51 protein-coding genes, 4 tRNA genes and 1 riboswitch (2 of these 56 only partly in view) are annotated in these 57671 nt (G+C 39.2%); of the genes, 27 read left to right on the forward strand and 28 right to left on the reverse strand.

Going from position 1 to position 57671, the window contains the following annotated elements:
* Positions 1 to 85, forward strand: the end of a protein-coding gene (locus tag ABD009_RS07950) for an ATP-binding protein (protein ID WP_343824303.1). Its footprint begins 2108 nt before the window's first position; only the last 85 of its 2193 coding nucleotides appear in the window; its start codon lies off the left edge, out of view; it ends in the stop codon at positions 83 to 85.
* On the opposite strand, the gene ABD009_RS07955 is transcribed toward ABD009_RS07950, so the two are convergent.
* The 7 genes from ABD009_RS07955 to ABD009_RS07985 all read right to left on the reverse strand — a co-directional run bounded on the left by ABD009_RS07955 (position 82) and on the right by ABD009_RS07985 (position 9924).
* Positions 82 to 930, reverse strand: coding sequence for a hypothetical protein (locus ABD009_RS07955; RefSeq protein ID WP_343824305.1), 849 nt, complete (start codon positions 928 to 930; stop codon positions 82 to 84). The two genes, ABD009_RS07950 and ABD009_RS07955, sit on opposite strands and share 4 nt — an antisense overlap.
* Positions 930 to 1313: a GntR family transcriptional regulator gene (locus ABD009_RS07960; RefSeq protein WP_343824307.1), complete on the reverse strand. Its 384-nt coding sequence runs from the start codon at positions 1311 to 1313 to the stop codon at positions 930 to 932. Before ABD009_RS07960 ends, ABD009_RS07955 begins: the two co-directional genes overlap by 1 nt.
* Before the next feature lie 304 nt (positions 1314 to 1617).
* Entirely contained in the window at positions 1618 to 2670 is a 1053-nt protein-coding gene (locus tag ABD009_RS07965) for an aldo/keto reductase (RefSeq protein ID WP_343824309.1), read from the reverse strand.
* A 12-nt stretch (positions 2671 to 2682) separates the two neighbouring features.
* On the reverse strand, positions 2683 to 3357 hold the full coding sequence (locus tag ABD009_RS07970) for a nitroreductase family protein (protein ID WP_343824311.1): 675 nt from the start codon (positions 3355 to 3357) through the stop codon (positions 2683 to 2685).
* Positions 3358 to 3440: 83 nt separating this feature from the next.
* Positions 3441 to 6638 carry a hypothetical protein gene (locus ABD009_RS07975; protein ID WP_343824313.1) on the reverse strand — a complete coding sequence of 1066 codons (3198 nt, stop codon included), beginning with the start codon at positions 6636 to 6638 and terminating at the stop codon, positions 3441 to 3443.
* A gap of 41 nt (positions 6639 to 6679) precedes the next feature.
* Entirely contained in the window at positions 6680 to 8356 is a 1677-nt protein-coding gene (locus tag ABD009_RS07980) for a monovalent cation:proton antiporter-2 (CPA2) family protein (protein WP_343824315.1), read from the reverse strand.
* A 137-nt stretch (positions 8357 to 8493) separates the two neighbouring features.
* Positions 8494 to 9924, reverse strand: coding sequence for a DEAD/DEAH box helicase (locus ABD009_RS07985; protein ID WP_343824317.1), 1431 nt, complete (start codon positions 9922 to 9924; stop codon positions 8494 to 8496).
* Between the two features lie 113 nt (positions 9925 to 10037).
* Between ABD009_RS07985 and ABD009_RS07990 the strand changes: the two genes are divergently transcribed.
* On the forward strand, positions 10038 to 10292 hold the full coding sequence (locus ABD009_RS07990; protein ID WP_343824319.1) for a GIY-YIG nuclease family protein: 255 nt from the start codon (positions 10038 to 10040) through the stop codon (positions 10290 to 10292).
* Here the strand turns inward: ABD009_RS07990 and ABD009_RS07995 are convergent.
* Positions 10289 to 11506 (reverse strand): EAL and HDOD domain-containing protein, encoded by a 1218-nt coding sequence (locus ABD009_RS07995; RefSeq protein ID WP_343824321.1) that lies wholly within the window; start codon positions 11504 to 11506, stop codon positions 10289 to 10291. The two genes, ABD009_RS07990 and ABD009_RS07995, sit on opposite strands and share 4 nt — an antisense overlap.
* A 162-nt stretch (positions 11507 to 11668) precedes the next feature.
* On the opposite strand from ABD009_RS07995, the gene ABD009_RS08000 reads away from it, so the two are divergent.
* From ABD009_RS08000 to ABD009_RS08010, 3 genes are all read left to right on the forward strand, one after another.
* Entirely contained in the window at positions 11669 to 12574 is a 906-nt protein-coding gene (locus ABD009_RS08000) for an extracellular catalytic domain type 1 short-chain-length polyhydroxyalkanoate depolymerase (RefSeq protein WP_343824323.1), read from the forward strand.
* A gap of 113 nt (positions 12575 to 12687) precedes the next feature.
* Positions 12688 to 14988: a TonB-dependent receptor gene (locus tag ABD009_RS08005; RefSeq protein ID WP_343824325.1), complete on the forward strand. Its 2301-nt coding sequence runs from the start codon at positions 12688 to 12690 to the stop codon at positions 14986 to 14988.
* A gap of 132 nt (positions 14989 to 15120) precedes the next feature.
* A complete protein-coding gene (locus ABD009_RS08010) occupies positions 15121 to 15765 on the forward strand; it encodes a response regulator (protein ID WP_155693679.1) in 645 nt (214 codons plus the stop codon).
* Here ABD009_RS08010 and ABD009_RS08015 read toward each other — a convergent pair.
* Positions 15736 to 19218 (reverse strand): hybrid sensor histidine kinase/response regulator, encoded by a 3483-nt coding sequence (locus ABD009_RS08015; RefSeq protein WP_343824328.1) that lies wholly within the window; start codon positions 19216 to 19218, stop codon positions 15736 to 15738. The genes ABD009_RS08010 and ABD009_RS08015 overlap by 30 nt on opposite strands.
* 104 nt (positions 19219 to 19322) lie before the next feature.
* On the opposite strand from ABD009_RS08015, the gene ABD009_RS08020 reads away from it, so the two are divergent.
* The gene (locus tag ABD009_RS08020; RefSeq protein WP_343824330.1) at positions 19323 to 20516 is read left to right on the forward strand and encodes an MFS transporter; all 1194 of its coding nucleotides are present in this window, start codon (positions 19323 to 19325) and stop codon (positions 20514 to 20516) included.
* The gene (locus tag ABD009_RS08025; RefSeq protein ID WP_343824332.1) at positions 20517 to 21485 is read left to right on the forward strand and encodes an alpha/beta hydrolase; all 969 of its coding nucleotides are present in this window, start codon (positions 20517 to 20519) and stop codon (positions 21483 to 21485) included. It abuts the gene before it with no gap.
* Here the strand turns inward: ABD009_RS08025 and ABD009_RS08030 are convergent.
* Complete coding sequence (locus ABD009_RS08030) at positions 21457 to 22278, reverse strand: 3-hydroxybutyrate dehydrogenase (RefSeq protein WP_343824334.1); 822 nt, start codon at positions 22276 to 22278, stop codon at positions 21457 to 21459. The genes ABD009_RS08025 and ABD009_RS08030 overlap by 29 nt on opposite strands.
* Positions 22279 to 22604: 326 nt before the next feature.
* On the opposite strand from ABD009_RS08030, the gene ABD009_RS08035 reads away from it, so the two are divergent.
* The 4 genes from ABD009_RS08035 (at position 22605) to ABD009_RS08050 (ending at position 24951) form a co-directional block, all read left to right on the forward strand.
* Positions 22605 to 23303 carry a CoA transferase subunit A gene (locus ABD009_RS08035; protein ID WP_155693669.1) on the forward strand — a complete coding sequence of 233 codons (699 nt, stop codon included), beginning with the start codon at positions 22605 to 22607 and terminating at the stop codon, positions 23301 to 23303.
* 10 nt (positions 23304 to 23313) lie between these two features.
* Positions 23314 to 23973: a CoA transferase subunit B gene (locus tag ABD009_RS08040; RefSeq protein WP_343824337.1), complete on the forward strand. Its 660-nt coding sequence runs from the start codon at positions 23314 to 23316 to the stop codon at positions 23971 to 23973.
* A 130-nt stretch (positions 23974 to 24103) separates the two neighbouring features.
* Positions 24104 to 24586 (forward strand): hypothetical protein, encoded by a 483-nt coding sequence (locus tag ABD009_RS08045; protein ID WP_343824339.1) that lies wholly within the window; start codon positions 24104 to 24106, stop codon positions 24584 to 24586.
* Positions 24587 to 24597: 11 nt separating this feature from the next.
* Positions 24598 to 24951, forward strand: coding sequence for a DUF1428 domain-containing protein (locus ABD009_RS08050; RefSeq protein ID WP_343824341.1), 354 nt, complete (start codon positions 24598 to 24600; stop codon positions 24949 to 24951).
* A gap of 22 nt (positions 24952 to 24973) precedes the next feature.
* Here the strand turns inward: ABD009_RS08050 and ABD009_RS08055 are convergent, their stop codons facing one another.
* Positions 24974 to 26917, reverse strand: coding sequence for a methyl-accepting chemotaxis protein (locus ABD009_RS08055; protein WP_343824343.1), 1944 nt, complete (start codon positions 26915 to 26917; stop codon positions 24974 to 24976).
* A 137-nt stretch (positions 26918 to 27054) separates the two neighbouring features.
* On the opposite strand from ABD009_RS08055, the gene ABD009_RS08060 reads away from it, so the two are divergent.
* Positions 27055 to 28194 carry a MalY/PatB family protein gene (locus ABD009_RS08060; protein WP_343824345.1) on the forward strand — a complete coding sequence of 380 codons (1140 nt, stop codon included), beginning with the start codon at positions 27055 to 27057 and terminating at the stop codon, positions 28192 to 28194.
* On the opposite strand, the gene lnt is transcribed toward ABD009_RS08060, so the two are convergent.
* The 5 genes from lnt to miaB form a co-directional block, all read right to left on the reverse strand.
* Positions 28121 to 29677: an apolipoprotein N-acyltransferase gene (lnt, locus tag ABD009_RS08065; protein WP_343824346.1), complete on the reverse strand. Its 1557-nt coding sequence runs from the start codon at positions 29675 to 29677 to the stop codon at positions 28121 to 28123. The two genes, ABD009_RS08060 and lnt, sit on opposite strands and share 74 nt — an antisense overlap.
* Positions 29677 to 30546 carry a CorC family transporter gene (locus ABD009_RS08070; RefSeq protein ID WP_155693656.1) on the reverse strand — a complete coding sequence of 290 codons (870 nt, stop codon included), beginning with the start codon at positions 30544 to 30546 and terminating at the stop codon, positions 29677 to 29679. Before ABD009_RS08070 ends, lnt begins: the two co-directional genes overlap by 1 nt.
* A gap of 91 nt (positions 30547 to 30637) precedes the next feature.
* Complete coding sequence (gene ybeY / locus ABD009_RS08075; RefSeq protein WP_343824349.1) at positions 30638 to 31096, reverse strand: rRNA maturation RNase YbeY; 459 nt, start codon at positions 31094 to 31096, stop codon at positions 30638 to 30640.
* Positions 31086 to 32180 carry a PhoH family protein gene (locus ABD009_RS08080; RefSeq protein ID WP_155693652.1) on the reverse strand — a complete coding sequence of 365 codons (1095 nt, stop codon included), beginning with the start codon at positions 32178 to 32180 and terminating at the stop codon, positions 31086 to 31088. Before ABD009_RS08080 ends, ybeY begins: the two co-directional genes overlap by 11 nt.
* Positions 32181 to 32266: 86 nt before the next feature.
* Complete coding sequence (miaB, locus tag ABD009_RS08085) at positions 32267 to 33697, reverse strand: tRNA (N6-isopentenyl adenosine(37)-C2)-methylthiotransferase MiaB (RefSeq protein ID WP_155693650.1); 1431 nt, start codon at positions 33695 to 33697, stop codon at positions 32267 to 32269.
* 196 nt (positions 33698 to 33893) lie between these two features.
* On the opposite strand from miaB, the gene ABD009_RS08090 reads away from it, so the two are divergent.
* Entirely contained in the window at positions 33894 to 35108 is a 1215-nt protein-coding gene (locus tag ABD009_RS08090; protein ID WP_343824353.1) for an FAD-dependent monooxygenase, read from the forward strand.
* A gap of 116 nt (positions 35109 to 35224) precedes the next feature.
* Here the strand turns inward: ABD009_RS08090 and ABD009_RS08095 are convergent, their stop codons facing one another.
* The 8 genes from ABD009_RS08095 to ABD009_RS08130 all read right to left on the reverse strand — a co-directional run bounded on the left by ABD009_RS08095 (position 35225) and on the right by ABD009_RS08130 (position 39830).
* A complete protein-coding gene (locus ABD009_RS08095) occupies positions 35225 to 36565 on the reverse strand; it encodes an OmpP1/FadL family transporter (protein WP_343824355.1) in 1341 nt (446 codons plus the stop codon).
* Positions 36566 to 36687: 122 nt separating this feature from the next.
* A tRNA-Gln gene (locus tag ABD009_RS08100) sits at positions 36688 to 36762 on the reverse strand.
* Positions 36763 to 36770: 8 nt separating this feature from the next.
* Positions 36771 to 36845, reverse strand: a tRNA-Gln gene (locus ABD009_RS08105).
* A 45-nt stretch (positions 36846 to 36890) separates the two neighbouring features.
* Positions 36891 to 36975: transfer RNA gene (locus tag ABD009_RS08110), tRNA-Leu, on the reverse strand.
* 36 nt (positions 36976 to 37011) lie between these two features.
* Positions 37012 to 37088 (reverse strand) — tRNA-Met (locus ABD009_RS08115).
* A 328-nt stretch (positions 37089 to 37416) separates the two neighbouring features.
* Entirely contained in the window at positions 37417 to 38508 is a 1092-nt protein-coding gene (ychF, locus tag ABD009_RS08120) for a redox-regulated ATPase YchF (RefSeq protein ID WP_343824357.1), read from the reverse strand.
* Positions 38509 to 38592: 84 nt separating this feature from the next.
* Positions 38593 to 39183 carry an aminoacyl-tRNA hydrolase gene (gene pth / locus ABD009_RS08125; RefSeq protein WP_343824359.1) on the reverse strand — a complete coding sequence of 197 codons (591 nt, stop codon included), beginning with the start codon at positions 39181 to 39183 and terminating at the stop codon, positions 38593 to 38595.
* A gap of 23 nt (positions 39184 to 39206) precedes the next feature.
* The gene (locus tag ABD009_RS08130) at positions 39207 to 39830 is read right to left on the reverse strand and encodes a 50S ribosomal protein L25/general stress protein Ctc (RefSeq protein ID WP_343824361.1); all 624 of its coding nucleotides are present in this window, start codon (positions 39828 to 39830) and stop codon (positions 39207 to 39209) included.
* 320 nt (positions 39831 to 40150) lie between these two features.
* Here ABD009_RS08130 and ABD009_RS08135 point away from each other — a divergent pair, with 320 nt between their 5' ends.
* Positions 40151 to 40561, forward strand: a complete 411-nt coding sequence (locus tag ABD009_RS08135) for a hypothetical protein (RefSeq protein WP_343824363.1) — start codon at positions 40151 to 40153, stop codon at positions 40559 to 40561.
* The gene (locus ABD009_RS08140) at positions 40551 to 40925 is read left to right on the forward strand and encodes a hypothetical protein (protein WP_343824365.1); all 375 of its coding nucleotides are present in this window, start codon (positions 40551 to 40553) and stop codon (positions 40923 to 40925) included. Before ABD009_RS08135 ends, ABD009_RS08140 begins: the two co-directional genes overlap by 11 nt.
* An 80-nt stretch (positions 40926 to 41005) precedes the next feature.
* Here the strand turns inward: ABD009_RS08140 and ABD009_RS08145 are convergent, their stop codons facing one another.
* From ABD009_RS08145 to lolB, 3 genes are all read right to left on the reverse strand, one after another.
* A complete protein-coding gene (locus tag ABD009_RS08145; RefSeq protein WP_210559668.1) occupies positions 41006 to 41962 on the reverse strand; it encodes a ribose-phosphate pyrophosphokinase in 957 nt (318 codons plus the stop codon).
* Positions 41963 to 42037: 75 nt separating this feature from the next.
* Positions 42038 to 43015, reverse strand: coding sequence for a 4-(cytidine 5'-diphospho)-2-C-methyl-D-erythritol kinase (ispE, locus tag ABD009_RS08150; RefSeq protein ID WP_343824369.1), 978 nt, complete (start codon positions 43013 to 43015; stop codon positions 42038 to 42040).
* Positions 43016 to 43017: 2 nt separating this feature from the next.
* Complete coding sequence (lolB, locus tag ABD009_RS08155; RefSeq protein WP_343824371.1) at positions 43018 to 43620, reverse strand: lipoprotein insertase outer membrane protein LolB; 603 nt, start codon at positions 43618 to 43620, stop codon at positions 43018 to 43020.
* Positions 43621 to 43751: 131 nt separating this feature from the next.
* Between lolB and hemA the strand changes: the two genes are divergently transcribed.
* The 12 genes from hemA to ABD009_RS08215 all read left to right on the forward strand — a co-directional run bounded on the left by hemA (position 43752) and on the right by ABD009_RS08215 (position 57259).
* Positions 43752 to 45002: a glutamyl-tRNA reductase gene (gene hemA / locus ABD009_RS08160; RefSeq protein ID WP_343824373.1), complete on the forward strand. Its 1251-nt coding sequence runs from the start codon at positions 43752 to 43754 to the stop codon at positions 45000 to 45002.
* Positions 44999 to 46084, forward strand: coding sequence for a peptide chain release factor 1 (gene prfA / locus ABD009_RS08165; RefSeq protein ID WP_155693629.1), 1086 nt, complete (start codon positions 44999 to 45001; stop codon positions 46082 to 46084). The genes hemA and prfA overlap by 4 nt, the downstream gene beginning before the upstream one ends.
* A gap of 16 nt (positions 46085 to 46100) precedes the next feature.
* Entirely contained in the window at positions 46101 to 46970 is an 870-nt protein-coding gene (gene prmC, locus ABD009_RS08170; protein ID WP_343824375.1) for a peptide chain release factor N(5)-glutamine methyltransferase, read from the forward strand.
* A gap of 80 nt (positions 46971 to 47050) precedes the next feature.
* On the forward strand, positions 47051 to 48601 hold the full coding sequence (locus tag ABD009_RS08175; RefSeq protein WP_343824377.1) for a DUF3369 domain-containing protein: 1551 nt from the start codon (positions 47051 to 47053) through the stop codon (positions 48599 to 48601).
* A gap of 88 nt (positions 48602 to 48689) precedes the next feature.
* The gene (locus ABD009_RS08180; RefSeq protein ID WP_343824379.1) at positions 48690 to 49049 is read left to right on the forward strand and encodes a SirB2 family protein; all 360 of its coding nucleotides are present in this window, start codon (positions 48690 to 48692) and stop codon (positions 49047 to 49049) included.
* A 37-nt stretch (positions 49050 to 49086) separates the two neighbouring features.
* A complete protein-coding gene (locus ABD009_RS08185; RefSeq protein WP_343824381.1) occupies positions 49087 to 49890 on the forward strand; it encodes a tetratricopeptide repeat protein in 804 nt (267 codons plus the stop codon).
* 142 nt (positions 49891 to 50032) lie between these two features.
* Positions 50033 to 51274: a DUF819 family protein gene (locus ABD009_RS08190; RefSeq protein ID WP_343824384.1), complete on the forward strand. Its 1242-nt coding sequence runs from the start codon at positions 50033 to 50035 to the stop codon at positions 51272 to 51274.
* Between the two features lie 60 nt (positions 51275 to 51334).
* Entirely contained in the window at positions 51335 to 52192 is an 858-nt protein-coding gene (kdsA, locus tag ABD009_RS08195) for a 3-deoxy-8-phosphooctulonate synthase (protein ID WP_343824419.1), read from the forward strand.
* A gap of 121 nt (positions 52193 to 52313) precedes the next feature.
* Positions 52314 to 53432, forward strand: a complete 1119-nt coding sequence (locus ABD009_RS08200; RefSeq protein ID WP_343824386.1) for a beta-ketoacyl-ACP synthase III — start codon at positions 52314 to 52316, stop codon at positions 53430 to 53432.
* A 165-nt stretch (positions 53433 to 53597) separates the two neighbouring features.
* Positions 53598 to 53768: riboswitch (Lysine riboswitch) on the forward strand.
* A 76-nt stretch (positions 53769 to 53844) separates the two neighbouring features.
* Positions 53845 to 55230 (forward strand): lysine-sensitive aspartokinase 3, encoded by a 1386-nt coding sequence (gene lysC, locus ABD009_RS08205; RefSeq protein WP_343824388.1) that lies wholly within the window; start codon positions 53845 to 53847, stop codon positions 55228 to 55230.
* A 21-nt stretch (positions 55231 to 55251) separates the two neighbouring features.
* Positions 55252 to 56370 (forward strand): succinylglutamate desuccinylase/aspartoacylase domain-containing protein, encoded by a 1119-nt coding sequence (locus tag ABD009_RS08210; RefSeq protein ID WP_343824390.1) that lies wholly within the window; start codon positions 55252 to 55254, stop codon positions 56368 to 56370.
* Between the two features lie 16 nt (positions 56371 to 56386).
* A complete protein-coding gene (locus ABD009_RS08215) occupies positions 56387 to 57259 on the forward strand; it encodes an NAD(P)-dependent oxidoreductase (RefSeq protein ID WP_343824392.1) in 873 nt (290 codons plus the stop codon).
* 72 nt (positions 57260 to 57331) lie between these two features.
* Here the strand turns inward: ABD009_RS08215 and ABD009_RS08220 are convergent, their stop codons facing one another.
* Positions 57332 to 57671 carry the 3' portion of a methyl-accepting chemotaxis protein gene (locus ABD009_RS08220; protein WP_343824394.1) on the reverse strand. It continues 1541 nt past the right edge of the window, so only the last 340 of its 1881 coding nucleotides appear in the window; the start codon falls outside the window, past its right edge — the gene reads right to left on this strand; the stop codon is at positions 57332 to 57334.

The raw sequence follows: 57671 nt of genomic DNA on the forward strand, positions 1-57671 counted from the left end.
CTTTGTTGCTCATATTGGTAAACCGGTAGAGATCAATAAACTCTACCGGGAGTTGGATCACTATTTAATTGAAACACTCAATTAAATAGTGGGGTGAGAAGGTGTAACGTCACTCGAGCTTACAAATAGCTTGTTCACCATTACGTAGATAAGGACAAAGTAGAGACTTTGGATAACCAATGCATAATCCCTAAGTTCAGCCCCAGCTAAAAGCAATGCTATAACTAAATAGTAAATAGCTATGATCCAAATAGTGACGTTAATCTTAATTGCTCTGGCTTGGAAAATTCTCTTTTTATCTTCGCCATTCACCTGTGACAAATTTTTGCCTTTAATGATAAGTGAAATAACCACCAGGTTAACTGTATCGAGAAAAATCACTCCAAGATAGTTTACATAACCTGCAAATCCATCAAATGGCTGTTGTTGAAAGTATTGATTTACTGAAACAAATAATATGTGACCTAAAACAAGAAGGGCAATGGAAAACTTAGGGATAAACTCTTGCCAACGTCTAATTACTAATGACGCAGTACGCTTTTTTGAAGCGTGATCTTTGAGAAGCTTAAAGTAACGCTTATTTACAAAGATTAAGAAAAATAACGGCAATAGAGACATCACGAATAACACCATAATACCGGATTGATTATCCCAATTAAAAAGCTCTTGTTTATTGGTAAATGACGAATAAAGAAAATAAAAACTCGCAACAGCAATGCTAATGGACATCAATAAATAAAATCGCAATGCGTAGTCAATAACTTTAGAAGAGGAGGTGTAAAGTGCTGGATGGTCTTCTTCAGTATAGAAGGATAAATATTTGGTAAATTGGCTCTTTATTTTTAATGGAACAAATACTGTCGTCACGGAAATTTGCAGTGCAACGGCAATGTAAAACCATATTACAGCTGGGTCGGATAGGTTCATCATTATTTCCCTTTTATCTGTTGAGACATTACTTTATTAAAAGCGATACGAATTTCAGAATCAGTCGCTCCACTGGTTTTAAGTGTTGTTAGTAAAGATGTTAACTGCTCATCAAGCCAAACCTCTAAGTCAAACTGACTATTAGAATAAGCATTAGGGTGGACAAACGTTCCCCTGTACCCTTTTTTTTCGATAACATTATCTCGCTCTAGCAAGTCGTAAGCTTTCGCTACCGTCTTGGCATTAATATCTAGGTCGTTCGCTAATTGCCTAATTGAAGGCAACGCATCTCCTGGACCTATGCTTTTATCTAAAATTGCTTTTTTAATTTGGGCAACTAATTGACTAAACATAGGTTCTCGGCTGTCCATATCAATTGTAATCATGTAAACACCTTGAGTTATATGTACCACTACTACAAGTGGTACATAAGTGGTAGGCAAAGATTACTACCTGTTTATTTAATGATCAAGCTTCGCTAGAGAGTTTTTATCTAGTTTATTTAGTGATGTTCGCTAAATGATTGAAAAGGTGTATCATTTTATTTTTTATTTAAATAGCTAAACGTTTAATGGCATTAGTGTTTTCGCGATGGATTAGCTGCACATGTTTGTAACGAGTGTGATTTGAGGGCGCTATTAGGGGATTAGTGGTCGCAAGTTCATATTGACTAAACTTGCGACTACTCGTTTAAAAAGGAGCTGGGAATTGCTGAAAGATTGAATCAATTTTCACTAATGCTTCGTCAGGAAGTTCTACGTTAAAAGCGTCAATATTTTCATCTAATTGTTGCAACGTTGTTGCGCCAATAATTGTGGAGGTAACACCGTCTATTTGTTTACACCAAGCAAGTGCCAGTTGACTAGGTGTTAAATTAAACTGCTGAGCAATTAATTTATATTCGGCAATAGCAAGTTGACTGTTCGGGGTGTCCCTAAAAAGGCCATTACGTTGTGTTAACGTCCATCGACTTCCCTCAGGCCTCATATTATTTAAATACTTGCCGGATAATGCTCCGCCAGCAAGAGGCGACCAAGGTAAATAAGCAATATCCTCATGAATACAGTTTTCAATTAAATAGGGCCAATCTTTGGCATGTAACAAACTAAACTCATTTTGAATGGACACCATTTTAGGTAGAGCGTACTTTTCACTTAGTTTTATATACTGGTTGATTCCCCAAGTAGTATCGTCAGATAGCCCGCAGTGTATTATTTTACCGGCTTTAACACAGTCATTGAGTGCTTGTAATATGGTTAGCATATTACTAACTTGTTTATCTTTATCAACGTCAGAAAACTTAACGGCATTAGGGCGGTGTTTAGAAAAGTGCGGTGACGTTCTATTTGGCCAATGAAGTTGGTATAAGTCGATGTAATCTGTTTGCAATCTCTTCAGTGAAGCATCTACCGACTTAATAATAGCGTCACCATCAATATCTGCAGATTCGCGGATCCAAGGTAAACCATTTCCCGCTATTTTTGTTGCTAATACAATGTCATTGCGCTTCTTTTTATTGGCACTTAAGTAGTTGCCGATGATTTGCTCTGTATCACCGTACTTTTCGCCAGTAGGCGGCACAGGGTATAACTCTGCCGTATCAATGAAGTTAACGCCTCTAGATATGGCTTGTTCAATTTGTTGATTTGCATCGGACTGGTTGTTTTGAACTCCCCATGTCATTGAGCCTAAACAAACTTCAGACACTTTTATGTCGCTGCTACCCAATTTATTATATTTCATTGTTGATCCTGACTATAAAAATGTTGCTATGCTTTCTAGTGGCTTTTTAACGGTAGCATGATGCGGAATCGTAGCGTCTTCAGCTGGATAACCAACAACAAGTAGCATAAATGGCCTCTCATTGTCTGGACGCTGACATATTTTAGTGAGGAATTGCATTGGTTTTGGGGTATGAGTGAGAGTTGCTAGACCACTATGGTGCAAGGCATTAATTAAGAAACCTGTCGCGAGACCAACGGATTCATGCACATAGTAATTTGTGTTCTGATCACCGGGATTAATACCGCCTTTTTTTTGCGAAAAGACAGCGATTAACCAAGGGGCATGTTCTAAAAATGGCTTGTTAGCATCAGTACCTAAAGGTTTTAATGCTTCTAACCATTCGTCACCAGCTCTGCCTTCATAAAAGCCTTGTTCATGTATTTCTGCTTGTTCTCTTACTTGCCTTTTAATGTCAGCGTTATTAAGTGCAACAAAGTGCCAAGGCTGATGGTTTGCGCCACTTGGTGCGGTACCTGCCGCTTTAATACAGTTCTCTATGATTTCTTTTGGTACCGCTTTATCACTGAACTTTCTAATACTATGACGTCGTTTTATCTCTTCTAAATACTCTTCTGATCTTGCCAGCATTTGTTGTTCTGTAAAGGTAATAAAGTCAGTGAGTGGGTAATGCGCTTCTTCGCTCATAAGGGCTCCAAGCCAATAAAATATAAGCTTATTTAACTTTTATTTAGAGGCTTGTGCAAGCTTTTAATTAGCCCTGTAATTACTTAAGGAGCTACAATTTTTAGTCGGATGTCATGAGCAATATCTACAAAACCATCAGTCGCGATTACAGAGAGCATAACCGTAGAGCCACCGGTGCCTGCTGCCGTTGCAATATGTATCCTGTTATTGGAAACAAATTGTTCAATTTGTGTAACGGAAACGCCAACCCCTATTTGTGTATTAACTGTAATGCCATCCACTACAGTTGTACTTACCGGATTTGCACCTGATACGTTGCCAATGTTGATTTCCTTGATTGAAGCAACATCACCATCTGTCGGTGTGTCTTCATCGGTTATTTGTATATCAAATTGGTCGGTATAGTCCTCTAGCACTTGAGCTGAGTCTACTGAGTCGCCAAATATGGGGGCATTGTTTTGTAATAAAGCGGTGACAAGTAAGGTTTCTTCGGCATATGTCTGGCCATCAAATACGCGAAGCTTTAAAGGTTGATTGACCATGCTGATGCCTTTGTATGCTGCTTTTAATTGCAGAGAGTTTACATCGAGTCCTGCAATTTCAAGAGTATTTGGAATAGCGTTTCCATTATTAGCTAGCAACTCTACCGTGAAGTCTGCAGCATCATTATCTACATCACTAATATTCAGATTAATCCGAGTTATGTAATCGTTCGTCAGTTCAATGCTGTTAGAAACCAGGCCTAAGGTAGGAGGATCATTTACAGGCATGACATTAAACTGAATCGTTTCGCTCACGCTCAGATTACTTGTGCTATCGTCGGTGGCAATGACTTCAATTGCATAGTTGGTAATAGAAGTGACATTATCTGGCACCACAATTTGCAAATAATTATCATAAACGGTGACATTTAGGCTTAAAAAGTTTGATGTTCCACCATCTTGAACGCTTACAATTACGTTATCGCCATTCTGATCGTCAGTTATAAAATTAATGATGAGAGTTTCTTCCTCGTCAACCTCGGGAATGAAGGCATTAATGGTTAGTTCAGGAGGAGAGGGCGCAACAGGAACAATTACGGTAATGGTTTCTGATACCGTTATGAAGCCATCTGACGCTGTGGTAACTAAGGTCATCGTTTGTTGGAAAGTTGCACTAGCATCCAGAGTCAGAATTAATATACCTGTGTTTTGGTCGTAACTTTCCGTTAATAAACTATTGTTTGTATAGCGAGTGATTTCCAACTCTGTTCCGTCGGGGTCAAAATAATTAACCAACAGTGATTCTGACTGGCCAGGTGCAATTTCAATTGTAGATTGACTTAGGGTGATTTGTGGAGCTGAGTTATCTATCCTAATGATCAATGGCAGCTCTAATTCCGAAACCGCACCAAACTCATCTACTGCACGAATGATGAAACTGTCAGTAAACTGTTCGTCTAGATCAAAGGCTTCTATTGTTAATAAACCTCCGGAATACTCTGCTGTCATTTTGCTAGAGTCATAAATAAATTGAGGCTCTAAACTACCTTCATCAACATCTTCAACCGACACTGCAACTTGCACTTGGCCGGTTTCAACAATATCTAGTGCTGTTGCATCTGCGGTAATGGCCGGCGGCGTATTTTTGTAGATAGTAAGTGAAACGGTTTCAACTCTTTCACTGCCAAATACGTCAGTAACAACAATATCAAACTCAGTATTTAAATCATCTTGTTGGGCAAGTAGGGCTGCAGTAATAGTGACTTGGTCGCCACTAATCTCTGATGTTAAAATGCTCTCATCCACCACAACAGCGATTGAGTATGGGTGGTCTTCAAAGTCTTCAATGACCACATCAAAAGACATTGTTTTACTTTCTAGCAATGGCGACAATAATGGTACTTCAATTAGAGGCGCCAAGTTTGGGTTGCCACCTAAAAAGCTGGTGAAATTATCTTTTATATATAAATGAAAAGTTAATTTAGATTCATAACCTGCATCATTGGCCGAAATTGTAACTTGTTCATACTGCAGTTCTGATACGTCATCTGAAAATACTGAAAAATAAGGTGGATTATTGGTGATAGTGAAGTCGTCAGTGGTGCTTGAGAATGTTAAGTCAACAAACTCCTTGTTGTTATCTGTTAAAACATAGGCAAATTGCGCAATTTTATCCGACTCTAATCCCGTCAGCTTTTTAATTAAGCTCAATGTTACATTTTCTTCAATTGACAGCACGGGGGCATCATTTTCATCAGCAGGCGTGTTACTTTGAGTCAACAGAATATCAATTTGATCAGTCAAATGGCCGTCACTCACTTCAAGAGTAACGGTTTCTGAATCACTCTCAAGGTTTTGATTCAGCGAGACAGTAAGTTCATACCCATACAGAGCTTTATTTACATGAGTAGTTACTGCCGAAGGAGCCGATATCACTCGATAAGAAATTCTATCGGAGTCAGGGTCGTAAATATCGAAGTTGATTGTACTTGACTGGTAAAGGTTTAATTCTATAACTGGTTCAATGAGCGCGATTACAGGTGGCTCTAACGTTTCTAAGTCTCTATTCTTATTATAATAAATGATCTGAATTGGCTGCTCATTAACAACTCCATCGATTTCACTTACCGCTAATAGCTCTCCATATGTATCTTCCTCTGCTGGATCGGCAGATATGAGGTATTGGCTATTATCTTGTGAGAGTTGGCCATTTAAATTTGCGGCGTTTAAATAGAAGTTCTCTAAGACGTCACCATTTAACTCGTAGTTTCTGTTGATATTAATAGTTACTACTTCATCTTCAAAAAGGGTGATGTAATCCGTCGGCCAAGTTATTTTGTAGTCAGTTGTGTCCTCTTCGCCATCATCTTCGTTGCTGCCGTCATTATCGTCTTCAGAAGAGTCAGTAGCGGTAATTTGATATGAAACTGCAATGGATTCCGAAATACTATTGCTTGAAAAAACGATTTCAAATTGCCCAGAGCCGACTTCATCACTGGCAGAAAATAGAATAGTTTGGGCGTCTTCATCAATCGTAACTTCACCTAAATCTGGCTGAGTGTTGATAGAGGCAACAACTGCAATACCATCCGAATTCGTTACAACATAAGTAAGTTCAATTTCTTGTCCAGCAGCAAGTGATATTGATGCAGGACTCACTTGCACGGCAAAGGTGTCGTTAGATATCTCGCCATCAGTTGACGTGCTATCACTTGAACCGCAACCGCTAATAATAAGCAGTAAAAAGATGCAAATTATTGAATAAACTAGACTGTACTTATTTCGAACCGAATACAACATGTTAACTACGCCCTCAATTAAAAGAGCATAATAAATGCTCCTTATAGGTTATCGGTCATATTTCTAATTTTATTATAGTAATTTAATCGAAAAGCAGACAATAATTCCTGAATGTCAGAGTCATCGACACTGTTCGCTTTTAATGCGAGTTCTGAAAGCTCTAAACTGGCTTCGACATTTTCTGACACTACATCATTAGCACCATGTTGTAGTAGCTCTAAACAGTTATCACTGTTGTGGGCTCGCGCTATGATATTTAGGTCTGGAAAACGATGTCTTAAAGACTCAACCAACTCTAAAGCCGCATGGGTATCGTTTAAGGTAACTATAGCCAATTTAGCGTGATGTATGCCGGCGGAGTTGAGTAAATGAGATTGCGTGACATCACCATAAAACACTGGGTAATTGTCTTGATATTTTTTTACTATTTCACTAGAGCGGTCAAACGCGACATAACTGACGCCAGCCGTTTCAAGGATTGCTCCTATACTGCGACCAACGCGGCCAAAGCCAGCTAACACTACTGCGCATTCTGGAATCTCAGCTTCTGAAGGGCTTAGCTCTTGTTGTTGGTTATTAAATTTATTGGCAATAATAGCCAGTAGTGGTGTAATTAACATGCTGACTAAAACCACCAGCATAGCAATATTAAACTGATAAGCAGTCAACAAGTCAGCCGCAAATGCTAATGAAAATAAGACCAGTGCAAATTCACCACTTTGACCGAGTAGAAAACCAACGGCCGCTGATTTTTGCCAACTATGTCCAAATGACTTTGCTAATAGTGTAAGAACCGATGTTTTAATTGCCACGGTTAAAAGCATCAATGAAATAACAAGCACCGGAGACTCTAGTAAAACCGGTATATTTAAAGACATCCCCATAGAAATGAAAAATGCACCTAACAATAAACCTCGAAAGGGTTGTACTTCAGCTTTAATTTGATGACGATAAGCAGAATCAGAAATAAGCAGACCCGCTAAAAATGCGCCCATTGCCATTGAAAGCCCAGCAATCTCAGTTAAATAAGCGGTACCTAACACTATAAGTACGGCCGTAGCAGTAAATACTTCGGCATTAGCTGACTTAGCAACTCGATATAAAAGAGGGTTTAACAGGTACTTGCCCACCATGATGACGGCAACAATAATACCAACGGACTGAAGCACTGCATAGCCTATGCTGTGGCTTACACCAGTAGATTCAGACAATAATGGGATTAGAGCTAGTAGCGGAACCACTGCTAGATCTTGCATTAGTAATACTGCTACGGAAGAGCGACCAAATTCAGTGTTGAGTGACTTTTGTTGAGTCAGTATTTGTAGCACAAAAGCTGTAGAAGATAGCGATAGAGCACAGCCAATTATTATCGCCGCTGGCCAATCTAAACCTAGTAAGAAGCGGCTTATTAGAATGATAATTAAGCTTGTTAGTAACACTTGCAGTGAGCCCAAGCCAAATACAAGACGCTTAATTTTCCATAAAAACGAGGGTTTCATTTCCATGCCAATAACAAATAGCAACAAAACCACACCAAATTCTGAAATGTGGGCAATATGTGCAACGTCTGATATTAAACCTAAAACGGAAGGACCAATTAGTATACCGGCCAATAAAAAGCCAGGTACGGCACCAAGGCCTATGGCCTGACATAGCGGCACCATAAATACGGCCGCGAGGAGAAGGTAAATCATTTCTAAAATTAAAGGGTTATGCACTTAAACAGCTCCATTAAAGCATTTGTTTAAGTGTAACCCTTAACTATTCATCAGACAAAAATATAGATAAAAAATTTCTGATCTATATCAATGCAAATACAAACTTAACGTTTAACTTATAAACTTTAGCTTACAGCCTAACCGTTACTGTTAGTATTTCGATTTGCAGGCTTTCGAGCCGGCTTGTTGCCAGGACGACTATTAGGCTTACCGCTTGGTTTAGCACCAGAACGTGAACCAGGCTTACCATTTGGCTTTGCGCCTGAACGGTTATGTGAGTTACCTTTTGCACCGCTGTTTCTGTTGTCGTTATTACCTGAGCTGTTGCTTCGACGTTGCGGCTTTTTATCTTGCGCATCATCGTCGCGTAATGACTTGTTCTTTTTCGGCTTTTTCTTTTTAGGAGCTCGAATCTCTTTGGCCGGCGGTAAGGTCATTTGAGGAACAAAGTCTTCATCGATAGAGCGTTCAATGTGCTTTTGGATAAGTTGTTCAATGTCCGTTAAGCTCTTGAACTCATCAGCAGAAACCAATGAAACCGCTTTACCTTCAGCGCCTGCACGACCTGTACGACCAATACGGTGTACATAGTCTTCTGCAACTTGTGGTAGGTCGTAGTTTACAACCTGTGGTAATTGCTCAATGTCTAAGCCACGTGCAGCAATATCAGTTGCCACTAAAACTCGGATAGATTTGTCTTTAAAATTTGCTAGCGCTTTAGTACGTGCTGCTTGGCTCTTATTGCCGTGAATAGCCGCAGCAGTAATACCTTTAGAGTCAAGGTTTTTAGCAAGTCTATTAGCACCATGTTTAGTGCGAGAGAAAACCAGAACTTGTTGCCAGTCATTCTTTTTAATTAACTTAATCAATAGTCGTGCTTTAAAGCTTTGATCTACGCTATACAGAGTTTGTTCAACACTTGTTGTTGTTGAATTAGCAGGAGAAACAGAGATATGAACTGGGTTGTTCATTAGCCCTTGTGCTAAGTCTTTAATGTCATCAGAAAACGTTGCTGAGAACATTAGGTTTTGACGTTTAATTGGTAATAATCGCAAGATCTTTTTGATGTCGTGAATAAAGCCCATATCTAACATACGGTCAGCTTCATCTAGTACAAGCACTTCTAATTGATCAAACTTAACCGCGTTTTGGCTGTATAAGTCCATTAGGCGTCCTGGTGTTGCGATAAGAATATCGACACCTTTACGCAGCGCAATCATTTGAGGATTGATTTTTACGCCACCAAAAACAACGGCAGAGCGAAGCGGTAGGTTCTTACCATAGGTTTCTACACTAGCGGCTACTTGGGCAGCGAGTTCACGCGTTGGTGTTAGAACAAGCGCACGAACTTGATTTGATTTTGCGCGTGGACCTTTGGATAATCGCTCTAATAAAGGGAGTGTAAAGCCTGCTGTCTTGCCGGTACCCGTTTGTGCAGCGGCCATTACATCTTGGCCTTCTAAAACTGCAGGAATTGCTTGGGCTTGAATAGGAGAAGGGCTAGTATAGCCCTGATCATTGATCGCACTCAACAATGCGTCGGAAAGACCTAGGTCGGTAAATTGCATTAACACTCACTTTAAAAAAATTAGGATTTGCTCACGGCAAAAGGCGCTGAAGACTACCTGAAAACCGTGATTTTAGCAATCAAGATGTATAAGAATAAGGCAGTAAAATCATAATGAGTTGGTTTGTTTATATATTAAGGTGCGCTGACGACACCCTTTACACAGGAATTACCACCGACTGTGCTAGGCGGGTAGTTCAGCACAATAGTGGAAAAGGGGCTAAATATACGCGTAATCGAACCCCTGTAACGCTTATTTATAATGAGACGTCAGACTCTCGAAGCAGTGCTTCTGTTCGTGAATATCAAATTAAGCGTCTAACTCGTAAACAAAAATTAGCTTTAATTGCAGAACAAAAAAAGACTTAGCTTAATAAGTCTCGCGCTTCTTTATATACATCCACATAAAGGCCATCAATGTTAAAAGACTGATCAGGGAATTTATTTTTTAATAATAACGTTACTTCTTTCCACTCGGCTTTTTCAACATGTTTCACAAGTTCTAATGCACATCCATATTGACCTTCATAGTGTAACAAGCTGTTTGCCATCTTTTCTTGAAGTTGTAATTTCTCTATTACATCTTCAATGGTGCAATCTAGAATAGTATCCAGCACCGAAAGTAATCCCACTAAAAAGCCGGTAGGTGTTGGTTTTCCTCCTACTAATGTAGGTAAGTTTTGTATAAATAATGCGCGTCGAAGACCAAGTTGAACAACTTCATCGGGTTTGTCGCTGCCTAATTTTGTTACAGCAACAACGGAAATAAACTTTCGCATTGTATCTTCACCTAAATATACTACAGCTTTATTAATACTGGATATATTTAGATTTCTGAAAGCAAGGGAAACGTTGGCAAGCTTTATTACACGGGCGGTGAGACTTATATCACGACTCAGTATTTTTGACACCTTGTCAAAGTCCAATAACCCTTGAGTTAAGCAACTCACCAACTCCATTGCTACTGTTTTTGATGGGTCAATATTATTGAATTTCATAACGACAGGTTTTGCAAAATAATAGCCCTGCAGGTAATCAACGCCGCATTCAAACGCAAAGTCTGCTTGCATCTTAGTTTCTATTCGTTCAGCAACTAGCTTTACGTTTGGGAAGGTTGTTCTAATTTGTTTAACCGTAGGTGCAATTAATGCGTTATCTTCTGGTATGTCAAATTTAACATAGCTAACATAAGGTGCTAAATCAGCCCATTTTTCATCAAAATCATAGTCATCAAGAGCAAAAACGTAACCTTGTTGGTGTAGGTCTGCAATAGCTTTTAACGTTTCATGATCTATTAAGCTTCTTTCCACAATTTCCACGATCAAATTTTCACGAGGAATTAAATTAGGTAATTGCTTTAAAACACTTTTGTCACATAGGTTTACAAAGGCTTTACGTTGCTCGGTAACATTGTTAATGCCGTGGAACAACGCGGTTTCATAAAACATTCTGGCGGAGGCTTGTTCATCCGTTAAACCCGGAGGAAAGGCATTCTCTTCAGAGTCTCGGTATAACAACTCATAACCTATTACTTCAGAGGCTTTATCAAGAATAGGTTGTTTGGCCAAAAACTGAATGCTCAAAATGTTACCTTATATTGTGTTTTTATTATTCATTGTATTCTGGCATTAATATTACAATTTGTGAATTCGCAATTCCAAAATAGGTACGTAGCACTAAAGTAGCATTGCAGATATGCTGCTTATCAAGTGAACTCAGTGCATCATTATTATGAAGGAATAAACATGAAATTTAGGAATATAGCTTATCTAGCCATGGCTTGTGTTTGCTTGGCTGTGCCAGCTTTAGCAACTGAGGTGTCTATTGAACACAACCCTGGCGAACTGTCAGCGTCAATAACAGGTCAGTTAAATGCACCAAAAGGTATTGTTGTTTTGTTGCACGGTTGTGGCCAAGATTCTAAGAGCTTTGCTAAGAATAGCGGGTTCTTAGAAGAATCAAAAAAGCGTTCTGTGGCTATTTTGAATATTGAGCAAAATAAAAACAATAACGTACAAGCTTGTTTTAACTGGTTTTCCGAACAGGACAACAAAGCCGGTAGTGGTGAGCTAGCGTCAATTGAACACTTTATTACTAAGACACAAAATAAGTACCCTGAAGTCCCCACTTATTTAGTAGGCCTATCGGCTGGTGGTGCTATGGCGAGTGCCGTATTGTTGCAAAAACCTGATTTATTTGACGGCGCAGCAATAGTTGCGGGCATCCCTTATCCCTGTGCGAATAACCTTATCCAAGCAATTGCATGTATGAAAAGCGGCTCTTCGATGTCGGTATCTGAGCTCGCCAAACCATTTACTAAAAAGTCGAATGAGCAGTGGCCGTCGTTACTAATCTTTACTGGCGATAATGACGTTATTGTGAACGCAAAAAATTCACAACAAATGGCGGAGCAATACGCGGCCATTATCGGCGCAAGCCCAATTGGAGCTCAGAAAAGCACACCGATCCCCGGCATAACTCAAACAACTTGGCGTGCCGGTAAAAACAAAAACGCCATTTCATTGTACTCCTATTCGCAGTTAGGCCACGGCATTCCAGTAACGCTTGAAGAAAGCGAACCGTCATTACCAGCGTTTTACTTACCAACTAAACGAGGTGTTGCATCCATTGTTATGGATACATGGTTCTAGAAAGAGAGGGAATAACGGACTTCGTATACTACTAAGGTACAAATTAAATTTCCTTTTAAGTGCGTTATTGTGATTGAGTCAAATTATAAAAATAAGAATTACAGGGTAACCATATGAAAACTAAAGCAATGAATATTACAGTTATTGCGCTTGCTGTGGCATCGGCATTATCAGCAGCGCCATCTTTTGCAGAAGAGCAAGAAAGCAAAGCTAAGAAAAAAGGTCTCGAAGTTATTCAAGTGACGGCACGTAAAACCGTAGAGAACCTGCAGGAAGTACCGGTTTCAGTTACGTCTGTTAGTGAGCAAGACTTAGTCGAGAGCGGCATCACCGTAATGACTGAAATTCAACAGTTCTCGCCAAATACGACTCTTCAAGCAAGTCGCGGTACTAACTCAACATTAACGGCGTTTATTCGCGGTGTTGGCCAACAAGATCCTCTTTGGGGATATGAGCCAGGAGTTGGTATTTATGTTGATGATGTTTATATCGCTCGTCCTCAGGGCGCGGTTTTAGACTTGATGGATGTTGAACGCATAGAAGTTCTTCGTGGTCCTCAAGGCACGCTTTATGGCAAAAACACCATTGGCGGCGCGGTTAAATATGTTTCTAAGCCAATGAGTGGTGATACTGAGTTTAATATTGAGGGCGCATTTGGCTCTTACAGCCAGACCGACCTAAAAGTGACGGGTCAAATCCCTCTTATCGATGACAAATTATATCTAGGTTTTGGTCATGGTATGTTTAAACGTGATGGGTTTGGTGAATTCCTTAAAATTGCAGATAACCTTGGCGAACAAGATACAGAGAATTACAACAAAGACATATCAGCAACTCGTTTAACGCTAGAGTATCGTCCAACGACGGATTTGTTTGTGCGTTTAGGTTGGGATAAGACAAAAGACACATCAAATGCCAAAGGTGGCTACCGCTTGTTGCCTAGTATTGTTACTGATGCACCAGTGCCAGATAGCGTATTTGATTCTTATTCAAGTTTACCTACTGATAACCTAGTTGAAACCGATGGCATTAGCCTTACGGTAGACTGGAATGTAAATGAAGAATTAGCCCTTAAGTTTATTTCTGCTAAACGCGAGAGTTACTCTTCTACAAATATCGACTTTGATAATACCGCAGTAGATATTTTTGATGTTCCGGCTATTTATGATGATGAAAATACCAGCCATGAGTTGCAAGCGACTTATTCAGGCGATGGTTATTCAGTTGTAGGTGGTTTGTATTTATATGACGCTGAGTCATGTGGTGTGTTTGACGCAGTGTTGGGCCATTTAGGCAGAAGTTTGTTCCCTGGTGTTGCAACCGGTTTTGCACGTGAAGTAGCCGGTTGCAATAACTCCGAAAGTCAAGCCGCGTACGTTCAATCAAGCTTTGATGTAACTGAACAACTGTCAATGACCTTAGGTGCACGTTATACCAATGAAGAAAAAGAAGCGTACGTAAATAACGGAGTACAGATATTTAATGTTTACCCAGAGTCAGGTTGGGTTCCAGGTTATCAACGAGATCCTAATTTAGCTTTCCCACAAGTATTGGGTACAGATTCGAACAATGACGGAACATTAGATGCGCCTGCGTCTGATGATTGGTCTCAATTCACACCAAGAGTGGGCGTAGAGTATCAGCTAGATAATAAAACCATGTTGTTTGCTAGTTATTCACAAGGCTTTAAGTCGGGCACATATAACCCAAGAGCGAGCGGTCAAGAAGGCGCGGCAAACCCTGAGATTGTTGATTCAATTGAGTTTGGTATGAAGCGTGATTGGAATGAACAGTTACGAACGAATATTACCTTGTTCAATATTGAGCATAAAGACCGTCAGTATATTACAGTGACACCAGATCCAACGGACTCAACTGTATTAAATCAGAGTCTAGGTAATATTAAAGGCTCGTCAGTGAAGGGTTTAGAAGCTGAGATAACGTATGCAGCAACAGACTTGTTAACCATTGATTTAGCGGTTGGTCTATTGGATGGTGAAATTGAAGATGATCCAACGGTAGCAACGCCATTATTGGGTCTTTCTAATACACCTGATTATACATTTGCTTTGTCGGCCAATTATCTAATTGAATCAGAAGTAGGCTACTTTGTGGTAAATGGTGGTTATTACTATCGTGACGATTATCGTTTATTTGAAGACAGTGATGCCTTATTCCAAGAAGGTTATGGCTCTTTTAATTTAGGCGTAACGTGGGAAAGTGAAGAAGGTAATTGGTACGGTGGTATTTATGGTAAAAACCTTACCGATGAAGAGTTCATGATTGGCGGTTACAATTTTGCTGCGCAAGACGACGACGGAAATTGGATACCTGGGCTTGGTGGAGATACTACACTAGCGAGTTACTATGGTGATCCTAGAACTATCCATGTAAAAGTGGGCTACCGCTTCTAATAAATGCCTTAATGAACCTACTGGGTTTTATTGATATTTAATCCTAAGTCTGTGATATTGGCAGCGCTAGGAACTAATAAAGCACATTGTTTTGGCAATGTGCTTTTTGCTATTTAAGAAAAGGATATGTGAATGAAAGATGCGACAGTTTTAATTGCTGATGACCATCCGCTTTTTAGAGCTGCATTAAAACAAGCAGTAGGGCACAGTTTTGCTCAACAGTTAATTTTAGAAGCAGAAGATGTTACGCAATTAAAAAATCTTGTTGAGAGTAACCCGCAATTAGAATTGCTGTTCTTGGATTTGCATATGCCTGGCAATGACGGGTTCACAACACTAATGATGCTACAAAATCACTATCCAGATCTTATTGTAGTTATGGTTTCTTCGGATGACGATCCTGAAATGATTTATCAAGCCATTGATTTTGGTGCAGCGGGTTTTATTCCTAAATCAGCAGACTTAAACACCATTCAGCAGGCCATTGATGTTGTTCTTGAGGGCGAAACTTGGTTACCCGCAGATTTACCGCCAAGGGTGAATAAAGACGAACAAACGCCACAGCAAAAATTAGCAAAACAATTGTCTGAGTTAACCCCACAACAATACAAGGTTTTAAGCATGATTGCCGATGGTCAGCTTAATAAACAAATTGCTTACGATCTTGATATAAAAGAAACCACGGTCAAAAAACATGTGTCCGCAATATTATTAAAACTAGGCGTAAACAATAGAACGCTAGCTGGCTTAGCGTTCCAACAACTGACTTTTAAGTAACCTTTTTAATGCATGTGCTTTAACTGGCTTTCGAATGTAGCCAAACTCGTTATCAATGCAAGTTTGGCGTAGCGTATCGGAAGGATCTGCAGAGCAAATAATGGCCAGTCCCTGCCATCCAATTCTTGATTTAACCTCGTTAATTGTATCTGTGCCTGTTTCTCCGTTATCTAAATGGTAGTCAGCAATAATTACCGAAACTGCACTATCTTTATGCTCACTTATTTTGTTAACAAAGTTATCTTTGTCGCCTGAGGTAATCACATCAAAACCCCAAAGTGTCAGTTGTTGTGAAAGCGCGGTGACAATAAGTGGATCATTATCGATAATAGCTGCCGTTAGCCCATTAAAGGACTGTTTTGCCAACTCAGGTAACTTAACTTCATTTGTTTCAAGCAAGGAGTTTGGCTCGGCGATAGGAAGGGTAATAGAAAAGTTTGCTCCCTGCTGCAACTTAGATTTAACTTCGATAGGCAAGTCTAATATTGCAGAAATTCTTTCGCATATCGCGAGGCCTAAGCCTAATCCTGGTCTTTCCTGATTGATATTTAAACGCTCGAACTCTTTAAATATGGTAAGTAATTTACCTTCAGGAATACCAGGGCCATTATCTACAATCATTATACGTGCACTGTTGGCTACTCGCTTTACGCCAAATACAATTTTCACCTGACGATTTGGAAATTGTTCTGTGATAGCCGGTGCATAACGTATGGCATTCGCTAAAAAGTTTTGTAATATCCGTCGTAACAGTTGTTTGTCTGTAGTGACAGTAATGCTGCTTTTTACAAATTTAAACTCAATACCAGCTTGTTTTGATAAAGCTGAAAACTCGTTATTTAGTGGAATTAAAATATCGTTGAGCTTAAAGGTTTGTAAATCCACTCTTTGTACGCCACTGTCTAGCTTAGATATTTCAACTAAGTCGTTTAATAGACCTTCCGCGGATTGTAATGCACCGTCTATGTTAGTGGCGAGTTCTTCTAAATCAGTATGCTGAGTTTTGTGCTGAAGCATAGAGTTGAACAAAGAAAGGGCATTAAATGGCTGCATTAAATCATGGCTCGCTGCTGCCAAAAATCGCGTTTTACTGGAGTTTGCGGCTTCTGCTTCGGCGATAGCAATTTCAAGCTCTTGGGTTCGTTCTGTAACTCTTTGTTCTAGTGTTTCGTTAGCTTTTTGAAGCGCCTTTTCAGATTCTATATGGCGGGTAATATCACTGAAAGTACTAACAAAACCACCCCCCGGCATCGCCTGGCCTCTGATCTCCAATACAATGCCCGATGGTAAGGTGCGTTGATAATAATGATCGTTACCTTGACGCATGTATTCAAGACGCTTTTCTATTAGCGCCTTAGTATCTTCGCCTAAAATCATGTTTCGTTGAACATTAAACTCAATTAGCTCGCCAATGTGCATTCCAGATTTTAGATAACCATCTGGAAAGGCCAACAAGTCTTTGTAACGGGAATTCCAAGCAACAAGCTTCATGTCAGCATCCACAACACTAATACCTTGTTCAATATTTTCCACACCGGCTTGTAGTAGCTCCCGGTTAAACTCAAAAATTTGGTTGGCTTCATCTACTATGTTAGCTACCTGCTCAAGGGTTTCACCACGAGTGTCGTCAGCTTCACTAACGGCCGACATAACCAGTTTTGTTGAAGCACTACCTAAAACGGAGGCTAAGGTCATTTGCGTAAAATCAACCAGATACGCTGGCGCTTTGCCCTGCAAGTTTGTATTGCTAGGAATAAGTTGTTTTAGACGGTTTACTGCGTCTTCATCTATAAAACGATTTAGCAGATCTATTAAATCTACGTAGGTGATTTGATATTCATGATGGTGTTTGTTTTTGTCTTTAGAGTACCCACGAACAAACTGATTTGCTTGAAGGTTTTCACCTAAACTTCGTTTTGTATAAATAGAATGAAGATACAAGACCGCACTATTGCCCAATAAACTTAAAAACAGGCCATGACTGATGAAGTCAAAAGAAGTGATCCCAAACAAAGCGGTAGGATTAAGCCATTCAATATTGAATAGGCCATTGTTAACCCAATGTGCGTCTGGCCACAAAGTAGGAAGTAGCAGACAATATGTCCATAACGTACTGCCTACAATAAGCCCCCACATCGCGCCTTTAGAGCTGGCGTTTTTCCAATATAAGGCACTTAAAACGGCAGGGGCAGTTTGCGCCAGTAAAACAAAGCTCAATAACCCAATGCTCGCTAATTCACTGCTTTGGTTAAAGATATAATCAAACAAAAGTGATAACACTAAAATTGCAGCAATGCTTAAGCGCCGAACAAATAAAAGAACACCGGATAACTGCTGTGTAGGATTAGAGTACCGGCTGGTGAGAAAGCGAAGTTTAAGTATTATCGGGCTAACAATCTCCGTGGTGATCAAAGTACTTAATACAATAGCGGCAACGATAACCATACTTGTTGCGGCTGCGAGCCCACCAATATAAACAAAAATGCTTATCCAGGCTTGCTGGTGGAAAAGGGGGATGGTTAGCATGAAGGTATCAGCACTAATGCCACCGCCAGGGAAGGTTACGAGTCCAGCTATAGCGATTGGAAGAACAAAGATATTAATAAGAATAAGATAAAGCGGGTACCCCCAACGGGCGGAATTTAACTGCTTTTCGCTGTCGTTTTCAATGACAATCATGTGGTAAAGCTGCGGTGTAACAAAGATGGTTAAAAACCCAATCATTAACTGAGACACCACTAAATAACTGTTGTCTGAAGTTGAAGGCTCAATAACATTTGGTGCTTGACTTAAAATAGACTCAAAACCATCAAACAAACCAAAAGTAACAAAAAGGCCAACACACAAAATAGCGGCGAGCTTTACTATAGAACTAAACGCGATAGCCACCAGTAGGCCTGTATTCTGCTTATTTGCCTCTGCGTGGCGAGCGCCAAATAGAATACTAAAAATAATAAGCACAACGGTCACCATCAAGGTGGTGGTCGAGCCAGATTGGAAACTGCCAGTGACCAAATCAAAGGAATGGCTGACGGCTCTTAATTGCAAGGCGATATAAGGAAGAGTGCCGAGTAAAGCGATGATAGAGACGACGGCAGCAATTTGTGGGGCTTTATCAAAACGACAGGCGATAAAGTCGGCTACAGAAGTTAGGTTGAGTTTTTTACTGACTCTTAGTAGCTTTAATAATATGGGCCAGCCAAGTATAAAACAGGCGATGGTGCCAATATAAATGGGTGCTATCCACTGACCTGTGCTTGCGGCCTGACTTATGGTTCCATAAAACGCCCAACTAGAGCAACTCACACCAAGTGATAGGCTATAAATCCACGATTTATTTTTCCAGCTTTTGTGTTTCTTTTGTGCCCAAAAGGCAATAAAAAAGAGTAAAACCAAATAGCCGATGGATAACGACAAAATTAACCATGTATCTAGAGATAGCCAAACTAACAAGGTGTTCCCTCACAAAATTGTAGTGTACTAAGGTGGTAGTTATTTTTAACTGAGCCTAGGTTAATCTGCTTATCAATTAATAACTCACTTTGAAATTATCATATATGAAAATTAGTAACAAATACTTGGTTGAAGCAATTGTTTTTGTCAGTTATGTGCTCTTTGCAATGGCTTGGGTAGGCGGTACGGCAAGCATGACCCAAATAATGTCCTCGATGGACGTTGACAGCCTTGCATCCGCTAGCTTTATAAGTGGCGCGGTAACCATAGCTAAAATAGCCGGTACCTTTATTGCCGCTTGGATTGCTCTGAAAATGGGTATCAAATATGCCTTTTTCTTAAGTGGTTTGCTTGTCTTTATTGGTGTTTTCACGCCAATGTCTGCAACATACGATGTACTTTTAGTTTCACGATTCTTAATGGGTCTGGGCGGTGCATTGATGATTGTCTATTTTAATCCAATAGTGATGAAGTTTTTTGCAGTTGAAGAGCGCTCTACGATTAATGGTTTAAATGCTGTGGCGTTTAATGTGGGCACCGCCATTATTCTTTCTTCAATGGCCGAAATTAATACGCTAACGGGAGGTTGGCAACAAAGTTTAGTGATATTTAGTGTTGCTAGTATTGTGTTAGCAGTCGTTTGGTTGTTCGTTGATTTTAATGAGCCCGTTACAACACCGGTTGCTAAGCCTGTGACAGAAAGCCCAAGTGTTGATGAAGAAGCTTCTGTTTATGGTTATTCTGATGGTTTAAAAGACAAATTTACATGGGCTTATTCGCTTTGTTATTCAGGGTTATTGGCATTTTATATCTGTTTATTTACCTTTTATCCTAAAGCGGGCATCACGCAAAGCTCAGTGGTTATTGGTTTTGGCATTATTGGTACCATTGCCGGTATGATTTTTAGTAAAAAGGTAAAACAACGAGTACCTGTCATAACATGGTCTGGCGCAATGGTAACTTTGATGGTATTTGTACTGTCTTTTTATCAACATGCAGAGGTTCAATTAGTTGCAGCAATGTTGCTTGGCTTCTTTGTTTTTTTCCCAATTACCGCATTGGTTTCCATTCCGCATGAATTAAAGGATATGACGGGCGATAAAATTACCGTGGTATTCAGCTTATTTTGGTCAATCAGTTATTTAATTGCAACCATAGTACTGTGGTTGTTTGGTAAGCTTGTAGATATTAACGGTGGCGACTTTACTATGTCTTTCTTGCTGATTGGCGTTGTAAGTAGTAGCTTCTTTATAGGCAGCTTCTTTTTGCCAGAAACCAATCCAAAAAAGGAATCGTAAATGCGTGGTGAATTAGCACAACACTTAAATGAATTTATAGATGGTGTTAACCAAGCGATTGCCAAAGCTAAAGAAGATGGCGTTACGGCGACGCCAGAATTAGCTAGAGAAAACTTAGCAAAGTTAGGGGCGTTTGTAAGCCAAGTGCCAAAAATTGCTTATGCAGAAGAAAACTACGTATTTGCGGATCAGGTAGAAGTTCCGGTACGCGTTTATAGCCCGAGTCCAAAAGAAGAACTGCCTGTGGTTATTTATTTCCATGGCGGCGGCCACATGTGTGGCAGTACTGAACTGTACGATCCTATGTGTCGAAAAATAGCCATTGCAGCTAAATGTGTGGTTGTTAGTGTTGATTATCGTTTATCACCGGAGTTTCCTTATCCAGCAGGCATTAATGACTGTGAAGACGTTGTTCGTGGTTATCATCAAGTTTTAAAAGACGTAAGTTACGGCAATGAAGTTATTATTGCCGGAGATAGTGCTGGTGGCGCTATTTGTAGCACGCTTGCCATTAGAGCACAAAAAGATACAAGCCTTAAAATAGACAAACAAGTTCTCATTTACCCAAGTGTTGACTACACCATGAGTGAACCCTCAGTCGAAGAAAATGGCACCGGTTTTCTATTAGAGAAAACGAGAATTCAGTGGTATTTCGATAACTACTTTGATGATTATGAAGATCGTAAAGAAATGTCACCTCTTTACGGTGAATTTGATGCGTCAATGCCAGAAAGCTTAGTTATTATTGCAGGCTGCGACCCGTTAAGAGACGAAGGTTTAGAATACGCTAAAAAGCTTAAAGCTGCAGGCGTTAACGTGGATGTTCGAGAGTTTAAGAATATGATCCACGCGTTTATGAATATTGAAGATCTTGTGCCCGACGAGTGCAGAGAGTTATACCAACTCATCGGGGACTTTGTTAATCAAACCGATGAGAGTGTTACTGAGACGTCCACGCCCCATCAATAGGTAAAGATGCGCCCGTAATTGAGCGGGCCGTATCAGTACACAAAAACAGTATCAAATTACCAATTTGCTTTGGTGTTGCCATTGCTGGTAGTGGCTGCTTATTAGTAATAAGTTGATGTTTAGCTTCCGTAATATTCGTTCCTTGTTGTTTTGCTAGCTCTGCAATTTGGTTGTTAATCAATGGAGTTTCAACCCAGCCAGGGCAAATCGCATTAATAGTTACCCCATTAGCTGCTTCTTCGATTGCCGCTACTTTTGTTAAGCCAACCAAGCCGTGTTTAGCGGCAACATAGGCTGACTTTTTAGCAGAGCCCACTAAACCATGAACCGACGCAACATTAATAACACGACCCCATTTTCTCTCTTTCATGAGAGGTAGTGCTTGTTGCATGATATGAAATGCCGCTGATAGATTGATGGCAATAATGGCATTCCACTTGTCCCTAGGAAAGTTTTCAATGGTTTCGGTATATTGAATACCGGCATTATTGACCACGATATCTAACTGCTTGAAGGTATTTTTAATATTTAACATCATTAAATCAATTTGCTCAGACTCAGCGATGTTGGCATCACTAAACATAACTTTGACACCATACTTGTCTTCAAACTGCTGTTTTAATTCTAAACCTTCACTAATGGGCACTAAACCGTGAATGATGATATTAGCGCCTTGCTCCGCTAATAAATGCGCCGTTGCCAAGCCAATGCCACTTGTAGAGCCAGTAATTAATGCGACCTTTTCTTTTAAAGCTAAGTTGTCTGTAAACTGGTTAGCCAGTGATAAGTTCATGTCTATTTAATCCTATATAAAAACCAAGAACCGACTGTAACAAACCTACCTTCGTAAAAAAGTACTACCTTAGTGCAATATGCCCATGTATTGCGCACAGAGTAATGAAAATCAATAGCAAAATTAACGGTATGTCGGGACTAAAGTACCAGTTGACCTAAATGGAAAGTTACAGTTAAATCTAGCCCAAGTGTCAAATAGAGTTTACTGCCAAGCGCGTTATTTTTACTCAGTTAAAACTTAAGAATAGGGTGTTTAATTGTGGTTTGTGACAAGATGGCAGAATAATAATACGAATATAATCGCACGCTGCGAAGGGGAACAATATGTCAGGTTTTGACAAGGTAGTGAATAGCTACGCTGAAGCTATGGCTGGAATCGAAGACAATATGACGGTGATAGCCGGTGGTTTTGGTCTTTGTGGAATTCCAGAAGGGTTAATTGCCGAAATTAAGAATAAAGGAACCAAAGGGCTTACGGTTGTTTCAAATAACTGTGGCGTTGACGGCTTTGGGTTAGGCATTTTACTTGAAGACAAGCAGATAAAAAAAATGGTTTCGTCTTATGTTGGTGAAAATGCATTATTCGAAAAACAGCTATTAAATGGCGAGTTAGAAGTTGAGCTTACGCCTCAAGGTACATTAGCTGAAAAAATGAGAGCGGGTGGAGCAGGTATCCCAGCATTTTACACGGCAACGGGTTATGGAACATTGGTTGGCGAAGGTAAAGAAGAACGCGAGTTTAATGGTCGTAACTATATTCTAGAAGAAAGCATCACTGGTGACTTCGCTATCGTTAAAGCATGGAAAGCAGACCGCTATGGCAACTGTATTTATCGCCATACTGCTCAAAACTTTAATCCAATGGCGGCAACGGCTGGTAAAATTACGGTTGTTGAAGTTGAAGAGATTGTCGAGCCAGGTGAATTAGAGCCTTCACAAATTCAAACTCCAGGAATATACGTAGACCGTGTCATTCTTGGCACTTTTGAAAAACGTATTGAAAAAACAACCACACGAGATTAAGGAATAGACCATGGCTTTATCAAGAGAACAAATTGCCCAACGTGTGGCTAAAGAATTTAATGATGGTGATTACGTTAACTTAGGTATTGGTATTCCTACGTTAGCGGCTAACTATGTACCTAGTGATATTGATGTAATGTTGCAATCAGAAAATGGTTTATTAGGTATGGGTCCATATCCTACGGCGGATGAAGTTGACGCAGATATGATTAACGCGGGTAAAGAGACGGTAACAACTGCCACAGGTGCTGCAATATTCAGCTCAGCCGAAAGCTTTGCAATGATCCGTGGTGGTCATGTTGATGTGACTGTTTTAGGTGCTTTTGAAGTGGATCAAGAGGGCAACATTGCCAGTTATATGATCCCTGGTAAATTAGTGAAAGGCATGGGCGGAGCGATGGACTTAGTCGCTGGCGCAGAAAACATTATTGTTACTATGACGCACGCAAACAAACATGGCGAATCTAAGTTATTGTCTAAGTGCACGTTACCACTTACCGGTGTTAATTGTATCACTAAGATTATTACAGACTTGGCCGTGCTTGAAATTAGTGATGGTGCTTTTGTTCTTAAAGAAACGGCACCAGGCGTTAGTATTGAAGAAATTCAAGAAAAAACTGCTGGCAAACTGATAGTGCCAGCTGACGTAAAAGAAATGACGTTTAGCTAGTCTACTGCAAAGTATAAAAGTAAGGTCGCAAATTGCGGCCTTTTTTATTGGCTTTTTGATTTATTAAAATCGCACCTCTTATCCATTCTTTAACTACACTTTGTAGACAAGCATCAAAAAAGGAACCATTATGCGCGTGCTATTTACTTTATTATTACTTTTCTCATCTATTGTTTTTGCCAATGGTAATTCAAGTATGAGTAAAACTCAGATATTGAATCTGATATCTGAGTACAAACAAGCGCCTATTTCAGAAACAGGTTATGCTGCTGTAAAAAAGATCATTAATTTTGCTGAGAATAGCAAAGATGTGTTGGTGGAGGTTACGCCAGAAACCACACCGTGGTTAACGCATGATAAAGTGAGCGATCCAATTAAGGGTTTGTTGTTAGGAGCATACGTAGTGGGCAATATTGAACCTCAACTTATGTTTAACGAGAAAAAACCGCAACATTGCAGTGGAGCTACTGAAGTAGCCAGAGTTGTTAAATTAATTATACGTCCAAATGCAGCCGCTGAGATTAGGCTAATAGAGCAGTTAAATAAAGCCAGTCTGAACCGGTATGATTGTAGTAAGGAAAAACAAAATCAGGCATTAAATAGTGCTGAATAAGGAATATTAAAATGGGTTATATTGACGGTGTAATAGTGGCTGTGGAAACAGCAAAAAAACAAGAATATATTGATTTCGCAAAAGGCACAGCGGCAGCTTTCAAAAAACATGGCGCCTTGTCGGCAATAGAGTGCTGGGGAGACGATATCCCTGACGGTAAGGTCACTTCATTTGGCATGGCCGTTAAGTGTAAAGAGAATGAAAGCGTCGTATTCTCTTGGATCATGTGGCCAGATAAAGAAACACGTATTAAAGCATGGCCGGCTATCGAAGAAGATGAAGCATTGGCTGGCTTGTTTAGTGATATGCCCTTTGATGGTGCTAGGCTTATATACGGCGGTTTTGAAGTCGTAGTTAACGATTAAACCACCGTATTCAAGCGAATCTTTAAATAAAGGTTTTAGTTATTAGCTCACTTTGTTCAGACAGTGATTGCTGGATATTGATTGACTGTGTTTGTGTTTGATCAATGTTGTCGCCAATATGCTCCATAGTGTTAGCAAAAGTCTCAAAATGCTTTTGTTGTTGCTTAGCGCAAGCTAGTGTTTTATTGGATACTTCACATGAGGTTAACGCTTTTACTTCCACTGCTTCAGTGGTTTTTATGAGCGAACTAATAATTTGAGTCTGTTGATCTCCCGACAAAGCAATTTGATCAATATTCTTTTGCAATAAGGCATTATAGTTAGAAAGTTTTTCTAGGATACCGCTCGTATCTACAAGCGAGTCCTGCGTTTTCATTGCGAGCTTTCTAACTTCATCGGCAACTACAGCAAAACCTCGGCCATGTTCACCCGCTCTTGCTGACTCGATGGCGGCATTTAACGCTAGTAAATTTGTTTGGTCGGCAATCGTTCGGATAACATCCATCACCTGTTGAACCTCAAGAACACTATTACTTAACTTTTCAACGGTTTCTGAACTGAGTGAAATTTGTTGATTCGTTTCGGTATTGGCGTCTAATACTTTTCCTGCGCCTTCTCTACTTTGAATCATTGCACTTTCTGTTTCTGATGCATAAGTTTGCACTTCCTCTGCTAAGGTAGAAAGTTCTTGGTTAGTATCAGTTAGCTTTTGAAGAACACTGTAGGCGTTGGTGACGCTGTCTTTAGAGGTGGTAGTAGAATGACTGATTTCTTCTATATTGCCAGACAGTTGATTTAATGCGCTAGATACGACATTCATTTGCGACGTTTTTTGTTCGTTTTCAATCGACTGATTATCAAGCATCTTATTAAATGAAACTGCAATTTCTCCAAACTCATTGTTACTGCTTGCGTCTATTTTTTGAATACTATTACTAGAAATAAGAGAATGGAACGCATCACGTAAGTGGTTTAGAGGTTTTAATACTTGTCTTATTAAGATTGCATAATTTAGGGCACCAACAGCCAACATAAAGGTCATGGCAATGGCTGCAAGTAAAAAGGAGAAATCGTAGGTTTGCTGTCTTTTTTGAGCAATAGAGTTAACAACATCTTTTGTTAACCGCTCCAAGCTAGAAAAGTCTTGGTTGATTTGTTTTATTGTAAAGACTCGAGCATTGACGGTGTTTACCGTATTGGAAAGCTCCTTGGAGTATCGATTACTTAAAGAGTTTAGATTACTGACTATTTCCTCCCCTAGATCTTCCGCTTCGCTTTCATCCTCAAACATAGCTTCAAATTCATCAAGCTCCTCTTGCTCACCATACACTTTTAATAGTGGTGTATTGGAAACCTTTTTAGCTACTGATTGAATCTCTGCTATTTTATTTAAAACAGAGTCCTTCAGTTGCGGACTTGGGTTTGCAATAAGTTTTGCTCTAGCGTCTGATAATTGCCATGTTTGCGAAAGAATTGACGCTGAGTAAGTAATAAACTTTTTAGCGCTCTGTGGATCATTGTTATACCCCTCATTTGCGTAATTTATTAAACTCTCTGCGTAACCAGTTATTTCCCTTTCCGCATTTATCAATAAAGCTTGTTCATTGCCAGCTAGTTTTCCAAGCGCACGATATTCATTGTCAATTTTTGAATCAAATTCATTTAACTGAATGATAAGAGCACTTACACTTTTATCTTTTGCAACGTCTGTTTCGCGAATACGTTTTAATTGGGCTAATGTGATATCTTTAGTTTTTACCAGTTCTAGAGCATTGCCGGTAGACAGATATTTCTGAATGTTTCTGTATAAGTCGACCGTAATTGATGTGTAAACGGTTTGAAATAATTTTGAATTTTGCTCTGAGTGATCAAGTTTCAATTTTACAAAATAAAACAGAACCGATAATGATAAAACGGAAATAACAATAGTCGTTGATGTAGCTCGTATTAACTGGGATATGCGCATAAGGAACCATCAGGTATAAATTTTCAGGTAGTCTAAAACCTAACTGTTACAACTATGTGACGATAAATACCGGCTTTGAGTTTTTTCAATGCGTTGAATTGTGGTTATAGGGTAAATAAAACAATGAGATGTATTCAATGATAAAGATAGCGAAAGACCGTTTGAGCACATTTAGTCTTAAACACAAGAAATATGAAGGTAAGGATATTTTACCTTTATGGGTAGCAGACTCTGAATTTGAGTGCGCACCAGCAATAAAAACAGCTTTAGCAAAAAGGGTTGAACACGGTGTTTTTGGTTATCATAACCCTTATCAATTTGAACCCGGTGTACCTGCAATACAGCGCTGGCTGCTAAAGCAATATAACTGGCAGGTAAAGCCAGAGTGGATTGTTTGGACCCCTGGTGTAGTTCCTGCTTTTAATATGATGTGTCAGGCGTTTTGTAAACCGGGTGATGGTATATTAGTCCAATCCCCTAATTACCCACCATTGTTAAATGCTCCGGTAAACAATGGTTTTATGCAAGAAACGGTGTCTACTCATTTAGTAAATGGGCGCTGGCAGCTGGATTTTGACGAGCTTGAAGCAAAAGCAAGTAAACCAACCACAACCTTGTTTTTATTATGTAATCCAATGAACCCATGCGGTTCTGTTTTAACGGAGCAAGAGCTGCAAAAAATCAGTGATATTTGTAACAAACATAACGTACTTGTTTGTTCTGATGAAATTCATGCTGATTTAGTGTTGGATAAAACCCAGAGTCATATTCCTGTTGGTTGTTTACCTAACCTGGAAAATACTTCTGTTACCTTAATGGCGGCAAGTAAAACTTTTAACGTTGCAGGGTTTGGGGTTTCTTTTGCGATTATTCCAGACGCCAAATTACGAAAACAATTTCAGCGCGGCGGGCAGGGAATTGCCCCATCAGCAAATAACTTTGGCGTTATAGCAACAACCGAAGCGTTTACAAAGTGTGATGATTGGTATGAGTCTCAGTTAGATTATTTAAGAGATAACCAGGCACTAATTGTATCGGCCGTAAATCTAATTGATGGCATTGAGTATACACCGGCGCCAGCAACGTATTTAGCTTGGATAGATTGTAGGAAATTACACAGGGATGAATTACAAAGTTATATGGAGTCTTTAGGTCTAGGGCCTTCACCGGGCGCGGATTTTGGTTACCCCGGTTTTATTCGTATTAACTTTGCTTGTTCCAGGGAAATGTTAACTGACGCGATGACAAAGCTACAGAAAGCAACGAAACAAGAATAACCATGAGCCAAGCGGGCAAGTTACCAAACTGTTGATAAAAAGTTTGGCTTTGATAAACCTTTAACTCATGACTTAATACTGACGCTTCAAATTGCGGCAATAACTGGTCCACATTACCATTGGCATTTATTACTGCGGTGACGCCATTGTTGGTCACTCGTACGACAGGTTTCGCAAATTCCAAAGCGCGCATTTGAGCAATTTGTAAATGTTGCCAAGGGCCATGTGAAGAGCCAAACCAGGCGTCGTTACTTAATGTTAGAATAATGTCGCTGTTGTCATTGAGATTACTGTTTACTTGATGTGCAAAGGCAATTTCAAAACAAATAGCCGGCGAAATATTTAAGCTTTGAGCAACTAGGTTATCTTGTTGATAATAACCTCTTGAAAATGAGGACATTGGTAAATCAAATATAGGCCCTAACTTCCTTAATATACTTTCAAACGGCACAAACTCACCAATAGGTAACAGGTGATGTTTGTTGTATCGGTTATTATTAAGGTATTTATAGTGACCAAATTGATCGTCGGCGTGCTTTTTCCCCAATACGATAATGTTGTTATAGGCTCTATCTGTTTCAGGTTGATAGTCAACGATGCCAGTAATCAAGGCTGTATTGGTTTCAGCGGCTAATTTGTCAACTTCTCGAAGGTAGTCATTGGCTAAGATCTCTAACCTAGGAACCGCAGCTTCAGGCCAAATTATCAAGTCATGCTTTTCAAAGAAGTCGGTAGACATGGTTAAGTATTTTTCCATGGTTGGCAATTCATTCTCTGGTTGCCATTTAATACTTTGCTCTATATTTCCCTGTACAAGTGCAATACGCGCTGTTCGTTTTAAATCACTTGTCCAACTTATGTTTTGACTAAACGTAGTTAAGCCAAGAATAAATAAAAAGGTTGAGGTAGTCAGTGCCACTTGAGATTTGGATAAGGAATTTTTAAAGACTAAAACAAGTTGAACTAAACATATCGCCAGCAACGCGGTAACTGCTTGTAAGCCAAATTCCCCAACAATAGGAGCCAATGAGCGAAGAGGTCCTTCTATTTGGCTGTAGCCTAATGAGAGCCAAGGGAATCCAGTTAAAAACTTAGCGCGAGCCGTTTCTGCTAAAAGCCAAAACAAAGCAAAACCCCATAAACCGAGTTTTTGTATACTTTTAAATGTAAGTAAGGCGGCGAGTGCTGGAAACAGAGCTAAATAAGTGACCAACAATGCCATCAAAAATAAGGAGGCTATTAAAGGCAATCCGCCAAAATCAGCAATGGCCACATGTACCCAACTAACTCCAGCACCAAACCACCCTAAACCATAAGATAAGCCATAAACAGCAGCCTTTTTGGCGGAAGGTGCTTTTGTGACGGCAAATAGAAGTAATGCAAGAGTGAAAAAAGGTATCCACCAGTTTTTAAACGGAGCAAACGCCAAGGTATTGAGCATACCGATGGCGATTAATCCAATGGGGTAAAATCTTTTGTCCATTATGGCTTAGGCGATTTTTTCTTAGGTAAGGTAACCATCAGTTGCTGAATGCGACGAGTATCGGAAGATTGAACCTTAAACTTTATTTGGTTTATGATTACTTCTTCACCTTTTTCTGGCATGTGACCAAATTCATGCAAAACAGTACCACCAATGGTATCTGCTTCTTCTTCGTTAAATTCTGTATTAAAGAATTCATTAAAGTCATCAAGTTCTGTTAAGGCTTGTACCATGTACACATGCTTAGAAACTTTACGAATATTGTCAGTTTGATTGTCTTCAGAGTCGAACTCGTCTTCAATTTCACCAACAATTAATTCTAGAATGTCTTCAATTGTGACTAAACCAGAAACACCGCCGTACTCATCAACGACAATAGCCATATGATAACGATTAAGGCGGAACTCTCTTAGTAATGTATCAACACGCTTACTTTCAGGAACAATAACAATCGGGCGAAGCATCGCTTTTAAATCGATTTCCTGTTCACGGTCAACAAGTAGGTTTAATAAGTCTTTAGCCAGTAATATGCCTTCTACGTGATCCTTGTCTTCTGTAACAACAGGGAAACGAGAGTGGCCAGACTCAATCATGAGCGGGATAAACTTGTCAGGTGTATCAGACAAATCTAAGGTTATCATTTGTGACCTCGGTATCATTATGTCTCTGATCCGTAAATCAGCGATTTCCATAACACCATCAATCATATTTTTAGTATTTAGATCAATTAGGTCATTTTGCGCAGCAACATCTATGATATTCGCTACATCTTCTTTGCTCTTCGGTTCGTCAGTAAAAAGCTGACCAATTTTCTCTATCCAGCCTTTATTAGAAGAACCGTTGCTACTATGTGGGTTGTCGTCACTCATTCTAGTCAGAATGTTCCTATATTTATTAAACACAACAATTGCCATTCTGTTGGAAAAACCTCCAACATGTCAATTAGATTATTATTAAGTTTTACTCAGATATTAAATAAGGGTTGTTAAAACCCATTTCGTTCAATATTTCTATTTCTAAACTTTCCATTTCTTCTGCATCAGCATCTTCAATGTGATCGTAGCCGAGAAGGTGAAGGCTACCATGAAGCAACATATGTGCCCAATGTGCTTCTGCCGTTTTATTTTGTTCTTGTGCTTCTTTATTTACAACTTGAGCGCAAACTACCAAATCGCCTAATAAAGGCAACTCAATATGAGCAGGTGCTTCAAAAGGAAATGACAAAACGTTTGTTGGCTTTTCCTTGCCTCGATAATCACCATTAAGTTGCTGGCTCTCTTCTTCATCAACAATACGCACTGTTAACTCGGAAACCTCTTTAAACTGAGGTAAAAAGGCGGTTAACCAAGCTAAGCATTGCTCTTCAGATGGAATATTAGTGTCAGTACTGGCATTTTGATAGTCCAGATCAACGCTCATTGTTAATGTCCTTAATGGCTGCTTCTCGAATCGCTTTCTCTTGCTGAGCTTTCTCTTTTGCTAATTGCTCACGCTCTGCTTTATCACGGCGTTCTTGCTCTTCTAGCTTTTCATAAGCCATTACAATCTTCGCAACAACTGGGTGTCTAACTACGTCATTAGCTTGGAAAAAGTTAAAGCTGATGTCTTCAACTTCCGACAAAACTTCAATGGCGTGTCGTAAACCTGAGCGAGCACCTCTTGGTAAGTCTATTTGAGTAATGTCGCCAGTAATCACTGCTTTTGAATTAAAGCCGATACGCGTTAGAAACATTTTCATTTGCTCAACGGTGGTATTTTGACTCTCATCTAAAATAATAAAGGCGTCATTAAGTGTTCTACCACGCATGTAAGCAAGAGGGGCAACTTCAATAACGTTGCGCTCGATAAGACGTTCAACTTTCTCGAAACCTAGCATTTCAAAAAGGGCATCATAAAGAGGGCGCAAGTATGGATCAATTTTCTGACTCAAGTCACCTGGTAAAAAGCCAAGTTTTTCGCCAGCTTCAACCGCAGGTCGAGTTAATAAAATACGCCTTACTTCTTGGCGCTCTAACGCATCTACTGCACAAGCTACTGCTAAATACGTTTTACCCGTACCAGCTGGGCCAATACCAAACGTAATGTCGTGATTTAATACATTCTTAACATATTCAACTTGGTTATGGTTACGCGGCTTTATATTGCCTTTACGTGTTCTGATAACCACTTCATTGTCATAACCTTCAATTTCTTGCTCAAGAATTTTGGATTGTTGAAGTGCGAGGTGAATATGATCAGGCAACAACTCTTTTGCCTTCACTTTATTTTTTTCTTTAGGATCTGGCTGCGTTTCTATATATAAATCTTTTAAAATTTCATTAACTGCAACCACATTCGCGGGGTTGCCAACAATTTTGAATTTATTGCCTTGATAAGTAATTTCAACACCCATGCGACGTTCAATATGTTTTAAATTATCGTCGTATGGACCAATCAAAGAAGCTAAACGGTCTTTATTGGCAGGTTCTAAAAATAGCTCTAGAGAATTAATTTTTTTTGGCAATTTATCTATTTCCTTGGTTTTAAAAAACTAAAAGGCCATGACGGATCATGGCTCTTTTTAACTTATCCAATACCTAGAATATACGGCTAAGGTGCAAAAGTCGCAACACCTAGCTCATCAGTATTTGTTTGACGTTTTGCTAAAATTTCTGACGGTGATACTTCTTGACGTAAACCCATTTCATTTTCGCCTCGAATAAACTCGCCACGTAATGAGTTGGTATAAACATCAACAATCTTAACGTCGGCAAATCCACCAATTAGTGTGTGTGGACCTACAAAGTTAACAACACGATTGTTTTCAGTACGGCCACGAAGCTCCATTGGATTCTTTATTGATGGACCTTCTACCAGAATTCTTTGCTCTGTATCTACCATAGAGCGTGAAATTTGCATTGCTTGATGAGTGATTAAGCTTTGCAATTGGTATAAACGCTCTTTCTTTTCAGACTCTTCTACATCATCTGGTAAGTCGGCTGCAGGTGTACCCGGACGTGCACTATAGATAAAGCTAAAGCTGTGGTCGTAACCAACATCTTCAATAAGCTTTATTGTTTTTGCGTGATCGTCGGCGGTTTCACCAGGGAAACCAATAATAAAGTCAGAGCTCATGCTTATGTTAGGACGAACTTTACGTAGTTTTCTGATTTGTGATTTATACTCAATCGCCGTATGGCCACGTTTCATTTGAGTTAATATTCTGTCAGAGCCAGATTGCACTGGAAGGTGTAAGTGATCTACTAATTCAGGCACGTCTTCGTAGGCTGCGATAATATCGTCAGTGAACTCAACCGGGTGAGAAGTGGTATACCTGATGCGGTCGATACCGTCTATCGATGCCACTAAACGCAATAGCTCACTAAAGTGACAAATGTCACCATCATGAGTTGCACCACGGAACGCATTTACGTTTTGACCTAAAAGGTTTACTTCACGAACACCTTGGTCTGCTAATTGTGCAATTTCAAATATTACATCGTCAACAGGTCTTGATACTTCTTCGCCGCGTGTATAAGGCACAACACAGAATGTACAGTATTTACTGCAACCTTCCATGATTGATACAAATGAGCTAGGTCCATCTGTAGTAGGCTGAGGAAGTCGGTCAAACTTTTCAATTTCAGGGAATGAAATGTCGATTACTGAACCGCCATCACCCGATTTAATCTGTTCAAGCATTTCTGGTAAGCGATGCAACGTCTGAGGACCAAAAACCATATCAACGTATGGCGCACGCTCACGAATATGTTGACCTTCTTGAGAAGCAACACAACCACCAACACCAATAATTAGGTCAGGGTTTTTAGCTTTCAAATTTTTCCAGCGACCAAGTTGATGGAATACTTTTTCTTGCGCTTTTTCACGGATAGAACAGGTATTCAATAGAATAACATCGGCATCTTCTGCCTGTTCAGTAAACTCATATCCATGACTGTCATCCAAAAGATCTGCCATTTTTTGCGAGTCGTACTCGTTCATTTGGCAGCCCCAGGTTTTAATATGTAGTTTTTTTGTCATTCTTCTCTCGTAAATCGTATGGAAAAGTTGTTCATAAAAAGGCCGCGTATTTTACAGTGAAAATGATATAACTGAAAGTGAATTCAATACAGTATTGTGGCTAATATTTAATTGAAGTTGTAAAAAGTGCTCAAAGCCCTTGGTGTTGTTGAGGTTTCTGGCATAATAAAAGGCATAAAAACAAATGAGATTGCCCATGACTTTTTCTGAATTGCCTCTATCCAGCATTGCTAATAAACAATATGACGCCGTAGTTATAGGTGGCGGTATGGTGGGGGCTTCCCTTGCCTTAGGCTTAGGTCAACAAGGCAAATTGGTTTTGCTTGTAGAAAAAGTTGCGCCTCAAGTAAGTTGGTTAGCTGAGCCTCCATTAAGAGTGTCTGCTGTAAACAGGTATAGTGAAACTTGGTTACGTGAAATCAATAGTTGGCAAGAAATTGACGAGGCTTCATCGTGTGCATTTAAACGTTTAGCAACTTGGGAAAAGGGAGCTCCAGTGGTTGAGTTCTCGGCGGATGACATAAATGAAACTCATTTAGGCTCGTTAATTAGAAACGAAGCAATTCAAATAGCCGCTTATAAAGCATTAGAAAAATCCGCTTTGAAAGTGGATGTAGTATTTAACGCAGGAATTACTGCCTATTCAGAGAAAACTGATTCAAATCTATTAGTGACACTGACAGATGGAGAAACCGAAACAAGGGTTGAGTCACACTTATTAATTGGAGCCGATGGCGCAAATAGTAAAGTTAGACAATTGAGTAATATTGGAACGTCTGGCTGGGATTATCAACAGCAGTGTTTTAGCATCACTATTAAAACTCAATTTGGGCAACAGGACATTACCTGGCAAGAGTTTCAGCCTAGTGGGCCAAAAGCGTTTTTACCGTTAAACAACAATTATGCTTGTTTAATTTGGTATGACAGCAAAGAAAAAGTGGGGCACCTTAAAAGTCTTAGTATTGATAACCTAAAGGAACAAGTGTTAACCACGTTCCCTGAATTACCTGGCGATTTTGAAATAGTTAAAACCGCTTCTTTCCCGTTAACCCGTCGACAAGCAAATAGTTACGTTAAGGATAGAGTTGTATTGGTTGGCGATGCTGCGCACACTATTAACCCGTTAGCAGGACAAGGTGTAAATCTTGGCTTTAAAGACTCAGCAGAGTTAATTGAGTTATTAGGTGACACGGATTTAAGTGATATCAATAAACTGAATCAACGCTTGTCGGTATATCAACGAAATAGAAAAGCAGACAGCTTAGTTATGTCGACGGCGATGGACGGCTTTTATCATCTATTTTCAAATGACAAAGGCTTGCTTAAATCTTTTCGTCACTTGTTGTTATCAGCCGCTAATGCGTTGCCTAGTGCAAAATTAAAAGTGATGAAAAAAGCGCTTGGTTTTTAATACAGATTTTTACATAGCTGTCATTTAACCCTGACAAATAACAAGGCTTATTAAACAAATCATTAAACAATTCATTAAGCAGCTGAAGTTCATAAAGTATAAGGTTAAAGGTAAAGTTAAAAGTTGGCGCTGAGGTACAAAACAAAAGACTCACGCTTCATGTCACTTACGTCATTAATATTGCTATCGGGATAAAGTGGAAGACCAACAATACGCTCTACAACCCTTATATCTGACAACCTAACTTGTCCAGTACCATGTTTATAATATCCTCCAATGGAAAGCGGAAAGCCAAATAACTCGGTATTAACCGCCACGCTATAACCTACCATGTCTACCACCTCTGAACGTTGGAATGGCTGTTCCGGATCTATAATTCCGTTTGAGTTGTCGGTGAATACACCAAAGCGAATTGTATTGGTATCTGATAATGGATAACTGAAGCCCAATGAATAATTTGTAACTGAAGCTAAGTCTCGGTTAATAGGAGGTTGTGTAGGGGCGACAGTAAACTCTTCAACCTCTACAGCTGAATAATAATCTAGGTCAAAGCTTACTAATAAGTTGGAAAGCTTTGTGGAAATACCCGTTGATAAGTTGGTGCCGTACTCCTGTTTTTCTGAACCTGTGACCTCTCCAACACTTGACGCTTTTGCTGTAGTTGGTAGAGGTGTTGGTGACGCAACTACAATTTGATGGCTGCCTGTAAAGCTCCGATTAATCGCAACATCTTTTGCAAGCTTTAAACCCCAGCTAAAGTCCTCACATCTGTATAGTAGTCCTAACTGAGGGGTTAATATAATATTCTCATCACTGAGCCGTCTGGTAGCTGTAAAACCACTTTTTAGTATACCAAGAGGTGTATCCACTGCAGCATCAATGCCAGAGCCTTGTACCGTCTCAAATTGCTTATATTTTGCTATTAATGACCCGCCAACAGACCAGTTAGGGGCAATGTTAATGGCGGTGCCAAATCCTAAGTCATATGAAGCGTTGTCGAGGTCTATATTGCCATATTCAGTTTGTGTACCAACAATATTTCCATCTGGCCCAACAAAAGGAAGTTCTACCTTAGAAAAGTTTCGCTCGGTAGATAAGTCTGAAACAGCAAAAACTACGCTCCAATGCCATTTTTCTGAATTTTTACCTGTACCTAAAAAGCTTGGCACGATGGAAAAAGAAGAACGTGAAAAGTCACCTTGATTTGAAAAAACATCATTTAATTGTGAACGTTCCCAAGAGAAGGTGCTCAAAGATGCAGAATTATTTAGTTTTGATTTGGCAAGACCAGCTGGGTTGTAAAACACTGCGGACATATCATCTGCGATACTAGCGAATGCGCCACCTAAACCAATTGCTTTAGTTCCAACAAGTATATTTTTATAGTGATATTCGTCGCTGAGCAGAGGGCTGCTAAATAGACCAAAAAGTGTAAAGATTATTAATGGTTTACTCAAAACTATTGCCGTTCATTGTTTTACATGAACATAAGTCTATGACAAAAATGAGGTAAGGGTAAAATTAAATTTGATTAAGTTTTTAGAAAGAAAAAAGCCTCGCAAGTGCGAGGCTTTAAAAGTGGCTGGAGTACCAGGATTTGAACCTGGGAATGGCGAGATCAAAACCCGCTGCCTTACCGCTTGGCGATACTCCAACAATAAGTGGCTGGGATACCAGGATTTGAACCTGGGAATGGCGAGATCAAAACCCGCTGCCTTACCGCTTGGCGATATCCCAACTAAACTTTGCATGAACTTTAAGATTTAAGACCATGACTTTAAGTGGTGCGGAAGGAGAGACTTGAACTCTCACACCCTAAGATACTGGAACCTAAATCCAGCGCGTCTACCAATTCCGCCACTCCCGCAAATCTTGATGCTATGAGGTTGGTAGTGTAATCGAATGGTGGCTACGCCCTGATTTGAACAGGGGACCCCATCATTATGAGTGATGTGCTCTAACCAGCTGAGCTACGTAGCCATTCCTTTGTTTCGATTACCGCCTCAAGCGATGTGGCGTATTATGCTGATGCGACCCTTTCTCGTCAACTGCTTTTTTAAAGAAAATGTCACTTAACGTATCGTTTGGTTTTAATTTGTGCAACTCGGTGGTTTTTTGTATTAATTAAGGCCGTTTTGGGTAAAAAATTATGTTTCTGTAACAAACGAATATTTACTATTTTTAATAAAGCTCAGAATTAAAGTATATAAATCCAAAATCATTCACGCTAAAAGACTAGTTTTAAGACATAAAAAAAACCTTCCGAGTGGAAGGTTCTTTAAAAATAATTTAATTGTATGGTTATAAATTAAACGTTAAAGCGGAAGTGGATTACATCACCATCTTTAACAATATAATCTTTACCTTCAAGACGCCATTTACCTGCATCTTTAGCGCCAGACTCACCGTTATTATCAACAAAATCATTGTATCCAACGATTTCCGCACGAATAAAGCCTTTTTCAAAGTCAGTATGAATTTTACCAGCTGCCTGCGGCGCAGTGCTACCTTCAGGGAAAGTCCAAGCTCTAACTTCTTTAACACCAGCAGTGAAATACGTTTGTAACGTTAGCAATTCGTAACCAGCACGAATAACTCGGTTAAGACCAGGCTCTTCCCAACCTAAATCTTCCATGAACTCTGATAAATCTTCAGGTTCAAGCTCAGATAGTTCAGATTCAATTGATGCACAAACGGCAACAACGACTGCGTTTTCAGTAGAAGCAATTTCACGAACCTTATCTAGGAAAGGGTTGTTCTCAAAACCGTCTTCTGCAACGTTCGCTACATACATTGTTGGTTTCATAGTCAACAAGTTTAGGTAGCTAATTGCTGCTAGTTCTTCTTTTGTTAAATCAATAGAACGAGCCATGCCGCCTTCATCAACAATAGGTTTTAATTTTTCTAGAACCTTAGTTTCAAATTTTGCATCGGCATCACCGCCTTTGGCCTTTTTGGCATTTCTAAAAATTGCTTTATCAATAGAATCCATATCAGCTAAGGCAAGTTCGGTATTGATAACATCAATATCTTCTTGTGGGTTGATTTCGCCAGCAACGTGAACAATGTTTGGATCGTCAAAACAACGAACTACATGGCCAATAGCATCAGTTTCACGAATGTTCGCTAAAAACTGGTTACCTAAACCTTCGCCTTTTGACGCGCCTTTTACCAGCCCGGCAATATCAACAAATTCCATTGTTGTAGGGATGACACGCTCAGGTTTAACTATTGCGGCTAGTTTGTCTAAACGTAAGTCAGGAACAGGTACTACACCAGTATTTGGTTCAATAGTACAAAAAGGGAAGTTAGCAGCTTCAATACCTGCTTTTGTTAACGCATTAAACAGTGTTGATTTACCAACATTTGGTAAACCTACTATGCCACATTTAAAACCCATGATGGTTCCTTAAGTTCAAATTTTATAATTTAATAAATCAGATAACGACGTAATACTAAGTCTTAATAATGTAATTTGCTTAGACTACTCTGCGCTAAATGAATGTAATCGGCTCTGTGCCTTTTTTAAGTCTTGTTTAAACCAAATATCCATACAGCGTGTTGCTTCATCAACGGCAGCATCAATTTTTTCTTGGTCAACTTGTGGGGCCCTACCTAATACCCAGCCCGTGACTTTTTCACGACTGCCAGGGTGACCGATTCCAATACGGAGTCGATAGAATTCTTTGTTATTAGCCATTTTGGCGATAATGTCTTTTAGACCATTATGTCCGCCGTGACCACCGCCTTGTTTGATCTTTACCTTTCCTGGTGGCATATCTAATTCGTCATGCGCTACTAGGATTTGCTCTGGTTTAATTTTGAAGAAGTTAGCTAATGCACTTACAGATTTACCACTTAAATTCATAAAGGTGGTTGGAACTAATACACGCACTTCATTACCGTCAATAAAAATCTTTGCGGTATAACCAAAGTATTTAGGATCGTTTTTAAGAGAGATGTTTTGTGCTCGACAAAGTTCTTCAATGAACCAAGCACCGGCATTATGGCGGGTATGTTTGTATTCGGGGCCCGGATTAGCCAGGCCCACGATTAGTTGAATATCAGTACTCATTTTGTACGTCTATTCAACACAGATTATTCTGAATCTGCTTCTTCTGAAGCGTCTTCTGAATCTTCTGCTTTAGTCTTTGGTGCGTGTAAAGTAACAACAGCTAAATCATGAGATTCACCTTTTGCTAATTCAACAGACGCTACGCCTTTAGGTAGTACTAGGTCACTGATGTGTAGAGTTTGACCAATTTCTAGGCCAGCTACGTCTACTTCAATGAACTCAGGAAGATCTTTAGGCAAACAAGTTACTTCAAGTTCAGTCATTGTATGAGCAACAACAGCACCAGTCTTAGTTGCAGCTTCTTCACCGATGAAGTGAACTGGAACGTTAGTGTGAAGTTTTTGTTTAGCATCAACACGTTGGAAGTCCAAGTGCATGATTACAGGCTTATACGGGTGACGTTGAACGTCTTTAAGGATAACTTCTTGTTTCTTACCATCGATAACTAGAGTAAGAATGTGAGAGTAGAAACCTTCGTTGCCTTGTGCTTGCCACACTTTGTTGTGTGAAAGAGCAAGGTTTTGAGTTTCTTTATCAGCACCGTATAAGATTGCAGGAACTTGGTTAGCATGACGTAAGCGGCGGCTCGCACCAGTACCTTTGTCAGTACGAACTGTAGCTTCTAATGTATAAATAGCTTCAGACATGGAATTCTCCAAAAATAATAAGTTTATGTTTTCCCCCGCGACCAAGAGAAAACGCATTGCCCCGCAAATATGAGGGGCGGCGTATTCTAATTGAAAGCAGGAGCTTACTCAACTATTTTTAATTGGATAAAAAGAATGTAAAGAAGTTACTTATGTATAGATAGTAGGGAATAGTATTTATGCCTTACTCTTGTTTATATTAGAGGTAATACAAGAATAGTTTCAATTTTAGGCTTGTTCACGTTTTATTTTATTACTAATATGCGTAAACACTAATAAAAAGATCAAAGCACACTTTGACAAATGGAGAGGTAACCGAAATGAGAAGGTTGTTACGCTTTATTGCTTTATTACCAATGATTACATTGATAATTATTGGTATTTACGAATTGTTGAATGAGAATCCACAAGGTATACCAGATGCGGTATGGTTTGTTGTTGCTCTAATATGTTTACCTGCCGGCATTATAAATTTGAATGCTATTAGAGATGGTATTATCGGCTTGATGTATTCAGCTGTTATTTCAAATTTTTTGTTTTTAATTGCATTTTTAGCTACAAAAAATTATGACCCAACAACTATGATTATATTTACAGGTTATTTAATAGTCATCAGTATCATCGTATTAATAGATGTTATTTATGACCGTTTTTTAAGTTTGAATAAAAGTACAGATGTGTTTTCTTCTTTTAATAATAAAGATGAATATAGGATAAATAATGAAAAATAGCGTTTTAATAGCCTTAGTTTTTGGTCTTGCTGCTTGTAGTGCAACCAGTAATACAACAAACGATGTAGTTTCAGAACAAGCGGTATCGTTTGTAAATGTTTATAAAGATGCAAACAAGAAACAATGCTTTACGCAAGGAATGGCGTTAAACGTAATGGTTAAGGAATTAACAGAAAATGGCATCGTTGTTAATTGTTCCGCAAGAAAAAATGATGGGCTAATGTATCCCCAGGCATGTGGCCAAAATGAGGGAACGATCAATGTTTATCAAATTAGTTCTTCAGACTTTGAGAAGGCCCAATTACTTGGCTTTAAAGATGTTAAAGAAATAAAGTCGGCTGATATTAAACTGAAATGCCCATAAACGAAATTTGATATTAGGGTTGATCACAGTGACAAAAAAAGCGGCCATGGCCGCTTTTTTAATGCAACCATGTGGCGGTGTTAGTGATCAAACATCGCCGATATTGATTCTTCATTACTGAGTCGACGTATTGCTTCAGCGAGCATATTACCTAATGTTAGTTGCCTAACGTTTGGTAATGCCGCGATGTCGGCTGGTAATGGGATTGAATCCGTTACAATAACTTCATCAATAACTGTGTTTTTAAGGTTTTCTATGGCATTGCCAGAAAAAACAGGGTGAGTCGCATAAGCAAATACGCGCTTAGCGCCTTGTGCCTTTAACGCTTCAGCGGCTTTACATAATGTTCCACCGGTATCGATCATGTCATCAACCATAATACAATCACGGCCTTTAACATCTCCAATTATATGCATCACTTGAGCAACGTTTGCTTGTGGACGACGCTTATCGATAATGGCTAGGTCTTTGTCATTAAGAAGTTTAGCAATAGCTCGGGCTCTTACTACACCACCAATGTCAGGTGACACAACAACTACATCATCGGCTAAGTCGAATCCTTTTTTACGTAAGTCGTCCACTAAGATCGGACTACCAAATACGTTATCAACAGGAACGTCAAAAAAGCCTTGAATCTGTTCAGCATGAAGATCAACCGTTAATACTCGGTCAACACCTACACTAGACAGGAAATCTGCAACAACTTTTGCAGTAATTGGAACACGTGCTGAACGAACACGTCGGTCTTGTCTTGCATAACCAAAGTAAGGAATAACAGCAGTGATACGGCCTGCAGACGCACGTCTGAGAGCATCAACCATCACAATTAATTCCATTAGGTTGTCATTACAAGGAGCACACGTAGATTGAATGATGAAAACATCCGATCCACGAACGTTGTCATTAACTTGAACACTAATCTCACCGTCACTGAAGCGGCCTACAGTGGCGTTTCCTAGGTCGATGTCAAGACGGTTACTGATGATTTCGGCAAGTTCTGGGGTAGCGTTTCCAGCGAAGAGCTTTATATCAGGCACAGAGATATCCTATAGCAATTATGCTTTTAGTTTTATAGTGAGGTTAGCTCAAAATAGCCAAACCTCTAATGTTTATTAGCCAAACAACGTTTGGTGCGTTGGGGAAATGTTACATCCTTTCGCAACAAATCCAGTCAGGTCGACAGGCAGCTGTTGATATATCTCTTTTGCTTCGTCCTGTGTAGCAAACTCAGCATAAACACAAGCTCCAGTGCCAGTCATCCTAGCCGGGCCATATTCTAACAACCAGTCCATTGCTTTGGCAACGGTTGGATACTGATTATAAACTAACTTTTCAAAATCATTTTTGAATTGAGGGGCAATACCTCGGTATTTAATTTCATCTAACGGTAATTTAGGCGAATTTCGAGGCAAATGAGGTGACGAAAATAATTCTGCTGTATTTACATGTTGGTTAGGCGTTAATACTAAATACCACTTTTCTTTTATAGGATAGCTAGTTAGCTTTTCACCTACGCCATCTGCAATCGCGGTTTGGCCAAAAACAAAAATAGGCACATCAGCGCCAACTTTCAACCCAATCTCTCTTAGTTCATCCAATGAAAGACCCAGTTTCCATAGTGAATTCAAAGCCAAAAGTGTGGTTGCAGCGTTTGATGAACCGCCACCCACACCACCGCCCATCGGTAAGCGTTTTGTTAAAGATATTTTTATAAAGTCTAAGCTTAGAAGCTTTTTATTAAAATTATCTTCGCCAAACTTGGCTTTTAAAAACCGTGATAAAGCCTGCATTGCTTTAAAAACCAAATTACTGTTTGTTTCGAGCTCTGGTAAGTCGCAATTAAAAGCTGTTTTACTCGCCAACTCCCAATCTTCCAACTCCCAATCTTCTAAATTAGTTTGTTTTAACGCTTCCTTACTGGTGCGAAGGTGTAATTCGTCACTATAGGCTTCAAACGTCATATCATCACCAAAATCTATAAAGTGAAAAAGGCTTTGGAGTTCATGGTAACCATTGTCTAAACGACGGTTTATATTTAAAAACAAATTTAATTTAGCGGGTGAAAGTAACTTTAATTTAGATTGACGCATGTTTAACCTTGTAACTGCCAATGTGAAATGGCTAACTTAATTCTTGAATCGCTTGATTTTATGGTCAACGCGCTAGGTAAGTTTAATTGTTGTAGTGGTTTCCTAGGACCATATTTTACATTCCATGACGTTTGATTAAAACCTTCAGGCATATAGTCAAATGACTGGATTTCGTTTTTGTTGTTGTAAGTAGGACTGGAAATATCTTGTTTGTTTGCGTGTCCTAAAAGCCAAAGGTGAAGTTTGTCAAAGGGGATTTGTTTATTGGTAAAACGAGCCACCAGAGTTTGAGGGTCTGGGCTTATATGTTGCTCGCCATCTACTTCAAGTGTAGCCATGCCATGCTCATATTTTAGAGTCATTACATCTATGCCCAATACAGTAGAAAGAACGAAATGGAACTCGTTTTTGTTTTGCTGCCAATAAAAATACGCGCTTTCTTTCTCTTTACCAGATACAAAAAGCATTTTGCCGCGAGCCGTCCATGATGATAACTCGGAGACATGAGATACATTTACTATTTCAGACTTTTTAGGTAATGAGGTACATGCAGTGATCAAAAACAGTAGGGTGATCGTTAAAATGGTACTTTTGAATTGATTCATATTTGTCTCAAATAGCAATAAATTGGGCTTTTACTACGATATCTCATAATAAAGATGGTTACAGGCTTTTAAAAAGTCCGCGATTTTCGTAGAATTGCCTGTTCTTTAAATCTAGGTCTTTTAAGCACTGTATGTCCGTTATAGCATTAGGAATAAATCACAAATCTGCATCTGTTGCTCTAAGAGAGCGCTTGGCTTTTACGCCTGAGCGTTTGCCTGAGGCGCTGAAAACAATCCAAAATGATGCTGGTTGTGATGAAGCTGTAATACTATCAACGTGTAATCGTACAGAAATTTATTGCTTTGGTGAACAGGCAAAAGCCCAGCAAGTGGTAAATTGGTTAGCTAAATTTCACCAGGTTCCATCAGAAGAATTAGAACAGCACGTTTATATTTACCAAAATATAGAAGCGACACGTCATTTAATGAGAGTTGCAAGTGGCTTAGATTCCATGGTTATAGGTGAACCTCAAATACTAGGGCAGGTTAAGCAGGCTTATCAACAAGCTCGTGGAGTCGGTACTGTCCAAACCTATTTTGAACGTATGTTCCAACAGTCTTTTTCAGTAGCTAAACAAGTTAGAACGGAAACCGACATTGCCACCAATGCTGTATCAGTAGCCTATGCTGCGGTTACATTAGCAAAACAGGTTTTTGGTGATTTTAAAGGTAAAAAAGTATTATTAGTTGGTGCTGGTGAAACTATAGAGTTGGTTGCAAAACATATTTATGAGCAAGGCGCTAAAGATATTGTTGTAGCAAATAGGACATTAAGTAGAGCTGAGGTAATTGCAGAGCAATTTGGCGCAAAAGTATGTGCGCTTAGCCAGATAGCTAAAGAGATATTGACTGCCGATGTTGTGATTAGCTCAACAGCCAGTACATTGCCGATTATAGGCAAAGGTTTAATTGAAAAAGTATTTAAAAACCGCAAGCACAAACCTATGTTTTTGGTTGATTTAGCGGTGCCTCGTGACATTGAGCCTGAGGTGGCAGAATTAGACGATGCTTATTTATATACTGTCGATGATTTACAAGAGATAGTAGCGAGCAACATGCAGGCACGAACTGAAGCAGCTGTTGAAGCAGATCAAATTATCGATGGAAAAGCGAGCATGTTTTCCGACTGGTTAAGCTCGCTAGATTCCGTTGATTTAATAAAAGAATACCGTACCCAGAGCTTAGCAATTAAAGATGAGCTTTTGGTTAGAGCACTAAATCAAATTCAAGCCGGCAATGATGCAGAAACTGTATTAACTGAGATGGCAAACAAATTAACAAACCGACTGATTCATGCACCAACGTCTGCCTTAAAAGAAGCAGCTGAAAGCAAGAACACCGAACAGTTGGCGACTATGAAAACCGTATTGGGGATCCAATGAAACAATCAATAATTACCAAGCTTGAAGGCTTAGTAGAACGTTACGAAGAAGTTCAAGCACTGTTAAGCGATCCTGGGGTTATATCTGACCAAGACCGTTTTAGAGCGTTATCAAAAGAGTATTCAGACTTAGAAGACGTTACAAAAGCATTCACAGAGTTTCAAACTGCATCAAGTAATTTAGAAGAAGCTAAATTGATGATGGAAGAAGAAGACGCAGAAATGCGTGAAATGGCAGTAGAAGAAATGAAAGCCGCTAAAAAAGATATTGAGCGTCTTGAAGATGAACTACAAGTATTAATGTTGCCTAAAGATCCTAATGACTCAAACAACTGCTTTGTTGAAATTAGAGCCGGAGCAGGTGGTGATGAAGCCGCTATTTTTGCCGGTGATTTATACCGTATGTATAGCCGTTATGCGGATGCAAAACGCTGGAAAGTAGAAATTATGAGCGTTAACGAAGGTGAGCATGGCGGTTTTAAAGAAATCGTGGCTCACTTTACTGGTGATGATGTATACGGGACTATGAAGTTTGAATCTGGAGGTCATCGCGTTCAACGTGTTCCAGAGACTGAATCTCAAGGGCGTGTGCATACTTCAGCATGTACTGTTGTAGTAATGCCAGAGATCCCAGAAGCAGAAGCAATTGAAATAAATACAGCCGATTTAAAAATTGATACTTACCGAGCATCAGGTGCAGGTGGTCAGCACGTAAACAAGACGGACTCAGCGGTTCGTATTACGCATTTACCTACTGGTATCGTTGTTGAGTGCCAAGATGAACGTTCGCAGCACAAAAACAAAGCTAAAGCGATGTCGGTATTGAGTGCTCGTATTCAGGCTGCAGAAGATGAAAAACGTAATGCAGAAGAGACTAGTATGCGACGTAATCTTGTTGCAAGTGGTGATCGTTCAGAGCGCGTTCGTACATACAACTTCCCTCAAGGTCGATTGTCAGAGCACCGAATTAACTTAACACTTTACAAGCTGAATGAAATTATTGAAGGCGATTTAGATTGTGTTCTTCAACCTCTAATGACTGAATACCAAGCTGATTTATTAGCTTCAATGTCAGAAGAGTAATTGAGACAAATTGTCAGTGAAATCTGAGTTAAGCATTTCTGAACCAAACATTAAAGCGGCCATCGATGATGCCGCTTTAGCTATTAAAAAAATGTCTGATACGGCTAAACTAGATGCAGAAATACTGTTACTGCATGTAATTGAAAAGCCAAAAGCTTATTTATTTACTTGGCCAGATGCTGTTTTAACAACCGAGCAATTAGAATACTTCACATCACTTGTTGAACAAAGGCTACTCGGGCACCCGATTGCACATTTAATTGGAAAGCGAGACTTTTGGACTTTAACTCTAGAAGTTAATAATAGCACTTTGATCCCTAGACCGGATACGGAACTGTTAGTAGAAACGGTTTTAAGTTCAATATCAGACTTTGATTTCCCAATGAACGGCAAAGGTTTAGATTTAGGAACCGGTACAGGTGCTATCGCACTTTCATTAGCCAGTGAGTTACCAGAAATGGCTTGGCTAGGTGCAGACTTCAACAAAGATGCGGTAGAATTAGCGACTCGAAATAAATCATTAAACAATATTAATAACTGTACATTTATACAAAGCGATTGGTACTCAGCTGTACATGAACAACGCTTTGATATTATTGTCAGCAACCCTCCTTATATTGACCCACTAGATCCTCACTTACACTTAGGCGATGTTAGATTTGAACCCAAAAGTGCATTAACTGCAGGGGATCAAGGAAAGTCCGATCTAATCCATATTATTGAACAAGCTCCTAATTATTTAAACAAACAAGGATTGATTGCTTTAGAACATGGTTATGATCAAGCTGAGTTTGTTCGCCAGTGTCTTTCTGATAATGGCTTTAAAAACATCAATACATTTATTGATTTAGGTCAAAATGATCGTATAACAATTGGCTATTTTTAAACTTTACGTTTAGTCTAAATACTAGTGATTTACACTCGTTGTACAGTGGTGGTTTTAAACAGCATAGGAAATAGTTGTTCATGGTTGATGATTTTTTATTTTCAGGCGATAACCCAGAGCCTGAGCAAGTAAAAACAATTGGTAAATGGAAAGTCCTTGTCGTTGATGATGAGCCAGAGGTTCATGCTGTAACGAAGTTAGCGTTGAGTGACTTTTTATATCAAGAAAAAACAATAGAGTTTATGAGCGCCTATAGTGGTGCTGAGGCTAGAGATATTATTAGAGATAATAATGATATCGCTATTGTATTACTTGATGTAGTGATGGAAACCGATGATGCCGGCCTAAACGTAGCCAACTATATCCGCAACGAGCTTAAAAATAAAAATGTGAGAATTATCTTAAGAACAGGGCAACCTGGGCAAGCTCCTGAAAAGCAGGTAATTCTTAATTACGACATTAATGACTATAAATCTAAAACCGAATTAACAGCTCAAAAATTATTTACTGTGGTGCTATCAGGTTTGCGCTCCTATAGAGACTTGCGTTCTTTAGAACAGAGCCATGAAGGACTTAAAAAAATAATTTCTGCATCGGCCGATATATTTAATGTTCATTCCATGGAACAGTTTATTGACGGTGTAATGCAACAACTGACATCGGTACTAGGCTGTGGTGAAGAGCAGGCTATGTATGCGACCGATAGTTTTATGATTAATTGCCCATCTAGAAGTACGTCAAAAGATCTAACAGTTGTAGCCGCACAAGGACAGTTTGCTGATTACATCGGACATCAAGTATCTGATGTTGACGTCATCAAGTCGAGCCAACTACAAGAAGCATTTAGTCAGGCTATCTCATCAAGATCAATTGTTTATCAAGACAATTACTTAATTGCCTATTGCCATAGTAAGTTCTCTACAAATTCGTTGCTTTTTGTTTCAGGGTTACCTTCTGACTTAAGTGATACACACAGAGACTTAGTAGAGCTGTTTGCTAAAAACGTACAAATTGCCTTCGAGAGTATCCAGTTAAAAGTAGAATTAGAATCGTCGCAAACTGAATTATTAGAGCGTTTAGGCGGAGCCATTGAAAAAAGGTTAAACGATGCAGGCGGTCATATAAGAAATGTGGTTGCGTTAACTGGTTTACTAGCGAGTTGGTACGGCTTAGAAGAGTCAGAAATCGAAATGTTAAAAAAGGCTGCGCCTTTGCATGACATTGGTAAAATTTCACTGCCGGATACGTTATTGAAAAAGCAGTCTGAGCTTACAGATGATGAATGGGAACAGGTAAAAAAGTCTCCTCTTTTAGGACATGAAATACTAAAAGGCTCAAACAGTGAAATCATACAATTCGGATCTACAATTGCCTACCAACACTATGAGAATTGGGATGGTTCCGGTTATCCAAAAGGATTGAAAGGAAAAGACATTCATATATTTGCCCGTATAGTTAAAGTCGCTAATGTTTATGATTCACTTAGAACCGCACTCATATACAAAGGTGAATGGTCTCATGATCAAGCTATGCAATATCTAAAAGAAAAAGCAGGTATCGAGTTTGACCCTGGTCTTATAGACCTAGTTGAAACGAATCATCAAAAATTTGAAGCGGTTTTTAAAAGCTAGCAGATAATTTGTAAATAATTTGTTAACATAGCCAACTGGAATTTGGCGGCAATGAAATGTAAGTAAATGCCATAACAAGGGTTTTAAAATGTATATTGGTTTAAAGCATGCTCATTTAACATTTGTATTATTGAGCGTTATTCTATTCTATTTCAGGTTTTACCAAGTTCAAATGGCTGGTAAAAGCCTACCTAAGTTACTAAAAATATTGCCACACATTATCGACACCTGTCTAATTGCCTCTGCTATTGGTTTGTGCATTGTCCTTCAACAATACCCACTTGTTGTTACCTGGTTAACCCTCAAAGTTGCCTTTGTGATTGCCTACATTGTGTTTGCTGCCTTAGCAATAAAAAGCGCAAATAAGCAAAAAGCCATTTTAATGTTAACAGGTGCATCAATCAGCTTAATTTTAGCTGCATTTATGGCAGTAACAAAACTAGCGTAAGTCGCTAAAGTATTAAATCTGATTTTTAAGAGAAGTAATGTCAGCAAACTGGTTTATATCATCAAATAGCGCGAACGATTTATTAATTGAACTACTCGATCTTGAAGAAAATTGGCAATCAAAGATATCCAAACCTAATATTTTGGATACGCTAGAAGAGCTTGTTAATCACCTTGAGCATTACTGCGTAGAGAAAGTGCCTAATCAAGAAGAGCTTTATAAAGTCATTGATAGTATTTTTGATGAGTTAGCATTTTCCGGTCCTGGCCTGCAAAGCGTGCCAGAGTCTGCGTTAGGATCAGTGAGTTATTGTATCGAGTCTCGCACTGGTAATAGCTTAACGTTAGCTATTGTTATGGCCTACCTATTAAAAGAATTAGGCTTTAATGCTTTTATTGCTGAATTGCAAGATGACATTGGTTTAGTGGTTAAGTTGAGTAACTCTGAGTTAATTGTGATTGACTCTGTTTCTGGTGCAACAGAATATATTATCACTAGTGATGATTTAAATGAGAGTATGTTAAGTGGCATTGCGGCATACGCACAGCCAATTGATCAAGAAGAGCTGATAAAAGAGTTGTTGAGCGAACAGAAGATCTGTCTATTGGCAGAAGGGTTTTATGAAGAAGCGCTTTTGTGTGTCGAAACATTGATGGCGCTTTTACCTGAAGACCCTTATGAAAGACGTGACCGTGGAATAGTGCTTCAGCAATTAGACTGTGACCATGTGGCTTCAGATGATTTAAAGTACTTTATAAAAGCTTGTCCAAACGATCCTATGGCGGCATTTTTTAAATCTCAGCTAGAAGAGCAGGTTGCTCCTACCCACACATTGCATTAAATTATAGATATTGGTTGTTTTTTTACAAAACAAAACAAAACAAAACAAAACAAAACAAAACAAAACAAAACAAAACAAAACACAACACATAAAAAGAATAAGAATTGAAAATTCAATCGTGAGTTTTAAGGAATCAGCTTAAATGCCAGTTATTACAAATGAAGCAACACTCCTAGGGTTACTAGCACTTATTTTAGGTTTTGTCTTTTACACTAGTAAAAGCAGCAATGCTAAGTTTCAAGCGTTTTATAAGTATGTTCCTGCGCTATTACTTTGCTATTTTATCCCTTCTATTTTCAACTCAGCAGGCTTAGTAAGCGTGGAGGCGTCGGACAACATTTACTATGTCGCGTCACGATTTTTGTTACCTGCATGTATAGTGCTTTTAACTATTAGCGTTGATTTACCTGGTATTTTAAAGCTGGGTCCTAAAGCAATTATTCTCTTCTTTACCGGTACTTTTGGTATTGTTATTGGCGGACCAATAGCACTCTTAATTGTTTCGTACTTTTACCCAGAACTACTTGGTAATAGTGGCCCTCAAGATGTTTGGCGAGGAATGACTACGGTTGCCGGCAGTTGGATAGGTGGTGGCGCTAACCAAACGGCAATGAAAGAGATTTATGAAGTTGGGGATACTATTTTTTCTTCTATGATTGCTGTTGATATTATAATGGCAAATATTTGGATGGCTGTTTTATTATTATTAGCCGGCAACGCCAAGAGTATCGACGCAAAAACAGGCGCAGATACCACAGCATTAGAAGAGCTTAAAACAAATGTTATTGAATTCCAGAAAAAGCATGCTCGTATTCCTCACCTTGAAGACTTAATGATTATCTGTGCCATAGGCTTTGGTGTTACAGGTGTCGCACACATATTCTCAGATATTGTCACACCGTTTATGATAGAAAACTTCCCTAACTCTAAAGAGCTAAGTTTCCACAGTAAGTTTTTCTGGATGATAGTCAGTGCTAGTGCAATGGGTATTGCATTGTCATTTACTCGATTAAGAAAGATAGAAGCAGCAGGGGCATCAAAAGTAGGCTCTGCCTTCCTTTATTTCTTGATAGCGGCTATCGGTCTTCATATGGATATTATGGCAATATTTGATAGTCCACTATACTTTGCATTAGGCGCAATTTGGATGATTATTCACGCCTGCTTAATGCTTGGTGTAGCAAAATTAATAAAAGCCCCACTGTTTTATATGGCGGTTGGCAGCCAAGCCAATGTGGGTGGTGCAGCTTCCGCACCCATCGTGGCATCTGCGTTCCATCCAGCTTTAGCGCCTGTGGGCGTTCTATTGGCTGTTTTGGGTTATGCTATCGGCACATATGCAGCTTGGTTCTGTGGTCAAGTTTTACAGTATGTAGCCAGTTGATAAATCATTTAAAAGTTATTCGGTTAGTTTAAAAATAGAGAGTTTAAAATGACATCTGCGATCAATACGCAAATTATAAAAATTGGAAAAGATATCGAACTTGCAAACGACAAACCGTTTGTCTTATTTGGTGGTATGAATGTTTTAGAGTCTAGAGACTTAGCATTAAAAATTGCCGAGACATATAAAGAAGTTACGACAAAACTTGGTATTCCTTATGTATTCAAAGCTAGTTTCGATAAAGCGAACCGCTCTTCAGTGAATTCATATCGTGGCCCAGGTTTAGAAGAAGGCTTAAAAATATTTGAAGAAATCAAAACGCAATTTGATTTACCGATAATTACCGATGTACACGCTCCTGAACAAGCGCAGCCTGTTGCAGAAGTAGTAGATATTATTCAATTACCAGCGTTTTTAGCACGTCAAACAGACTTGGTTGTTGCTATGGGTAAAACAAACGCAATTATTAACGTTAAAAAACCACAGTTTTTAGCACCACATGAAATGAAACATATCATTAAGAAGTTTCATGAATCAGGTAACGAAAAGGTTATTTTATGTGAGCGTGGCAGTCAGTTTGGTTATAATAACCTTGTGGTTGACATGTTAGGTATGGATGACATGAAACGTATGGCTCCAGTTATGTTTGATGCAACACATGCCTTACAACGTCCTGGCGGCAGAACAGATTCAGCTGATGGACGCCGAGCTCAAGCAGCAGAACTTGCAAGAAGTGGTATGGCATTAGGATTAGCTGGACTTTTCATTGAAGCGCATCCAAATCCAAACGAAGCGCTGTGTGACGGACCATGTGCGTTACCACTATCTAAATTGGAAGGTTTTTTAACTCAAATGAAACAAGTGGACGACCTCATAAAATCCTTCGCCCCGCTGGATACGTCAGCAAACAACTTGTAATCTAAATATACAGAGCTTAATCAAACGAGGTTAAGCTCTTTTTCAACTCTCAATTAAATTTGCCTTATTGATTTACCACTAAGATAATAATGGCAAACCAGTTTTAATATAAAGGCTCAATATGTCATCAATAGTAATTTCGGGTACAGGCCTATTTACCCCTCCACATAAAATCTCGAACCAAGAGCTAGTTGATGTTCTTAATGAATACGCTGATCAATTTAATGAAACACATAAAGCAGAGATTGAAGCTGGACATATTGAAGAAAAAAAACGTTCTAGTGTAGAGTTTATAGAAAAAGCGTCAGGTATAAAGTCACGATATGCCATGGTAAAAGAGGGTATTACTGACGTAAATGTACTTCATCCTAAGATGAAAAAGTATAATGCAGAAGAGCCACCTGAAATGGTGCTGATGGCAGTTGAAGCAGCGAAAGAAGCACTAGAAAAATCTGGTAAAAAAGCAGAAGACATAGATTTGGTTATTTTAGGCTCTTCAAACATGCAGCGCTCATATCCAGCAATGTCTGTAGAAGTGCAACAAATACTAGGCGCATCAGGTTTTGCTTTTGATATGAATGTAGCGTGTTCAACAGCTACTTTTGCAATTATCAACGCTTACAATTCAATTAAAGCAGGATCAGCAAAGTGCGTGTTAGTGGTAAACCCTGAGTTTACAACGCCACAACTAGATTATACGAATCGCGATAGTCACTTCATATTTGGTGACGTGGCAACAGCCATGGTTATCGAGAGTACGGAAACCGCTACATCGAAGCAACAGTTTAAAATAGTAGCTATGGATCAAATAACTAAATTTTCAAATAACATTAGATGTTCACATAGTTATGTAGACCATTGTTATGACGAGTTGCCTGCTGATAACTCATACTTTTTCCAAGAAGGAAGAAAAGTTTTTAAAGAATTATTACCAATAGTTACTAATACCATCACGGATCACCTAACTAAAAATGGTTGGTCTGTAACCGACGTCAAACGTATGTGGTTGCATCAGGCTAATATTAATATGAACCTCTTTGCGGCTAAAAAGCTTCTAGGTCGTGAGCCGGAATTTTTAGACGCACCATTAATTTTAGATGAATACGCTAACACAGCCTCTGCGGGTTCCATTGTTGCTTTTCATAAATACAGTGATGATTTCTCTGTTGGTGATAAGGGTATTTTATGTAGCTTTGGTGCCGGATATTCAGTTGGTTGTATAAGTTTAGAGCGCATATAAGTCCTTAGAGTAAAAAGCAAGCTTGATTAGTACGAATAAAATTCTGCTGACCGGGCGCATAATTAATTTTTAACCAATAAAGAGTCGATAAACTTTATTTGACTTTTTACTCTAATTTTTATTAAAGTACGCCCCGTCGGTAAATGCCGATGTGTTGCTAAATGCAACGTCAGAAGAGGTGCGGCTATTAGGTAGCAAATTGGAGAAGTCTCAACTTCATTGATAATTTGTCAGGGAATAGTCGCCGAGGATAATACTTGTTGAGATAGGTATTGTTCGGCCATATAGGTTGAGTCCTATTGGTTGTCACCTATATGGTGGAGCGCTTCTGGCCGGTAAGTTCAGTTGCGTAATCATCGTTCTTACCTGTGCCTGATCCCTCCCCAAAACTTAATTTAGATTTGGGAAAAACATGTCAAAAGTATCATCTGTAACCGTTGCAAAATTTGGCGGTACAAGCTTAAAAAATTATCAATCAATGGTACGTTGTGCCAACATTGTCATAGAAGAACCTTCAGTTAAAGTCGTTGTGTTATCAGCTTCTGCAGGGGTAACTAATTTATTAGTGGACCTAACTGAAAGGGGTCTATCGGAAGCAATTGCCTCTACACTAATTGATAACATTAAAACCATACAACTAGATATATCAGCTAGCCTTTTTGAACAAAACCAAATTGAACAAAACCGAGTCAACGGTTACGTATTAAACCTCATCCATGAGCTTGAATATGCATCGCAAATGTTGCGAGAGCAGTTTAGCTTGAAATTAGTGGATGAAATACTATCGTTTGGTGAACGTTTTTCTAGTTATTTATTTACTGAAATAATGACTGAGTTGCTTTCTAATGCTGACGATAAACCCCAACTCGTTAGATTTGATGCTCGACGTATAATTAAGACTGATAGTCGATTTGGTCATGCAAGGCCAGATTTAACTGCAATAAAACAACAAAGCCAATTGTCATTAAACCTGCCCGAATGTCTGTATATCACACAAGGTTTTGTTGGCGAAGACAGCTTCGGCAATACAACGACTTTGGGCCGCGGAGGTTCAGACTTTTCTGCTGCGTTAATAGCTGAAGCAATCAACGCAGATAAACTACAGATTTGGACAGATGTGGCTGGCATATACTCTTCTGATCCCCGATTTGTCACTAAAGCGAAGCCAATTAAAACGCTTAGCTTTAATGAGGCTGCTGAACTCGCAACTTTTGGTGCAAAAGTATTGCATCCTGCAACATTACTACCTGCCATAAGATCTAAAATTGATGTCTTTGTGGGCTCAAGTTTAGAACCGGATGCTGGCGGCACTCATTTAACAACAAAACCTTCAACGAGCGGCGTAAGAGCAATTGCACTTAGAGAAAATCAGACCCTAGTTACCTTAAGCAGTCCAAATATGCTGCTTGCTAGCGGTTTTTTAGCAAGAGTGTTTGCTATTTTAGCTAAGTATGAACTTTCCGTCGATCTTATCACTACATCTGAAATATCCGTTGCGCTCACGTTTGACAACATAAATGGAGTTAGTGAAGGGATATTGCCGCAAGAGTGTATAACTGAATTGGAAGACTTTTGCGCGGTATCGATAGAAGGGGAGTTATCACTAGTTGCGGTTATTGGCAATCACAACCCAGATCATGAAACGATATCAAGCACCGAATTACTATTTAAGTCTTTAGGTGATTACCAAATAAGAATGATTTGCCACGGAGCAAGTAGGCACAATGTATGTTTTTTAGTTAAACAAAGCATCGCGAAAGACGTTGTTACTAATATTCACGATCAGATTTTTGGTTAATTCTTTTAGAGAGCGTTAAATATGAAGATTACAAAAGAGCTACTAACCTTAAATCAGGATATCGCTGGCCAAGAGATTGGGATCCCTGTTTATTATGTAAACTGTGGAAAAGACGATGCTCCTACCGTATATATCCAAAGCGCAGTTCATGCAGCCGAAATGCAGGGTAGTGCTGTTATTTTTCAGCTATTAACCTTTTTACCTAAACTAAGCATAAATACAAACTTTATATTGGTTCCTAATTGCAATCCCTTCGGCAGAACACAAAGAGCAGGAGAGTATTTACAGGGACGCTTTGACGCGACTACGGGTAATAATTGGAATCGTTTTTATCATTATGATGAATCTTTAGTAACGAAGTTTTTAAACTCGTTAGAAGGGAGTGAATCCTTATATGATAAAGCGAATGAGAATAAAATAGTATCGGACTTTAGGCTCGCGTTAAGTAAATCCATTGAAGACTTAACAAAAGGCGAGTGGGGTATAAATACAGCGCAATATTTAAACCATAAGTTACAGTCGCTGGCCGTTAAGGCTGATTTAGTCATTGATTTACATACGGGACCATCTTCTACACGACATATATATAGTCCTGACTTTTTAGTAGAGCATGCTAAGCGTTTTAATATTGAAAATATAATTTCCATACCATGCAAGTTTGCAGGTGCTTTAGACGAAGCGAGCTTTATTCCCTGGAGGCTATTACAACAAGGCCTCTGCGCAATAGGGGTAGAATTTAAATATGGCGTGAAAGCATTTACCGTTGAGCTTGGTTCTCAAGAGAACATATGTTTAACGCAAGCCTATGAAGATATGAAAGGCATATTAAACTTCCTAAACACAGAAGGGCTAGTAACTGGTAACCCTAAAATAGATGCAAACGATATAACTGTTACAGCATTAAAAAATTATAAAACACTATTTTCAAAGTACGCAGGTATGGTTGAATATCTAGCAAAAGCGGGTGATAAAGTTGAGAAAGGGCAAACTATAGCTCGAGTACTAAATTCCTTAGAGTTTGATAATGACAGAGGACTGCTAGAGATTAAATCTCCAAGCTCTGGTATTGTTATACTTCACTACCCCTCAGCTGCAGTTCAGGTTGGCACTCAGCTTTATAAAATAGCAACCGATGCATAAATAAAGGTTTTTAAGAATGAAAGTTAGTTTTATTGGTTTAGGCGTTATGGGCTTCCCAATGGCTGGTCATTTAGCTCAAGCTGGGCTTGATGTGACTGTATTTAACCGAACAGAATCAAAATCTATAGCATGGACCGAGGCTTATAAAGGCGATTACAAAACGACGCCAAAATTAGCGGTAGAACATTCTGACATCGTCTTTATTTGTGTTGGTAATGATGATGATCTAAGACAAGTGATGTTAGGGAAAGACGGTATTCTTGCTGGTGCTAAAACTAACGCTGTCATTGTTGACCATACGACTACCTCAGCCGATGTAGCACGAGAGCTAAGCGCAATTTGTTCGGAGCAACAAATATCGTTTTTCGATGCTCCAGTATCTGGTGGTCAAGCTGGAGCTGAGAATGGACAACTTACGGTGATGATGGGTGGTAAAGAGTCTGACTTCAACAAGATTGAGCCAGTCATTAAACACTTTTCCAAGTTTGTAAAGCTAATGGGAGAAGTGGGTTCAGGACAGTTAACAAAAATGGTTAATCAAATTTGCATAGCTGGTGTTGTACAAGGCGTTGCTGAAGGGTTACATTTTGCTCGGTCGGCAGGCTTAAATGGTGTTGATGTTGTAGAGGTGATTTCTAAAGGAGCCGCCGGTAGTTGGCAAATGGACAATCGTCATAATACCATGTGGCAAGGGCAGTATGACTTCGGCTTTGCAGTAGATTGGATGCGTAAAGATTTAGGCATTGCGTTAGATGAAGCTAAGAGAAACAAATCTACTTTACCCCTTACTTCACTTGTCGATCAGTTTTATGCTGATGTTCAAAATATGGGCGGTAATCGCTGGGATACCTCTAGCCTAATGGCAAGACTAGAGGTGCATAGAAAGTAAAAGTTACCTGTAACAACCAAATACTGTTTTTGAGTTTGTATTGTGGTGGTGTAGTTAGACCTGTTTGTTTACCTACACTTTATATTTATCAATAAACGAATGTAATATAACCGCCTGTTTGGATATGTTCTCACTGCTTGCTGCATTTTCTTTTGCTCGTTGGAAAGAGTCATCTGCAACATCTCTAATAGCGACTACGTTCTGGTTTACTTCCTCGGCTACTTTACTTTGTTGCTCAATGGCAGTGGCAATCTGAGTGTTCATATCCATTATTGATTTAACATCTTGGGTAATGGAAACAAGTTTCTCACCAGCTTCACCTGCTCTTTGGGTAGATGTACTACCCTGTTCTTGGCACTGGTCGATAACACTAACTATTCCACCAATCCTTGACTGCAGAGACGTCACTATA

Source organism: Psychrosphaera haliotis (genome assembly GCF_039523615.1).
Taxonomy (GTDB): Bacteria; Pseudomonadota; Gammaproteobacteria; order Enterobacterales; family Alteromonadaceae; genus Psychrosphaera; species Psychrosphaera haliotis.

Excerpts from the sequence above, each read along its gene's own strand:
- ABD009_RS07955 (WP_343824305.1), bottom strand. The coding sequence starts at position 930 with ATGATGAACCTATCCGACCCAGCTGTAATATGGTTTTACATTGCCGTT.
- ABD009_RS07960 (WP_343824307.1), bottom strand. The coding sequence starts at position 1,313 with ATGATTACAATTGATATGGACAGCCGAGAACCTATGTTTAGTCAATTA.
- ABD009_RS07965 (WP_343824309.1), bottom strand. The coding sequence starts at position 2,670 with ATGAAATATAATAAATTGGGTAGCAGCGACATAAAAGTGTCTGAAGTT.
- ABD009_RS07970 (WP_343824311.1), bottom strand. The coding sequence starts at position 3,357 with ATGAGCGAAGAAGCGCATTACCCACTCACTGACTTTATTACCTTTACA.
- ABD009_RS07975 (WP_343824313.1), bottom strand. The coding sequence starts at position 6,638 with ATGTTGTATTCGGTTCGAAATAAGTACAGTCTAGTTTATTCAATAATT.
- ABD009_RS07985 (WP_343824317.1), bottom strand. The coding sequence starts at position 9,924 with ATGCAATTTACCGACCTAGGTCTTTCCGACGCATTGTTGAGTGCGATC.
- ABD009_RS07990 (WP_343824319.1), top strand. The coding sequence starts at position 10,038 with ATGAGTTGGTTTGTTTATATATTAAGGTGCGCTGACGACACCCTTTAC.
- ABD009_RS08000 (WP_343824323.1), top strand. The coding sequence starts at position 11,669 with ATGAAATTTAGGAATATAGCTTATCTAGCCATGGCTTGTGTTTGCTTG.
- ABD009_RS08005 (WP_343824325.1), top strand. The coding sequence starts at position 12,688 with ATGAAAACTAAAGCAATGAATATTACAGTTATTGCGCTTGCTGTGGCA.
- ABD009_RS08010 (WP_155693679.1), top strand. The coding sequence starts at position 15,121 with ATGAAAGATGCGACAGTTTTAATTGCTGATGACCATCCGCTTTTTAGA.
- ABD009_RS08020 (WP_343824330.1), top strand. The coding sequence starts at position 19,323 with ATGAAAATTAGTAACAAATACTTGGTTGAAGCAATTGTTTTTGTCAGT.
- ABD009_RS08025 (WP_343824332.1), top strand. The coding sequence starts at position 20,517 with ATGCGTGGTGAATTAGCACAACACTTAAATGAATTTATAGATGGTGTT.
- ABD009_RS08030 (WP_343824334.1), bottom strand. The coding sequence starts at position 22,278 with ATGAACTTATCACTGGCTAACCAGTTTACAGACAACTTAGCTTTAAAA.
- ABD009_RS08035 (WP_155693669.1), top strand. The coding sequence starts at position 22,605 with ATGTCAGGTTTTGACAAGGTAGTGAATAGCTACGCTGAAGCTATGGCT.
- ABD009_RS08040 (WP_343824337.1), top strand. The coding sequence starts at position 23,314 with ATGGCTTTATCAAGAGAACAAATTGCCCAACGTGTGGCTAAAGAATTT.
- ABD009_RS08045 (WP_343824339.1), top strand. The coding sequence starts at position 24,104 with ATGCGCGTGCTATTTACTTTATTATTACTTTTCTCATCTATTGTTTTT.
- ABD009_RS08050 (WP_343824341.1), top strand. The coding sequence starts at position 24,598 with ATGGGTTATATTGACGGTGTAATAGTGGCTGTGGAAACAGCAAAAAAA.
- ABD009_RS08055 (WP_343824343.1), bottom strand. The coding sequence starts at position 26,917 with ATGCGCATATCCCAGTTAATACGAGCTACATCAACGACTATTGTTATT.
- ABD009_RS08060 (WP_343824345.1), top strand. The coding sequence starts at position 27,055 with ATGATAAAGATAGCGAAAGACCGTTTGAGCACATTTAGTCTTAAACAC.
- lnt (WP_343824346.1), bottom strand. The coding sequence starts at position 29,677 with ATGGACAAAAGATTTTACCCCATTGGATTAATCGCCATCGGTATGCTC.
- ABD009_RS08070 (WP_155693656.1), bottom strand. The coding sequence starts at position 30,546 with ATGAGTGACGACAACCCACATAGTAGCAACGGTTCTTCTAATAAAGGC.
- ybeY (WP_343824349.1), bottom strand. The coding sequence starts at position 31,096 with ATGAGCGTTGATCTGGACTATCAAAATGCCAGTACTGACACTAATATT.
- miaB (WP_155693650.1), bottom strand. The coding sequence starts at position 33,697 with ATGACAAAAAAACTACATATTAAAACCTGGGGCTGCCAAATGAACGAG.
- ABD009_RS08090 (WP_343824353.1), top strand. The coding sequence starts at position 33,894 with ATGACTTTTTCTGAATTGCCTCTATCCAGCATTGCTAATAAACAATAT.
- ychF (WP_343824357.1), bottom strand. The coding sequence starts at position 38,508 with ATGGGTTTTAAATGTGGCATAGTAGGTTTACCAAATGTTGGTAAATCA.
- pth (WP_343824359.1), bottom strand. The coding sequence starts at position 39,183 with ATGAGTACTGATATTCAACTAATCGTGGGCCTGGCTAATCCGGGCCCC.
- ABD009_RS08130 (WP_343824361.1), bottom strand. The coding sequence starts at position 39,830 with ATGTCTGAAGCTATTTATACATTAGAAGCTACAGTTCGTACTGACAAA.
- ABD009_RS08135 (WP_343824363.1), top strand. The coding sequence starts at position 40,151 with ATGAGAAGGTTGTTACGCTTTATTGCTTTATTACCAATGATTACATTG.
- ABD009_RS08140 (WP_343824365.1), top strand. The coding sequence starts at position 40,551 with ATGAAAAATAGCGTTTTAATAGCCTTAGTTTTTGGTCTTGCTGCTTGT.
- ispE (WP_343824369.1), bottom strand. The coding sequence starts at position 43,015 with ATGCGTCAATCTAAATTAAAGTTACTTTCACCCGCTAAATTAAATTTG.
- lolB (WP_343824371.1), bottom strand. The coding sequence starts at position 43,620 with ATGAATCAATTCAAAAGTACCATTTTAACGATCACCCTACTGTTTTTG.
- hemA (WP_343824373.1), top strand. The coding sequence starts at position 43,752 with ATGTCCGTTATAGCATTAGGAATAAATCACAAATCTGCATCTGTTGCT.
- prfA (WP_155693629.1), top strand. The coding sequence starts at position 44,999 with ATGAAACAATCAATAATTACCAAGCTTGAAGGCTTAGTAGAACGTTAC.
- ABD009_RS08175 (WP_343824377.1), top strand. The coding sequence starts at position 47,051 with ATGGTTGATGATTTTTTATTTTCAGGCGATAACCCAGAGCCTGAGCAA.
- ABD009_RS08180 (WP_343824379.1), top strand. The coding sequence starts at position 48,690 with ATGTATATTGGTTTAAAGCATGCTCATTTAACATTTGTATTATTGAGC.
- ABD009_RS08185 (WP_343824381.1), top strand. The coding sequence starts at position 49,087 with ATGTCAGCAAACTGGTTTATATCATCAAATAGCGCGAACGATTTATTA.
- ABD009_RS08190 (WP_343824384.1), top strand. The coding sequence starts at position 50,033 with ATGCCAGTTATTACAAATGAAGCAACACTCCTAGGGTTACTAGCACTT.
- ABD009_RS08200 (WP_343824386.1), top strand. The coding sequence starts at position 52,314 with ATGTCATCAATAGTAATTTCGGGTACAGGCCTATTTACCCCTCCACAT.
- lysC (WP_343824388.1), top strand. The coding sequence starts at position 53,845 with ATGTCAAAAGTATCATCTGTAACCGTTGCAAAATTTGGCGGTACAAGC.
- ABD009_RS08210 (WP_343824390.1), top strand. The coding sequence starts at position 55,252 with ATGAAGATTACAAAAGAGCTACTAACCTTAAATCAGGATATCGCTGGC.
- ABD009_RS08215 (WP_343824392.1), top strand. The coding sequence starts at position 56,387 with ATGAAAGTTAGTTTTATTGGTTTAGGCGTTATGGGCTTCCCAATGGCT.